Below are 56,815 nucleotides of genomic sequence, written 5' to 3' on the forward strand. Positions count from 1 at the left end.
GTAACCGCTCCATTGTTACCACGGTGATTTGGCCTTGATGCGGTCGACCAGTTCAGCGTCATCGACGAAGTCTTCAAGGAACTCATGCCAGGTTTCGGTGGTTATACGGGCGTCGCCGATCATGTCCTTCAGCTCCGCGATGCCGTCGTCGGTCAGTGCGGTCACGGTTTCGTCAGCGCCGGCATATACACTGACGATGTTGCCATAGGTGAGGTTGTCGTCGTTGGAGATGATCGCTTCGAGAAGCTCGACGTCCTCGCCCAGCATTTTGGCGACATAGTCGATGGTGCAGACATGGGTCACCGCAGCCATCAGGCCGCCTTTGAGTGTGCAGCTGTCAGCGGCACCCAATTCCACGGCAGCAACTCATCCAGCCGGTTGACCTTATGATCGTGGATGCGGTCGAGAATGTCGGCAAGATAGGCCTGCGGGTCAAGACCGTTGAGCTTGGCCGTTTCGATGACCGTCATGGCGCGCGCGAGGGTTTCCGCGCCGGTGTAGGCTCCTGCAAATAGCCAATTCTTCCTTCCTATGCCAATCGGGCGCAGGGCGCGCTCGGCTGGATTGTTGTCGATGGCCACACGACCGTCCGTCAGGAAGAGACTGAATGCGTCTTCTCGACTGAGGCCATAGCGGAACGCCTTGGCCAGATCGCTCTTGCCTGGAATACGCAGGAGCTGCTGTTCGGACCAGGCAAAGAAGCTCACGACCTTTGGCTGGCTCAACCTTTGACGCGCGGCATGGCGGACGTCAGCGGGCTGGCCGTTGATGTCGCGCTCGATGTCGTAGAGTTTGCCGATCCGGTCGAGCGCCTCGCGGGCGATCTCGGACTTGGTTGAGGTCCAAAAATCATGGAAGTCACGCCGCAGATGCGCCCAACAAGCCGCCTCGCGCAACCGCGGCACGCCACCCGGTTCAGGCGCGTAAAGCTTGGCATAACCTTTGTAGCCGTCAGCCTGAAGGATGCCGTGCGCGTCAGCCAGATGGCTGAGAACGTGCTCCTCTTTCCAGTCTGGCGCAAACCGATAGACAGCGCCGGGTGGTGCGCCCCCCGCCCAAGGACGTTGGTCGCGCACATAGGCCCAGATCCGGCCTTGTTTGACCCCTTTGCCAAGCCCCTTGTCGCGCCTTGACCGGTCCAGCACACGGATTGGGGTATCGTCCGCATGGAGCAAATCGCTGCCCATGATGTCCGCCTCAATCCTCTCGATCAGCGGCGATAGAGTTTTCATCGCACGGCCGCACCAGCCCACAAGTGTGCTTTCGGGAATGTCTGCCCCCATGCGTTCAAATATCTCGTGCTGGCGATAGAGGGGAAGGTGATCGTCGAACTTTGAGACCAAAACATGCGCCAACAAGTTCGGGCCCGCCATGCTGCCCGGGATCGGACGGCTTGGCGCGGGCTCTTGCACCATCTTTTCGCAACGACGGCAGGACTTCTTGATCCGGGCGATCTGCACAACCTTCATCTGCGCGGCGATCATGTCGAGAAGTTCGCTGACATCCTCACCCACGACACGTAAATCGCCACCACAGTCAGGACAGCAGGTGCCGGGATCAAGCTCATGGCGCTCGCGCAGGGTCGCATCAGACACACGCGGTCGGCGGCGCAAGGCGGGCGCAGAGGACTCATCACTGGCCGGTTCGTCCTGCCCTTCATCGATGGGCGCATCATCGTCTTCAGCCACGGCAACCAGCAAGTCTTCGAGCGCCAGTTCCAGTTGCTCGATCTCGCGTTCAATCTTTTCCGAGGATTTGCCAAAAGCCAGTTTCTGCAACTTGGCGATCCGCAAGCGAAGTGCCTGAACCAGTTGATCGTGGACGCGCAAGGTCGCTGTGATCTTGGCGTTCTCTGCCTGCAATTCCGCGATCATCGCCTTCAAAGCAGCGGGATCATCGGGGAGGTTTACAGCAGGTTTCGACATGCGCTTGATTACCAAAAAGTAAGTCGAAGCACCATATAAATAACGCATATACAGACCAAATTCACCCGACGCGCACAGGCGGAGCTCCCCAATCAGGACGCCGCCAGTCAATGCCCTCCCAGAGCATCGCGAGCTGCGCCGAGGTCAGGCGGGCGGAGCCATTCTTGGCGCTCGGCCAAGGAAAACGTCCGCGCTCAAGCACTTTATAATAAAGACAAAACCCCTGCCCATCCCAATACAGCAGCTTGATCCGATCACCACGCCGCCCCCGGAACGCAAACACCGCGCCACTGGTCGGTTTTTGGCGCAACACATCCTGAGTAAGTGCCGCCAACCCAGCGATCCCTTTGCGCATATCCGTAACCCCACAAGCCAGATACACACGCCCACCGGTGCCAGGACCGATCATGCGATTTCAACCGCCCGGATCAGCCCAGTCAGCGCGACCGGGTCGATTGCGCTGTCAAAATGCAGACAGCGACCACCCCGCAAACGCACTTCAACTGCGGTCGGTTTGGACGGTTCGACGACTGTGGGCTGCGCGACCAGTGCTGCATCTGCGACGGGAACGTCCAACGGATAAAAGAGAGCCCCTGCATCAGGCGACCAAAGACCTTTCTTCTTCAGGTCGTGCCGCCATGCGTAAATCTGTTGTCGCCTGATCTCATGGCGCTGCGCCACCTGGGTCACGCTCGCTCCACCGACACCAACCGACATGACAATCTCGAGCTTTTCGTCGTCATGCCAGAAGCGCCGCCGCTCCACTCCAAGAATTTCGCCACGCATCGCAGACCCCGCATAAGAGACGTCGCTAGAGACGTCATTAAACACGTGTCTTAGATCAAAAACCAATCTTCAGGCAGGCGGTGCCAATGGAGCGGTTACACAGATGCCGATCTTGCGCCCGTTTGAATGGACCCGGAACAGCCCGAAATCGAGCACAAAGAGGCGCACAGGGCGGCCTTTCAGCAGGCCGCCCTGTGCGATGGGTTCAACAGTTCCGATTTCCGCCATGGTCGTCAGGCCACCCGGTTGGCTGAGGCCGCCAGCAAGTGGCGCGTATAGTCGTGACTGGAGCGGTCGTTGCGCATGTCGTCGATGCTGAGGATCTCGACGATCTCGCCGTTTTGCATCACCGCGGCCCTGTCACACATATGAGCCACCACCGCCAGATCATGAGAGACCATGATGTAGGTCAGGTTATGTTCTTTGCGCAAGTCACTCAGAAGGTTCAGGATTTCAGCCTGAACCGACACATCCAGCGCCGAGGTCGGCTCGTCCAGAAGCAGGATCTCCGGCTCTGGCGCCAGGGCGCGTGCAATCGCCACACGTTGGCGCTGACCACCGGACAGCTGGTGCGGATAGCGAAAGCGGAAGGCCGGGCCAAGACCCACATCCCGTAGCAATTGATCCACCCGGTCGTCGATATCCGTGAACCCGTGCAGGTGCAGTGTTTCCGACAGAACCTGATCCACCGATTGGCGCGGATGCAAAGAGGCATAGGGGTCCTGAAACACCATCTGCACGGTCCGATAGAAGGTCCGGTCGCGTTTACGTCCCAGGTCCTGCCCGGCGACATGCATATGTCCTTCCCACTGCGGAGCAAGACCGGTCAGCGCCTTCAGGATGGTCGATTTGCCCGACCCGCTTTCGCCGACAAGACCGAAACTGGCGCCCTTTTCAACGGTGAAACTGGCGGATTTGACCGCCTGAAACAGGTCGTGGTGATCGCCGAAATAGACGCTCAGGTCCTCAACTTTCAGCGCAATGTCTTTGGATGCGACGCTCATGTGCGGGCCTCCACGCTGGGGGCATCGCGCCAAGCGGGATCCCGTTGCAGCACATCCAGCCGCGCGCGCGGTGCATCGAACCGGGGCAGGGAGCCGAGCAGACCCCGGGTATAGGGGTGCTGCGCCTCGTGCAGCTTGTCAGCTTCGCAGACCTCGACAATGCGCCCGGCATACATGATTAGCACCCGGTCGCAGAATTGCGACACAAGGTTCAGATCGTGGCTGATGAAGATCAACCCCATGCCGCGGTCCTTCACCAGCTTGTCCATGATCGACAGGACCTGCCCCTGAACCGAGACGTCGAGCGCGGAGGTCGGTTCATCCGCGATCAGGATTTCGGGGTTCGGGATCAGCATCATGGCGATCATGATGCGCTGCCCCATGCCGCCGGACATCTCGTGCGGGTAGGCTTTCATCACCCGTTCGGGATCGCGGATCGACACCGCCTCGAGCATCTCGATGGCCTTCGCGCGCGCCTCGCTGCGCGAGGATTTCGCGTGCAGACGGTGGGCTTCGATGATCTGATCGCCAATGGTCATGACCGGGTTCAGCGAGAACTTGGGGTCCTGCATCACCATCGAGATTTTTTGCCCGCGCACTGCGCGCATCTTGCTTTCGCTCAGATCCATAAGATTCTGACCATGAAGGGAAATATGGTCAGCCTCGATTACCCCAGGCGGGCGGATCAGGCGCAGGATGGCGCGGCCGGTCATGGACTTTCCCGAGCCGCTTTCGCCAACGATGCCAAGCCGTTCCTTGCCCAGCGAGAAGGAGATGCCGCGCACAGCTTCGACCACGCCGTTGCGGGTGGGGAATTTCACCCAGAGGTTCTTTACGTCCAGAAGCGTGCTCATGAGGCGCTGTCCTTTGGGTCGAGTACATCGCGCAGGCCATCACCCAGAAGGTTGAAGGCAAGCGAGACGGTGAAAATGGCAAGGCCTGGCATGGTGGCAACCCACCAGTGATCCAGAATGAACCGTCGCCCTTCGGAGATCATCGCGCCCCATTCCGGGCTGGGCGGCTGCGCGCCAAGGCCGAGAAAGCCAAGGCCGGCAGCGGCCAGGATGATCCCGGCCATATCCAGTGTCACCCGCACGATCAGCGAAGAAATACACAGCGGCCAGATGTGTTTGATGATGATCCGCAAGGGGCCTGCGCCTTGCAGACGAATGGCGCTGATATAATCCGAGGAGCGGATCGTCAGAGTCTCGGCGCGCGCCATGCGCGCATAGGGCGGCCAGGCCGTGAGGCTGATGGCGAGCACGGCGTTTTCGATGCCCGCACCCAGCGCAGCGACAAAGGCCAGCGCCAGAACCAGACGGGGAAAGGCGAGGAAGATATCGGTGATCCGCATCAGGATCACATCGACCCAGCCCCCGGCATAGCCCGACACGGTGCCCACCAGAAGCCCGGCGATGGGCGCGATCAGCGCCACCAGCGCAACGATATAAAGGGTGATCCGGGCGCCCCAGATCAACCGGCTGAGGATATCGCGGCCAAGGGAATCCGTCCCCAGAAGGTGCCCCTCGCTGCCCAGCGGTTGCAGGCGGTTGCCAAGATCCTGAACGAAAGGATCATGCGGGGCGATGAGCGGCGCAAAGATCGCCAGCGCGATCAGGGCTACGATAATGGCAAGGCCCGCCATGGCCATATGGTTGGATTTCAGCGTCAGCCAGCCTTTGTATACGGCTGCCCAGCGGGCCTGCCGACGCGAGGTTGGCGTATCTGACAGAAGCCAGTCGCGCAGCGTTCCGGTTTGACTGCTCATTTGGACCTCGGATCAAAGACTTTGTAGAGAAGGTCGGAAAACACGTTCAGGCAGATGAACACGAGGCCCACCACGACGGTTCCGCCCAGAACGGCGTTCATATCCGCAGACAGCAGCGCGGTGGTGATATAGCTGCCGATCCCCGGCCAGGAGAAGATGATCTCGGTCAGCACCGACCCTTCAAGAAGGTTGGCATAGCTCAGCGCGATCACCGTGATCAGTTGCACCCGGATGTTGCGGAAGGCGTGGTGCCAAACCACGGCCCATTCGCTCATGCCTTTGACGCGGGCGGTGGTGACATATTCGGCCGATAGCTGCTCCAGCATGAAGGAGCGCGTCATGCGGCTGATATAGGCAAGGCTGTAATATCCCAGGATCGAGGCAGGCAGAACGATATGGGAAAAGGCATCCCAGAAGGCACCCCAGTCACCGGCGAGGATGGAATCCAAGAGGATCATGCCAGTGACGACGGGGATCATGTCCTCGTAGAAGATGCCCTGACGCCCGGGTCCACCGACCCAGCCCAGAATGCCGTAGAACAGCAACAGGCCCATCAGGCCCAGCCAGAAGATCGGCATCGAATAGCCCACAAGCGCCACGACGCGGGCGATCTGGTCGATCCAGCTGCCGCGTTTCACCGCGGCCACGACGCCCAGCGGCACGCCCAGAAGGCAGCCAAAGAGAATGCCGATTGTGGCGAGTTCAAAGGTCGCCGGAAAGACGCGGACGATATCATCGGCAACGGGCCGTGCGGTCAGCAGCGATGTCCCGAAGTCGCCGCGCAGCACATCGGAGACATAGTAGAAAAACTGTACGATCAGGGGCTTATCCAGCCCAAGTTCAACAAAGACGGCATCGTATTGCGCCTCGGTGGCGCGTTCGCCGACCACCGCCAGAACCGGATCGATGGGCATCACGCGACCAATCACAAAGGTCACGAACAACAGCCCGAGCATGGTGATGGAAATGGACAGAAGGGTGACCAGCACGCCTCGCAGCCATGCCGGAAGAGGCAGCCGTGGCTGCCTCTTCACATAGGTGTTCGACGTGGTCATTTACTTGGTCACGGACCAGTAGGAGACCGCGGTGATGGCGCCGCCAAGGCTGAGACCTTCGACGTTTTCGGCCACACCGGCTTGCTCCACCTTCTGGAACATCACCGCAAAGGGCGAGTTGTCGCGGAACTCGGCCTGGATCTCGTGATACATCTCGGCGCGTTTCTCGGTATCGCCTTCGACCACGGCGGCAGCCGTTTTCTCGGTCAGACCGGCGGTATCCCAGGCGTTACGCCAGGCCAGAAGACCGGTGGCGTTTGCCTCATCCGAATTGTCCGGGTTGTAGGCAAAGGTGCCTGCATTGGTATGGGGGTCAGGATAGTCCGGACCCCATGCGCCCAGATAGATGTCCAGCTCGCGCGCGCGGTATTTGCCCAGCACCTGCTTGCCGGTGCCGACTTCGAGGTTCAGCGTGATCCCGGCCTGCGCAAAGGTGTTCTGCAGCGACTGGCCGATTTCCAGACGTTCCTGCGCTTCGCGCACGCCCACGGTCAGCTCCATGCCATCAACGCCTGCCTCGGCCAGCAGTTCCTTGGCCTTGTCGAGATCCAGTGAGAAGGGGTTTTCGTTGACCGAGCCAAGATAGGTTTTCGGCAGGAAGTTCTGATGCACGACATAGGCGCCCTTCAGGAAGCTGCTTTCCATGCCTTTATAGTCGATCAGGTATTTCAGCGCCTGACGGACCTCGGGCTTGGACAGCTCGGGGTGCTTCTGGTTCATCGAGATATACATCAGACGGCCGCGCATCTCTTCGAGGATTTCAACACCATCAGCCGCGCGCACACCGTCCACATCCGACGGGTTCAGGTTGCGGGCCACGTCGATGTCACCGCGTTCCAGCATCAGGCGCTGGGTGGCGCTTTCCTGCACGTGGCGGACGATCACCCGCTTCATCGCCGGTTCACCGCCGTAAAAATCGGGGTTCGCGGTCAGGGTGACGCTTTCCTTCGGCTTCCAGCTGGTCAGGGTGTAGGGGCCGGAACCGGCAGAGTTGGTCGCCAGCCAGGTGTTGCCCATATCGCCGTCGACCTCGTTGGCCATGACGGTTTTCTCATCAACGATGGCACCGATGGTGGCGGTCAGACAGTTCAGCACAAAGGAGGTCGCGTAGCGCTTGTCAGTGGTGATGGAGACGGTGTTGCCGTCAACAACGATGGTTTCGTCGATATTCTCCGGGGTGAAACCGAACTGGGTGATGATGAAGGACGGGGTCTTGTCCAAGAGGACGACGCGCTTCAGCGAGAAAGCCACGTCTTCGGCGCGGACCGGGTTTCCGGACTGGAATTTCACACCTTCGCGCATGGTGAAGGTGATGGTGCGGCCATCCTCGGAAACGGTCCAGCTTTCGGCCAGATCGGGCTGATATCCTGCATCCAGATTCTCGGGGTCGAAGTTCACCAGCTTGCCATAGACATTGCGCAGGACATCAGAGCCCGCGAATTCAAAGCTTTGCGCCGGATCCAGCGTGGTGATGTCGTCGATCCGGTTGGCGATCACCAGCATATTGTCGGGTGTTGCTGCCATGGCGGGCAGGGTGGTCAGACCCAAAGCCAGGCCAAGCGCGGCCGTGCCCATCAGACGTGTCATAATTGTCATTTGTAAACTCCCTGTTTTTATTAGGTTTTTTGTTTTGCCTTGCGGCGGCCCAGTCAGGCGACGCTGGTGTGGCCCCAGGTCTTGTCGAGGACCCGCATCCAGTTGCCGTGACAGAGTTTCGTGATCAGCTCCGCATCATAGCCCCGCGCCTGCATGGCGCTACGCAGGTGCGGCAGACCGGCGATCGTGCTGATCTTGGCCGGAACAGTGGCGCCGTCAAAGTCAGACCCAAGTCCGACCCGATCTTCGCCCAGCTGTTCCATCAGATAGTCAAGTTGTTTGATCATCTGGTCAATAGGTGTGTTTTCATCCATCCGCCCGTCTTCGCGGAGGAAGGCCACGGCGAAATTGAGCCCCACGATACCATCGCTATCGCGGATCGCGTGCAGCTGCCGGTCGGTCAGGTTGCGGCTGTGCGGGCTGATGGCGTGGGCATTGGAATGGGTGGCGACCAGCGGAGCGTCGCTGTGTTTTGCGACGTCCCAGAACCCCGCCTCGTTCAGGTGAGAAAGATCAACAAGGACCCGCAAGTCATTGCATTTCTTGATCAAGCGGATTCCGTCTGCCGTCAGTCCCGGCCCGGTGTCCCCGGTTGACGGGTATCGGAACGGCACGCCGTGGCCAAAGATGGTTTCCCGGCTCCACACCGGCCCAAGCGAGCGCAGGCCAGCGGCATAAAGAACGTCCAGCATGTGGAAATCGGGGTCGATGGCCTCGGCGCCTTCCATATGCATCACGGCAGCCAGCTTGCCTTCTGCCATGGCAGCGCGGATCTCATCGGTGCTGCGGCAGATGGCCAGCGCGCCTTCCCGCTCAAGCTTGATCAGGATGGAGGCCTGCGACAGGGCAACCCGGCTGGCTGCGGGCCAATCGACCATTTCTGGCAGGGGCAGATCATAGGCGGGTTTGTCCATCTCGGTTTCATCCAGAGATGTGTTCTCGTTTGAAACATAAATGGCAAAGAAACCGCCGCCAAACCCGCCCGCGCGTGCCTTTTCCATATCAATCTGGTTTCCGCCGTTGCCCAGAAATCCATCGGGACCGGCGGAGACTGCGCCGCTATGAATGCGCAGCAGAAGATCGTTGTGGCCGTCAAAGATGAGGGGGGCAGTCATGAAGGGTCCTTCGGCTCAGAGAATATCGGTGAATATTGGATTCAATAACCGGCAGCCTTCCGTCACACGTCGCAAATGTCCAGAGGAAAAGCCGACCGCGAGGGCTTTGGGATCACCTCTCAGATATCTTTGAGGCCATAATCAGCAAAGGCCTCCATGACCTTGGCCATTTCATCGCCGTTCAAAATATGGGGCTGTCCAACCGACAGGCTGGTGACGTAGCCTTTGGCCAGTGTTTCCAGCTCCACCATGCGCCACAGCGCCCGGTTTAACGTGTCCGCGATGACAACCGCACCATGATTGGCCATTAGGCAGGCTGCCCGATTTTTTAGCGATTTCAGAACATTGTCTGACAGTTCTGCAGTGCCGAACAGGGCGTAGTCTGCCACCGGAACCGTATCGCCACCAAAGGCGCCGATCATGTAATGGCAGGCTGGGATCTCGGTCCGGTTCATCGCCAGCGCGGTGCAATTGACGGGATGCGCGTGCACGACCGCGTTGACGGCGGGCTTTTCACGCAGAATATCGCGGTGGAACCGCCATTCCGAGGAAGGCTTCATTTGTCCGGGCGCCGGGGCGCCGTCGTCCAGCGGCATGGCAACGATCATCTCCGGCGTCATTCGGGCGTAATCCACGCCCGAAGGGGTGATCAGCATCTGGTCCCCGACCCGCACCGAGATATTGCCCGAGGTGCCCTGATTGATCTGCTGGCGCTCCATCGACAGGCAGGCGTCGATGATGGCCTGCCGCAGCTCGGGCGTGTCGGCGTAGGGCGCCGCGCTCATGCCGGATCGCCAGAGGTTGCAAACTCCGGAAATAGCCCGGCAAGCCCCTCGGCGCTGGCATCGCAGACGCCGCGTTCGGTGATCAGCCCGGTGACCAGACGGCTGGGGGTCACGTCAAAGGCGGGGTTGCCGACGCCGCTGTCTTTCGGCGTGACCTCAACCGTACCGATCATACCATCCGGCAAGGCGCCCTGAACATGACTGACTTCGCGGCCTGCGCGTTCCTCGATCGGGATCTCGCGCACGCCATCGGAAACCGTCCAGTCGATGGTCGGCGAGGGCAGTGCGACGTAAAAGGGCACACCGTTGTCGCGGGCGGCCAGCGCCTTCAGATAGGTGCCGATCTTGTTGCAGACATCGCCGTTGCGGGTGGTTCGGTCAGTGCCGGTGATCACCATGTCCACCTGTCCGTGCTGCATCAGATGGCCGCCGGCATTGTCGGTGATATAGCTGTGGGAGATACCGTGGCTGCCGAGCTCCCATGCGGTCAGCGCACCCTGGTTGCGGGGCCGGGTTTCATCGACCCAGACATGGATATCCAGACCTGCATCATGGGCCTGATACATCGGGCTGGTGGCGGTGCCCCAATCCACGGTTGCGATCCACCCGGCATTGCAATGGGTCAGCAGACGGACAGGCTCGCCCGCCGGTTTCTTCGCGGCGATCTCTTTAATGATTTCAAGACCGTGCTGGCCGATCCTGCGGTTGATCTCGACATCCTCATCCGCAATGTCATGGGCCAGTTGCAGGGCCGCTGTGGCGCGATCTGTCTCTGCCATCGGACGCAGGGCTTTGCGGCAACGGTCCAGCGCCCAGCGCAGGTTGATGGCCGTCGGGCGTGTCGCGTTCAGCGCCTCCCAGGCTGCGTCCAGATTGGCATCCGAAGGGTCCAACCGTGCGGCCAGCGCCATGCCGTAGGCTGCGGTGGCGCCGATCAGAGGCGCGCCACGCACATGCATTCCGGTGATCGCCTCGCAGTACTCTGCCAGAGTCTCAAGCTGCTCGATCCGGAAATCATAGGGCAGCCAGCGCTGGTCGATGATCTGCAAAGCCTGTGCATTCTCTTCCCACCACAGGGACCGGTACGGGGTTCCGTTGACCTTCACGAGAGCCTCTTTCTGCCGGGACGGCTGGATTGGTGTGTTGGAACTTTTTTCGCGGAAAATACTGACCCTTGCAAGAGCGCGCCCATGGAGCCGCTCAATTGTGCCGGAAGTGGAAACCTGACGCAGGAAGAGGTCTTGCATTTCGGTGCGGCATTCTGCCACAGTTATGCGAATCCGGGTGGGTCTGGCTGAGAGCGGGGAAAATCCAACGCAGGGCGTCACATATGCGGGAAGATCGGTTTTTCAACCCTTTCGCCAAACGGCAGAGTTGACAGGCGCCGATGCGCGCCGGAAGCTGAGCTTTATCTATTGCATATGCAGACTTTAGCAAAAGAGTTGGGCGTTCCTGCCTGCTGAGCCAGACTGTTAAGTCTCCGGATTTTGATTGAGAGCTGACAGTCGCACAGAGGTGCAGAGTGTCACCAAGAATGAAAAAGGGAGTATAGAAACGATGAAACACGCAAAACTGTCCATCGGTGCGCTTGTGACCGCGGCCTTCATGGCTCCGGCAGCGCAGGCGCAGGAATTCATCACCATCGGCACCGGCGGTGTGACCGGCGTTTATTATCCGACGGGCGGCGCGATCTGCCGTCTGGTCAACAAGAACCGCAAGGAACACGGCTTCAAATGCGCCGTCGAATCCACCGGCGGTTCGGTCTACAACATCAACACCATCCGCGAAGGTGAGCTGCAGTTCGGCGTTGCCCAGTCCGACTGGCAGTACCATGCCTATAACGGCACCTCCAAATTCGAAGAGCAGGGCGCCTTTGAAGGTCTGCGCGCGGTGTTCTCGGTCCACCCGGAACCCTTTACCGTTGTGGCGCGTGCCGATGCAGGCATCACCAACTTTGACGATCTGAAAGGCAAGCGGGTCAACATCGGCAACCCGGGTTCCGGTCAGCGCGGCACCATGGAAGTTCTGATGGAAGCCAAGGGTTGGGGCATGGAAGATTTTGCTCTGGCGACCGAACTGAAGGCGGCCGAGCAATCCGCTGCCCTGTGCGACAACCAGATCGACGCGATGGTTTACACCGTGGGTCACCCCTCTGGCTCGATCCAGGAAGCCACCACCGCTTGTGACTCGGTTCTGGTCACCGTGGACGGTGAAGCCGTCGACAAACTGGTTGCCGACAACTCCTTCTATCGTACTGCGACGATCCCGGGCGGCATGTACCGTGGGTCTGACGAAGACACCAAGACATTCGGTGTGGGCGCGACCTTCGTGACCTCGACCGACGTGTCCGAAGACGCGGTCTATGCGGTTGTGAAATCGGTCTTTGAAAACTTCGACGCCTTCAAGAAACTGCACCCTGCTTTTGCCAACCTGAAGCCGGAAGAGATGATCAAGGACGGCCTGTCGGCGCCGCTGCATGATGGCGCTGCCAAATACTACAAGGAAATGGGCTGGATCGAGTAAGATCGGCCAATAACCAACAGGCGGGGCGCATTGGCGCCCCGCTTTGCGCCTGCCGGGCCTCTCATCGGTGATGGCGCCAATCACAATAGCCGGATCCCATATCAGGGCGTCCGCAGGGGAGATCATCCATGACATCCGATGCTCAAGGAAATCGACCGCTTAGCGAGGAAGAACTGCAGGAACTGGTCGCGTCCTCGGACGCCGGTGCGCGCAACCCCATTGGGGCTGTGGGCCTGTCTCTTGCACTTGTCGCCGTAAGCTGGTCGCTGTTTCAGGTCATTCTGGCCTCACCGCTTTCGAACTATCTGCTTCCGGGCGCCGTCAATAACAATTCACGGCTGATCCACCTGGCCTTCGCCCTGATGCTGGGGTTCATGGCTTATCCCGCCATGAGCCGGGAAAGCCGCAATCTGGTTGGCTTCTGGCTGGGACACCTGGGAACACTGCTGGGCATTGGTGCCTTTGGCGTGGCGGTGCTGTTGGCCATCGCGCCGGATATGTCGGTGTCGGTGGCGGTTGTCGTGTCGGCTCTGGTGGCGCTGGTGCTGGTGCTGCCGACCTATCTGAACGGATCGGGTATGGCGACGCGGCTGGAGAGCATGGCCAGCGCGCTTGGCATTTTCGCGGCGGTGGCACTACTGACCTATTGCGCGGTGGCGATCCTTGGGCAGTATCTTTTTGACGGTTGGAGCGGTTCTCTGGCGCTCTTTTCCATCGTGGTCGCGCTGATTGTAGCGGCCGTGATGGTTCTGGCCTACCTGCGGGAATGGGCCAATCCCGAGCCGGGTTTCGTGCCGGTGCAGGACTGGGTTCTTGCCGCTGCGGGCGTTTATGTGGCGGTCTATGGCTTCCTTAACTATCAAAAGATCGTCGACAGCGGCGGTCTGGCCGATGATGTCGACAAATTCTTTGCGCTGGCTGGGTTGATCATCCTGTTCGAAGCCGCGCGTCGCGCCCTGGGGCCCGCGATGGCAATCATTGCCACGATCTTCCTCGCCTATGTGTTCTTTGGCTCCTCTGACGTGGTGCCCGAAGTGATCCGCTGGAAAGGCGCCAGCCTGAAAAAGGCGATGAGCCATATGTGGATCACCTCCGAAGGTGTCTTTGGCATCGCCCTTGGCGTTTCCACCAAATTCGTCTTTCTCTTCGTGCTGTTCGGGGCGCTGCTGGATAAGGCGGGCGCCGGGAATTACTTTATCAAAATGGCCTTTGGCGCCCTTGGCCACCTGCGCGGTGGCCCGGCTAAGGCGGCTGTTGTCGGCTCAGCAGCGACAGGCCTGATCTCAGGCTCTTCCATCGCCAACGTTGTGACCACGGGCACCTTCACCATCCCCTTGATGAAAAGGGTGGGCTTTACCAATGAACAGGCCGGCTCGGTCGAGGTCGCCTCATCGGTCAACGGTCAGATCATGCCGCCGGTGATGGGGGCTGCGGCCTTCCTGATGGTTGAATACGTGGGGATTTCCTACGTCGAGGTCATCACCCATGCCTTCCTCCCGGCTGCAATTTCCTATGTCGCGCTGGTCTATATCGTGCATCTGGAGGCGGTGAAGCGGAACATGCCGACGCTGGGCAACCGGGTGGTCTCCATGGGCCGCACAATCGGAGGTATGGCGGCGTTTTTCGCGGGTTTCGCGGCGCTGTGTTACGGCGTGCAATATCCCGTCGGTTGGGTGATTTCGCTGATGCCCGAAGCCTCTGGCACAGTCTTGTCGCTGCTGGTGGTTGCGGCCTATGTGGCGTTGCTGAAGCTCGCTGCCGGGGTCGAGGATCTGGTGCCGGACGATCCCAATGCCGAGGATGTGGAGCTGCCGGATGTGGGCAAGATCTATAAGGCGGGGCTGCATTATCTGCTGCCGATCATCGTACTGGTCTATTTCCTGATGATCGAACAGAAATCGCCCGGCCTGTCGGCCTTCTGGGCGACGGCCCTGCTGTTTGTGATCCTGTTGACGCAGAAACCGCTCAAGGCCCTGTTCCGGGGACAGTCCAACCTTGCCTTCAACTTCATGGATGGGGTGAGCGATCTGTGGCACGGCATGATCGACGGTGCCCGCAATATGATTGGCATCGCCCTGGCAACCGCGACAGCGGGTGTGATCGTGGGCACCGTGACGCTGACGGGCGTGGGGCAGGTGATGTCCGAACTGGTGGAGTTCCTGTCTGGTGGAAACCTGATCCTGATGCTGATCATGGTCGGCCTTCTGTCGCTGGTTCTTGGCATGGGGCTGCCGACCACGGCGAACTATATCGTGGTTAGCTCGCTGATGGCCGGTGTCGTGGTAGAGCTTGGCGCGCAATCGGGGCTGATCGTGCCGCTGATCGCGGTGCATCTTTTCGTCTTCTACTTCGGTATTATGGCCGATGTGACACCGCCTGTGGGCCTTGCCAGCTTTGCTGCGGCGGCTGTCTCCGGCGGCGATGCGATCCGCACAGGTTTCGTTGCCTTCTTCTACTCTCTGCGCACCGTGGCGCTGCCCTTTGTGTTCATCTTCAATACCGATCTGCTGTTGATTGATGTGACATGGGCTCAAGGCATATTGGTGGCCATATCGGCGACCATCGCGATCTTGGTCTTTACCGCCGGGACGATGGGTTATTTCCTGACCCGCAGCCGCATCTACGAAAGCGTGCTTCTGGTTCTTGTGGCCTTTGCCCTGTTCCGTCCGGATTTCTTCATGAACCGGATCATGCCCCCCTTTGCCGAGGCGGCCCCGAGCGAACTGGTCGAGGTGCTCTCGGCTTCTGAAGCAGGGCAGGAATTGCGCCTGCGCATCGAAGGTCCCGATTTTGACACTGGCGGCGCGGCTTCCACAACGCTGGTGATCCCGTCGGATGGCTCCGGCGATGGTCTGGCCATGGCCGAGGCAATCGGTCTGGTGCTGTTGCCTGAAGACGGGCTGATGAAACTGGACGCGCCTGGTTTCGGTACCCCGGCAGAAGAGGTCCTTGGCAGCTTTGATTTCTATGGCGATGACCCGGTTCAGGTCACTGAGATCAAGGCGCCGCAGGATCAACTGCCCAAGGAGCTGATCTTTATCCCCGCATTGCTGTTGCTGGCCTTGGTGGCCATGATGCAGCGCGGTCGCGCCAGCAAGGAAGGAGTACCGGCATGAGCAAATCCGTTCTATGTGCGCTTGAACTGAGCGATGCGGCGCTGGACCGCAAGGTGCTGGAACAGGCGGCGCGGCTCGCTGCGCTGGATGATGCCCAGCTGGATGTGGTGAATGTCCTGCCGGATTTCGGCGAAAGCTGGGTCTCCGGCTTTTTCGAAGAGCATCACCACGATAAGGCGGTCAAGGACACTACTGCGCATCTGCGGGACCTCTGCGAAGAGGTTCTGGGCGCGGAGCGGAACGCCAAGGTGCGCCATGTGGTCGCCACCGGCACCGCCTATCAGGAAATCCTGCAAGTGGCGGCAAAGGCGGGAACCGATCTGATCGTGATCGGCGCGCATAAGCCCGACCTCAAGGATTACCTGCTTGGCCCCAACGCCGCGCGGGTAATCCGGCACAGCGACTGTTCGGTCTACGTGGTTCGGTAGATCTGCGGTCTAAAGCTGAGTACGACAGATCAGAGGCGCCTGCTTGTGGCGCCTCTTTTCACGCCTGACAGCTACTCACCAGGCTCATAACCGGTCATCTCCAGGTAGCCGCGACCGTTGTGGCTGCCGCTGACCCGCACAGGCCCCTCCCAATAGGGAAAGGCGGTGCCCATCCAGCTTTGCGGGTTCAACGCCTCCACGGTTGCTGACAGCTCCTGCTCTGGCAGCGAGATCTGCCAGCGTGTAGGAACCGAGCGGCCCGCGACGCTGCCATAATCCAGCGGCTGCGCCGAGAAGGCGCCATCGGGCAGGGCGCGGGGGCTGCCATCGGCAGCAATCCATGTGCCGGATGTGAAATCGCCGCCCGCGCCGCGCAGGACGAACCCCATCAGTTTTTCACCGCTGTCAAAGGACAGGGAGAACCAGTCCCAGCCGGTCTGATCCTCATCAAGCGGCTGACTGGACCATTCCCGGTCGAGCCAACCGTGGCCGGTGACGGCCACCGGGCCGGAGGGCAGGATCAACTGCCCCTCGATCCGGTAGCCGGGCTGCGAGTAGTAATGGCTCGCCTGTCCGCTGGCGGATTTGACCGAATATCCATCCGCGCCATGCAGCACGAGCGGCGTGTCGACCGAGAGCTGTAGATCATAGGAAAACTCCATTCCGCTGGCGCGGAGGCTCAACTGGTCGATGCCGACGCCGGTCCCTCGCATATGCCAATCGTCGATCCAGGCGTTGAACGGATCTGCAGTGACCCCGGCCTGTCCGATACCGCCGCGCGCCAGACGTTCGGCAAAGTAATGCTGCCGTTCGGTGGTGAGGCCAGCATGCCCCATCCAGATCTGCGGGCTGTCCCAGCCCGATCGCTCTCCGGGGGCCAGTGCAGAGCGGAACAGGGTCCACTGAATGCCGTAGTCTTGTCCGTCCGCACCTTGAAGATTAGCAGTCAAGTACCACCATTCAATGCGAAAATCGGGGTGAGGGCCGTGGTCGCGCGGAAAGCTGAGCGCGGTGCCCGGTTCGGGGATGGCGAATCCCTCTGCCTCGGTTCCAAGGCCCGCGAAACCCTGCGCCCGCAGCAACATGGGCGCAAGGGTCAGGCCGAGCGTCAGGAGAACGGCAGCAAGGATCGCCAGCAGTTTATCGTTCATTGGCAAAGACCTTCAACAGGTGGGATGGTGACAGGCGGCTCAGCTTGCGGGCGGGGATCAGGGCAGCCAGGGCGGCGGCCAGCAACGCCAGCAGGAACAGGCGCAGCCAGTCGAGTGGGAACAGATACATCGGCAATTCCCAGCCAAAGGCCGCGACATTGATCACATCCAGCAGCGCCCAGGCCAGCGTGAGCCCCAAGGGCAGCGCCAGACTGGCAGTCAGGCCCGCCAGCAGAAGGCTACGCAGGATGTCGATCCGGGCCAGCCGTGCGCGCGTCACCCCCATGGCCCAGACCGGTGCCAATTGGGGTAACCGCTGCCCCCAAAGGGTGAGAAGGCTGGTCAGCATGGCAAAACTGGCAACCCCCAGTGTCAGCAGATTGAGCGCCTCTGTGATGACGAAGGTCCGGTCAAAGATCGCCAGAGAGCGGGCCTTGATTGTATCCTGGTCTCTTATGTTTTCAGATTTGATATCAAACCTCTGCCTGACGGTATTGATGAAGTCCGCGCTGCGTTCCGCAGGAATGCGGATACCGAATTGCCTGTTCGGTATATCGGGCGCGCGGTGCAGCAGATCCGGCAGGGCGATGATGGCCTGACCGTTTGGATTGCCGTAATCGGAATAGATCCCGGCGATTGGCGCGCTCCAGTCCGGCGCAAGGGTAAGCGTGTCGCCGGGCGCATACTCGTGGCGCCGGGCAAGCTGTTCGTTGATCAGAATGCCCTGACCCTCGGTCACCTGATCCCAGACGCCGGGCTGCGCCCGCAGGATCGGCCAGTTGTCCCGGTAGGTTGGATCGTCGACAACGCCATAGATCCGCAGCGGTGCCTCTCGGTGCCGGATCTCGTGCCAGCGGATCGGCAGCAGGCGGACATTGGGTTGTGTTTCGGCCCATGCCGCAAAATCAGTGCCCTGCTGGTCGCTGTTCAGCGTGATATAGAACTCTGCCGCCAGCCGCTGATCCAGCCAGCCGGTAAAGGTAAGCCGAAAGCTGGAAGTCATTGTTCCAACGCCAATATTCGTCGCCAGCGCCAGCAGAAGCGCCATCAGCGCCAGCGACAGGCCGGGCAGTTGCGCACGGCTGTCGGCCCAGATCCATTCGGCGAGCGGACCCCGTGCACTGCGGGCCCCAAGGCGCAGCAGCAGCGACAGCGCCTGCGGCAGCAGCAGCGCCGCGCCCAGCATCAGCCCGCCCAGAAAGGCAAAGCCCGCCACCAGCCCGTCAAACATCCATAGCGTGACGCATCCCCCGGCGATCAGTATCACGCCAGCAAGAGCGGTCAGCCGGAAGGACCGGGCGGTCTGCTGTCCCCGGGCGGAGGTCGCCGGGGCCGCCAGAACCGGCATGGTCCAGAGGCTGAACAGCGCCCGCGCGCCTGCCAGTGCGGTCCCCGCGAGGGCCATGCTAAGGCCGGACAGAACCCATACCGGGCGCAGGGTCAGGCTGCCGTCGACCGAGGCACCGTATAGTCCGGACAGCGTCGCGCTGACATCTGGCAGCAGCGCCGCCGCAACGCCATAACCTATGATCAGGCCAAGGCCACCAGCGCCCAGTGCAATGAGCGCAAGTTCTGCCACCAGTAAACCAGCAAGGGTGCGCAGCGGCACCCCGAGGCTGCGCAGGGTGCGGAACAGACCGCGGCGATGCTCCAGCCCCAGCCCAATGCTGCCCTGCACGATGAACAGCCCGACGGCGAAAGACAACAGACCAAAGGCAGTGAGGTTGAGGTGAAAACTGTCTGTAAGCCGGGCCGTAGCTGAACCTGCCGTCTGTGCGCTGATCCGGGTGAGCGCCGGCGCCAGTTGTTCTAGCGGCGGCAGGTCACTGGATTGTTCTGGAAGGATCACCAGCCGATCTAGGGTATCCGCGCGCTGGAGAAGTCGGCTCGCCAAGCTGATACCGGCAATCGCCGTGCCTCGGGGCACCTCGGCGGACGCCACAATGCGCGGCGTACGCTCGACCGGTGGAAGAGACGCGGCGGTCTCCGGGTGCAGGAACAACTGGCCGGGGGGCAGCAGCGACAGTGAGATATCGGATGCCTCATCCTCTTCGCCTGTTTCTCCGGACAACAGTGCGACAGGCGGCGGGTTCAGGAGATCAATCCCCATAAGATCAATGGATTGCGTGCCCAGCTTGATGCGCCCCTCTAGAACCGGAGCCAGCCGCCAACCGGCGCGGCGTAGGGCCACATAGGTATTAAGCGGGATCACGCCATCACCGGCCACCAGCTGATCGGCCTGCGCTTGTCCCAGTTGGCTGGCGGCGCGGGCATAGCTGGCGCGGGCCTCGGCGTTGATGGCCTGCACCGCTGACCAGAGACCCGTGGAGAGCGCCAGCCCGGCGACGATGGCGAGCAACTGGAAGGGATGGCGCCGCCAATGGGACAGCAACGTCTGAAAGGCGGCAGTGATCATGCGATCTGGCCCTGTTTCAGGTGCAGCCGCCGGTCCAGCTGATTGGCGATACTGTCCGAATGGGTCACCAGAAACAGCGCCGCGCCGCTGTCGCGCAGCAGCTGTAGCATCAGGCCCATCACCGCCTCGCTCGCGGTTTCATCAAGGTTTCCGGTCGGCTCATCCGCCAGCAGCAGCGCCGGACGCAAGGCCATGGCGCGGCCGATGGCGACCCGTTGCTGTTGTCCGCCGGATAGCTGGTCAGGATAGCGGTCCAGTAAGTTCGATAGGCCCAGCCGGTCGATCAAGCGATCTTCCCAGGCGCGGTCCCGGCGGCGGCCCAGCCGTGCGTGCAGGCTGAGGTTGCTGCCAACGCTGAGGGATGGGATCAGGTTGAATTGCTGGAACACGATAGAGACCTGCCGCTGGCGCAGGGCGGCGCGCCCGGCCTCGTTCAGCCCGGACAGGGGCGCGCCCTCGATTGTGATCTCTCCGCTGTCGAAACTGTCCAGAGCCGCAGCCAGATGGAGCAAGGTGCTTTTCCCCGATCCGCTGTCCCCGGTCAGGGCCAGGCTGGATCCGGCCTCAAGCGTCAGCGAGACCCCCTGCAATACGGGCGTCATAGCTTGGCCTGAGGTATAACTCTTGCTCACGTCGGTAATCTTGAGAACCATAGTGGTTTGTCATCCTGTCGGCGCTGTGGCGTTGGTTGAGACTGGGAAACATTTAGGGGCGTTTTGCGTGCGGAACAGGGCGGCCCTGCTGGGATCGCGGCGTCAGTTCGTGACTTTGGAAACGGGGTCGGGCTCTCACAGCACCGGCGCCAGCAACCGGGCCACGGGGGCGAAAAGGCGGACGGACCAGTGCTGCGCCGCCAGTGGCCGATCCAAACTGCGCGCGCGGGTGAAATCATCCTCCAGCATTGCGGCGACAGATTCCGCCGCGCCAGTATCAAAGAACAGCGCCATGGTTTCGAAATTCAGTCGAAAAGAGCGATTGTCCATATTGGTGGTGCCGACGGCGGCGACGGTATCATCGACGACAAAGGTCTTTTGATGCATGAAGCCGCCGGAATACTGCAGCACCTGAACACCGACCTTTTGCAGGTCATCGAAATAGGCGAACGAGGCCAACCATGGCAGGTAGTGGTCGACAATTCCGGGCAACAGTATGCGCACATCCACGCCGCGCAGCGCTGCGTGTTTGAGGGCGGCCACCACATCAAGGTCGGGCACGAAATAGGGCGAAGCGATCCAGACCCGGCTGCGGGCGGCAGAGATGGCCGAAAAGAACATCATCGATCCGTTTTCGGTGGTATCGCCGGGCCCTGTCGGCACGATCAGGGCGGATCTGTTTTCCGGCGACGGCTCCGGCTCCCATGTGAGCAGGTCCAGGATCGGCTCATCCGTCAGCCAATGCCAGTCCTGCGCATAGGTCAGCTGCAGCTGTTGCACCACCGGGCCGGTCAGCTCCACATGGGTGTCGCGCCAGTCGCCAAACGCCTTGGTGTGGCTGATATATTCATCGCCGACGTTCAGCCCGCCGGTAAAGCCCACACGGCCATCAGCCACCACGGTTTTGCGGTGGTTGCGAAAGTTCAGCATGAAGCGGTGCTTGGGGCCCCTTTGGGTGCCGCGATCCACCAGATTGACGCCAGCCTGTTGCAGCTCGGCAAGATAGGAGGTGGGCAGGCCGTGGCTGCCGATCCGGTCGGCCATGAACCAGACAGCAACGCCGCGCTGTCTGGCGGCGATGATGTGCCTCTTTAGGCGGCGTCCCAGATCATCGTCGCGCACGATGTAGAACTGGATCAAGAGGTAGTCGCGCGCCTCATCTATGGCGCGGAACATACTGGCGAACCCGGCTTTTCCGTCAATCAGCAGGCGGAAGCCGTTGCCGGTACAGACCTGCAGGCCAGAGACCGCTTCGAAGGGCGCAGGGTCCACGGCCATCTTCGCAGGGCTATGTGCGCCCCGCACATCGGCCATTGGCTGCATGTCCTGCACGGCGCGATGGGCGTCCTGGCGGGCGGCGCGGTAGCGTTCGAACCGGTGATGGCCAAAGATCATATAGGCGGGCAGGGCGATCAGGGGCGAGGCCAGCAGGAACACGACCCAGCCGATGGCGCCCTGTGGCGTGCGGGCGGTGCGGGCAGCGTTCAGCGCGCCCAGAACCGCTAGCCCCCACATCAGGAGGACGCCACCCGTGCTGATCGCGACCCAGAACGTCACCTAGCCTGTCCCATTATTCGGTTCCTTTCCAATGGAGTATGGCCGGGGCCTGCGCTGATTGCCAGTGGGCAGTCGCGGGGCGAGGACCGCAGGTTCTTGGGTGACCGGGAGGCCACAGGTCACACCAGAGGTGAAAACCAATCGTGTCAGGCTGGCGATTCTGCCGAGGCTGTGGAACGGTTTGCAGCATGAACCTGTTTGCTGTCCTTTCCCCTTGGCTGCGCGCGTTGGCCCGCGCTGCCGCCGCATTCAACCGCAAGAACGGATGGGTGATGAGCAGTCATATCGCCATGTCGATGATGCTGGCGCTGTTCCCCTTTGTCCTGTTCACCGTCGCCCTTTCGGGGGCCGCCGCGAGCCTTTTGTCACAGGATGTCGCGATAGAGGATCTGGTGGACCTCGTCTTTGGCGGCTGGCCCGAGGAGGTTTCGAAGCCGATCCTGAACGAACTCTTCGCGGTTTTGGAGACCTCCAGCACGCAACTGGCGACGCTGGGCGGGGTTCTCGCGCTTTACTTTGCCTCCAACGGCGTCAATGCGGTGCGGGTGGCCATGGTCAATGCCTATGGCGACAACGATCCCCGGCCTTTCTGGAAGGCGCGTCTGATCTGCGCCGGGCTGGTGGTGCTGGGCGGCGCGGGCATCCTTGTGGCGGCACTCTTCGAGGTCGTTTTGCCGCTTTATGTCCGCTATATCGCCGATCTGCTGCCCTATCAGCTGGTCGGGCCGGGATGGGAGCAGGGATTCAGTGGCGTGTTGTTGTTTCTGTTGCCGCTGGTCGCGGTGCTGCTGTGCCATATTTTGCTGCCCGGGCAGCGGCACCGGGTATCGCAGATCCTGCCGGGGGCGGTGCTGACGGTGGTGCTGTGGTGGGCCGCGGGGATTGGTTTTGCGATCTATGTCGGATCGTTCGCGCAGTACTCGGCCACCTATGCGGGGCTAGCGGGAGCCATGGCGGCGATGATCTTTCTTTATGTGAATGCCGCGATCCTGATTTTTGGCGCCGAGTTCAACGGTGCGTTGATGCGGCTGGACCAGCCCGGCGCCGAGGCAGCAGAGGCGTCTGGGGACAGCTACGTCGAATAGTATGCACCAGCGGTTCTTGGAAAATTCGGAGGCGGAAGCCTTATTGTTTCCGGTTTTGCAACAAAAAGGCAGGTTTGCCACAATTTGGCCATCGGCTGGGCGAAATACGCGGGTAGGCAAGATTCAGCCGACGCAAGAATAGGGACCGCCGCGATGCTGAAACGCCTTCAAGATCTGTTCAAGAGCCCGATGCCCGACATGGCTCCGACGCCGCGTGCCCAGATGATTTTCCGGCAGTGCGAAGACGAAGGCCCAGATGCGCGTTTGCTACGCGAGCTGGCCACCCTGTCCCTGCAGACAACGCAGCAGCCGTTGCATTAAAAAGCGGCCTGATCGGCCCGCCGGGGCGCTTAACCCCGGAAGCCGGTGGCGATGACGAACTTTTCGGAACTGTCCGACCGCGATGCGGGTGGTTTCACATTGGCAACCTTGGTGAACTTCTGTTTCAAAAGTTTCTGCAGGTCGCCCTCGGCACCGCCGGCCAGAACCTTGGCCACGAAGGTGCCGCCCTGTTCCAGCACATCAAACGAGAAATAGGCAGCTGCCTCGCAAAGGGCCATGATCTTCAGGTGGTCGGTCTGCTTGTGGCCGGAACTGGCAGCGGCCATATCCGACATCACCACATCGGCCATGCCACCCAGCCATTCCTTGACCTGATCGTCGGCGCCCTCATCCATGAAATCCAGTTGGTGGAATTCGGCTCCGGCCAGCGGTTCGACCTCCTGCAGGTCGACGCCGATTATGCGGCCAATGGATTTGCCCTGCTTTTCGCCCAGCGCATTGATGCGCTTGACCGCGACCTGCGCCCAGCCCCCCGGCGCGCAGCCAAGGTCAACCACCCGGGCCCCCGGCACCAGGAAGCGGAACTTGTCGTCCAGCTCCATGATCTTGTAGGCGGCCCGGCCGCGATAGCCTTCGGCCTGGGCGCGGCGCACATAGGGGTCGTTCAGTTGACGCTGCAACCAGCGGGTCGAAGACAGCTTGCGCCCGCGAGCGGTCTTTACCTTGACCTTGAGGTCACGCTGGCCGCGGCCGGAAGTGTTCTTGCCGGTCGGGCTCTTGCCGGAAGGGGTCTTTGCCATCTCTTTGTACCATCTTTGCCGATGTCGGTCTTTGCCAGTATAGGCTCGCTTTCCGCGGTCCATGACAGATCGGACGCGAAAATTCAAATGCCGAGGGTTCGGTCTGCGTTATTAAAAGGGTCCGTCTTCCAGAACGCCGTCCGCGCTCATCTGTGCATATAGCAACCCTTCGCGCAGGCCCCGGTCCGCGACCGACAACCGGTCGGTGGGCCAGCAGCGCAGGAGAGCCTGCAGGATAGCGGCGCCAGACATGATCAGCGCCTGACGGTCCTCGCCGATACGTGGGTCACTGCGGCGTCCCTGCGGGCCGAGATCCAGATAACCGCGGATCACCTTGTCGATCTGATCACTGGTCATGCGCAGCCCGTCGACCTTGGTGCGGTCATAGCGTTTCAGCCCCAAATGGGAGGCGGCGACGGTGGTCACGGTGCCCGAGGTGCCGACGATCTGGAAACCTTCGCGGGCCTGCTCATCCTTATAGGGGGCAAAATCAGCGAGGTGTTCTTCGAAGAACCAGCTCATCAAGGCAAAACGGGCGGCATCGTCGTCGACGTCGTTGAACTGATCGCGCAGTGTTGCCACCCCAAGGGGGACGGAAATCCAATCCACCACCTTGGCGGCGGGGAAGGGGCTTTCTGGCGGATGAAACCCGGCATGCAGGCGCATGATGGCCGAAGGCCGGTCGCGGCGCGGGACCGAGGAAATGTCGATCCAGACCAGTTCGGTCGAGCCGCCGCCAATATCCACCACCAAGAGCTGTTCCGTCTTGGTCGAAACCAGCGGCGCGCAGGAGATGACCGCCAGACGCGCTTCTTCCTCGGGCTGGATGATTTCAAGCGTCAGACCGGTTTCCCGTTTGACCTGCCGGATGAAATCGCGCGCGTTCTTGGCGCGGCGGCAGGCCTCGGTGGTGACGAGCCGCATCCGACGCACTTTGTTCCGTTTGAGCTTTTGCTGACAGATCCGCAGCGCCTGAATGGTGCGCGACATCGACGAACGGGACAGGCGCCCAGTTCGTTCAAGGCCGGTCCCCAGCTGGACCGACTTGGAAAAGCTGTCCACCACGTGAAAGCCACTGCCATTGGGCTGGGCGATCAGCATGCGACAACTGTTTGTGCCAAGATCCAATGCCGCATAAAGCGCATCCGGATCCGGACGGGCTGGTACAGGGGTTTCAACCGCCTTGGGAAACGCGCCCGCACCTTTGGAACGCCTGGGCGCCATGATTCACGCCCTCCGATTATCGTGTTGGTTTTAGGATATGTTCACAAAGACGTATGTGCAAGGGCGGCGGCGCCCGGATCGACGCTTTCCTTGTACCGGTTAACGGCGCTGCTCCGGCCCTTGTTTCGGCGTTCAGCCTGTGTTGCCAGGGGCTTGTGCAGGGTCTTGGCGACAACCTCATAAGCTTGATGAGAATTATGAGGATGCCCCTCTGTGGCCATGCGGGCCCGGAGAATGTATTCAGAGCCAGAGCAAAAGGTCGCTCAAACCCCAAGTGTTGTCGAAAACCGGCACCCGCGTTTCAGGATCGCATTCTAGAAACGCAGCAGAACAGACGCAAAGCAAAGGACCCGACATGCCTGACGTCACCATCGTATACTGGCGCGATATCCCGGCTCAGGTCATCGTGGGCAAGGGCCGCCGCGGCGCCAAACGCCAGCTCGAAGAACGGTTCGAGCAGGCCATTGACCGCGCAGCGATGAAGGTGAACGCCAAGGATGCGGACGCCTATCTTGCGGAATGGCGCAAGGCGGCTCCCTTTGCGGCGGAGGGCGATCCGGCAGAGATCGCCGAAGCCGAAGCGGTACGTCTGGAAGGAGAGTTCGATCAGGAGCGTCTGAAAGCCCTGATCGCGAATGACGGATGGGCGTGAGCCTGACACCACTATGGGAGGCCGTGATGGCTTTGTTGAACTTCAAGAAACGCGAGGCCACCAGCCCGCAGCCCGTCAACCCGCAGGTCGAAGCCTTCCTTGACGGATATTCGATCGAGGTGATGCCGCGCACCGCGACCAAGGTCGAGGATTTCCGCGATCTGCTGCCCGCAGGCACCCGCGTCTATATCGCCCATATCGAGGGCACGCCCATCGAAGACATGGTCGAGACCGCCAAGCGTCTGAATGCCGAGGGCTTTCCCGTCATGCCGCACTTCCCGGCGCGGATCATCAAGGACGAGGCGACCCTGGCGGACTGGATCGCGCGCTATCAGGGCGAGGCTGACGTCAAACAGGCGCTGCTTCTGGCAGGTGGTGTGGCGCAGCCGCACGGTGCCTTCGACAGCTCGATGCAGCTCCTGGAAACCGGACTGTTCGACAAGGCGGGTTTCTCCAACCTGCACGTCGCTGGCCACCCCGAAGGCAACAAGGACATCGATCCGGACGGTTCCTCGAAGAACGTGATGGAAGCGGTTCTGTGGAAACAGAAATTCTCGGAACGCACCGATGCCAAGATGGCGCTGGCCACCCAGTTCGCCTTTGAGGCAAAGCCGATCATCGAATGGGCTGACGGTCTGAAAGAGGCCGGTGTCGACCTGCCGATCCACATCGGTATCGCCGGTCCGGCCAAGCTGCAGACGCTGATCAAATTCGCCATCGCTTGCGGTGTGGGGCCGTCGCTGAAGGTGCTGCAGAAACGCGCAATGGACGTGTCCAAGTTGCTGCTGCCCTATGAGCCGACCGATGTCGTTGCCGAGCTTGCAGCCCACAAGGCCGCGAACCCGGACTTCAACATTACCAACGTACACTTCTTCCCGCTGGGCGGCATCAAGACCAACGCCACCTGGGCCATCAACAACGGCGGCGCCTCGGCGCAGCCGGTCAACCCCCAAGGATAAGACATGACCCGTACTGTCGTAGAATCAAAAACAAAAACCGCTGTCCTGGGCTTTGATGAGCCGTTCTGCGTGATCGGCGAACGGATCAACCCGACAGGCCGTAAAAAACTGGCAGCAGAGCTGGAAGCGGGCGATTTCTCCACCGTCGAGAAAGACGCACTGGCACAGGTGGCAGCCGGGGCCAATATCCTCGATATCAACGCGGGCGTAGTCTATAATTCTAACCCCAACCCGAACGAGACCGAGCCGCCGCTGATGACCAAGATCATTGAGCTGGTGCAGGGTCTGGTCGATGTGCCGCTGTGCATCGACAGCTCGGTCCCCGAGGCGCTTGAGGCCGGTCTGGCCGCCGCGCAGGGTCGCCCGCTGCTGAACTCGGTCACCGGTGAGGAAGAGCGCCTGGAGTTGGTTCTGCCGCTGGTCAAGAAATACAACGTGCCGGTGGTTGCGATCTCCAACGACGACACCGGGATCTCGGAAGATCCCGACGTGCGTTTCGCCGTGGCCAAGAAGATCGTCGAACGCGCTGCCGATTTCGGTATCCCCGCGCATGACATCGTGGTCGACCCGCTGGTAATGCCGATCGGCGCCATGGCGACCGCCGGGCATCAGGTCTTTACCCTGGTGCGTCGCCTGCGCGAAGAACTGGGTGTGAACACCACCTGCGGTGCGTCGAACATCTCCTTTGGTCTGCCGAACCGTCACGGCATCAACAACGCCTTCCTGCCGATGGCAATGGGCGCGGGCATGACCTCTGCGATCATGAACCCGGTGGCGCTGCCGGTGACGCAAAAGGCGATTGCCGAGAAGAAGGAACAGGTAACCGCCGCTGGTATCATCCTGCCCGAAGGCATGGACGATGAGACCTTCGTCACCTTGTTCGGTCTCGGCTCGACCAAGCCGCGCGCGGGCAAGGAGATGGAAGCGATCCGCGCTGCCAACCTCTTGACCAACAATGATCCGCACGGCGGTGCCTGGATTGCCGCCAACAAGGCGCCCGCAAAGGCTGGCGAAGAAGGCCGTGGCCGCGGTGGCCGCACCGGTGGCCGTCGCCGCCGCGCCTGAACCTGATAACAATATAGTGAGGGGAGGCCGGGATTTGTCCCGGCCTTTTCTTGTGTGCGGTCTGGGGGGGCACCGTATTTCGACAAACGGAGCAGGGGCGACAGTGTCCTGTGCGTGTGCTTCCTGAGCCAAACGTTGCGGGTGCGGTCGGATTGCGCACAAACCTTTGGCAAAAGGTTATCTTCAGACTTCGTTAGCGGTGATCCATTTACAGATTACAACAGAGGAATGGTTGCCCATGGTCATTTGGGTGACGTGTCCGAGCTGCAAGGGAAGCAACGGGTGAAACGACTTCAGGTGACCGATTTCTATTCCATGCTGGATGCGATTGGCATGGCGGTGATCGTTTTGGAGGTCGGCGACGATGGGATCCCCCGATATGCCGCGATGAATTCGCGCGCCCGGGCTATTTCGAAACTTCCGGCAGAGGGTTGGTTTGGCAAGACTGCGATGGAAGTATTTGGCGGTTCCACCGGCGAGCGGGCTCTTGCCAAGCATATCGAAGTGGCGCGCGCCGCCGAAGAGGTAACCTATGAGATCAATCTCCCTGCGGTCCACAAGGAACGATACATCCGCACGACTATGAGCCCGGTCTTCGACGAGACAGGCAAGCTGACGCACCTTGTCGGCTCGTCAGCAGATGTCACGTCGGAACGTGAACGTGACGCGGCTTTGGAGCTGGCCAAGATCGCAAAGCAGGAGGCGGAGGCGGCCAGCCAGGCCAAGGAACGGTTCTTGGCTGAGATGAGCCATGAGATCCGGACGCCGATGAATGGCATCCTTGGGATCTGCGAGTTGCTGCAAGACACCAGTCTGGACGAAGAGCAGTCCCTGCTTGCCAATACGATACTGAGTTCTACCAATGCATTGCTGAAGATCGTCAACGAAGTTCTGGATTTCTCGCAGATCATCGCGGACAAGATTTCACTGCACTATGAGCCCTTTTCATTGCGCGATCTTGTTGATGAAATCGTCACGCTTTTCTCGGCCAAGACCTCGTTCAAGGGGCTTGAGTTTCGCTTGGATTACCCTGATGCCGTGCCATCCGTTTTCGTGGGGGATGCCAGCAAGACCCGTCAGATCCTTTTGAACGTGATCGGAAATGCGATCAAATTCACCGACGAAGGCTATGTCTCGCTGGCGGTTTCCTATGATCCGGCTTCCGCAAGGGGGCCATTGCAATTCGTGGTTTCGGATACCGGCTGCGGGATCGAGGAAAGTAAGCTGCGTTCGATCTTTTCGGCCTACGAGCAAGCCGCCAGCTCGCCGCAGGCGCAGGCAGAGGGCACGGGGCTGGGCCTTGCAATCTCGCGGGCGCTGATCGAACGGATGGGGGGCGACATCACCGTCGACTCGGCGCCAGGACAGGGCGCGCGTTTCTCTCTTTGGTTGAACCTTGCGCCAGATGCTGCTGATCCGCGGGGGGCAGAGACTGCGGGGAAGGCAGTCCTCAATCAGATCAACGGTGATCTGGAACGGGATGCTGGGATCGACACCGGTATCGCATCGGACCGGCTGCATGGGATGAAGATCCTTGTAGCCGAGGACAACAAGACCAACCAGATGGTCGTGGACAAGATGCTCCAGAAACTGGGGGCGCAGGTCCGTCTTGCGGAAAACGGTGCTGCCGCCGTCGAAAACTATCTGGGCGCGGACTACGACCTGATCCTCATGGATCTTTCCATGCCGGTCATGGGCGGGCTGGAGGCGGCGCGCAGGATCAGACAGCACGAGACAGAAACCGGCCGCGCCGAATGCCGGATCGTTGCGCTGACGGCGAATGCCCAGAAAAGCGACACAAGGGCCTGTTTCGAGGTTGGCATGAATGGATTCCTGACCAAGCCGTTTCGCAGGGCCGAACTTCTGGCCTGTCTTGCTTCACTCGACTGAGGTCTGGTCGGGGCCTGTGGTGTCGGGGGGGGTACGTGATTGACGGCAGTCAAAGCGATCGCGTGTTTGGGGCGGCTGCAACCTGGCTACATGATGTGATTCAATCCGATCCTCACGTGGGCCTTGGCCAGCAATCTTGGGGTAAGGGGGCGCGACATGAAAAAACGTCCCGGTAACCACTACCGGGACGCCTGGCGTCAAGCCCCAGTGGGGCACAGTCTTGGCTGAGCGACTTAGCCGCGCCGTCGCCTGCGTCTGCGCCCGCCGTCTGCCGCGCCATCGCCGCCGCCGGTGTTGAAGTTGACCTCTGGCAGGGTGACCACCGTTTCCAGGATCGGGAAGGGCTCGACCGAGTTCGGAATGGCCGAGGCATTGACGAAATGCTCCTGGAACCGGGGTTCGACTGCGGTTTCCACCTTTTCGATCTGGCGCACGGTTTCCTCGATTTCACGGCGGGCCTCGGTGTTCAGAAGCGCAATCCGCGCCCCTGTGCCTGCGGCATTGCCGGCGCTGGTGACCTTTTTCAGCGGGCAATCGGGGATCATGCCCAGAACCATCGCGTGTTTGGCCGAGATATGGGCGCCAAAGGCGCCGGCCAGCACCACGCGGTCCACGGTGTCGACGCCGAATTTGTCCATCAGCAACCGCGCGCCAGAGTAGAGCGCCGCCTTGGCCATCTGGATCGCCCGGATGTCAGGGTTGGTGACGGTAATCGTCGGACCGTTATCGGAAGATCCATCCCAGAGCACATAGGCGTTGGTGCGCCCGTCCTGAATACAGCGGCTGGAGCCGGTCTGTTCTGCCGACCCGATGAGGCCCGAGGCATCGAGAACGCCAGCAAGGCGCATTTCGGCAATCGCTTCGATAATGCCTGAACCGCAGATGCCGGTGATGCCGGTGGTGGCAATCGCCTTGGCAAAGCCGTCCTCATCCGACCAGAGCTCCGATCCGATGACGCGGAACCGGGGTTCCTTGGTTTCAGGATTGATCTCGACCCGCTCGATGGCGCCGGGGGCGGCGCGCTGACCGCTGGAGATCTGCGCGCCCTCGAAGGCTGGACCTGTGGGGGACGAGCAGGCGAGGACCTTTTCCGTGTTGCCCAGCAGGATCTCCGCATTGGTGCCCACATCAACCACCAGCACCAGATCCTTGGATTTATCCGGTGCTTCGGACAGGGCCACGGCGGCAGCATCGGCGCCCACGTGGCCGGCGATGCAGGGCAGCAGGTAGACACGCGCTGCGGGGTGGATGTTGAGATCCAGCTCGCTGGCCCGCAGGGACAAGGCGTTCGAGGTCGCCAGGGCAAAGGGCGCCTGACCCAGTTCGAAGGGATCAATGCCAAGGAACAGGTGGTGCATCACCGGGTTGCAGACAAAGACCGCATCGACGATCAGCGTCTGATCAATCTCGGCCTCTGCCGAAATCTGGGTGAACAGCTGCGCCATTCCTTCGCGGACCGCGCGGGTCATCTCCTGATCGCCGCCCTTGTTCATCATTGCATAGCTGACCCGGCTCATCAGATCCTCACCAAAGCGGATCTGCGGGTTCATGATGCCGGAGGAGGCGACGACCTCGCCAGTTTTCAGATCGCACAGGTGGGCCGCGATGGTGGTGGAGCCAAGGTCAACCGCCAGCCCATAAAGCGAGCCTTCGTAGAGGCCAGGCCAGATATGCATGATGCGCGGCGGCGTGTTGCTGTCGCCCAGATGCACCGCGACGGTGACCTTCCAGCCGCCCTTGCGCAGGACGGGCTGCATGGTTTGCAGGATTTGCAGATCGCACTGGACGTTCTCGATCTCCCACTGAACCCGCAGGGCCTCGGCCAGCCGCTCCAGATCGCCCGAGGGCTTGTGCATGTCGGGCTCTTCGACCTCGACGTAGAACAGGCGGGTCGACGGGTTCATCACGATGTCGCGCGCCTCGGCCCGTTTGCGGACCACCTGCCGGTGGACCTGGCTTTCGGGCGGCACGTCAATCACCACGTCGCCTTCGATCAGGGCCTGACAGCCAAGACGGCGACCGTCGATCAGGCCACGCTTGTCCTTGTAGCGCTGTTCGACCTTGTTCCAGGGGCTCAGCGCGTCGTCCTGTACGGAGACGCCGAGTTTCGAGAATTCGCCATAAGACGGGGTGATCTGACATTTCGAACAGATACCCCGGCCGCCGCAGACGGAATCCAGATCGACGCCAAGCTGCCGCGCAGCGGTCAGAACCGGGGTTCCGGCGGGGAACCGGCCGCGTTTGCCAGAGGGGGTAAACACAACGAGGGGATCGTCAGCCATGCCTGTGCCTTTTCACTAGAATTCTGCTGCCGAGCATAAGTTCTTTTTGCCCAAGGGAAAGGCGGCCCGCGTCATTTTTGGGCCTGGTTCCGGCATTTTTCGAAAATGAGCACCGGAGATGCGTCATGAGCCTGTCGGAGGTCGCGTTTGCCTGCCCGGAAGGCCGTTGAAACAGGATTTGATCTATTTCTTGTCGCGGCCTCTTTTCCCTTCCTGGCTTCTGTGCCATAGGGTCACCGCCAAACGGGGTTTTGCATGGGGATGACAAATGCAGATTCGTGAGGCTCTCACATTCGATGACGTTCTTCTGGTTCCGGGGGCCTCCGAAGTGCTGCCCAGCACGGCGGATACGCGCACTCGCGTGACACGCTCGATTTCGCTCAATATTCCGCTGCTCAGCTCGGCCATGGACACGGTGACCGAGGCCCGCATGGCGATTGCCATGGCGCAGGCCGGCGGCATGGGCGTCATTCACAAGAACCTCGATGCCGAAGAACAGGCCCGGCAGGTTCGCCGGGTCAAGCGCTTCGAAAGCGGTATTGTCTACAACCCGATCACCCTGACGGCGGATCAGACCCTGGCCGATGCCAAGGCGCTGCAGGAACGCTATCGCGTCACCGGTTTCCCTGTGGTGGACAGCGATGGCCGCGTCGTTGGCATCGTAACCAACCGCGACATGCGCTTTGCCAGCGATGACAACACGCCGGTCTCGGTGATGATGACCTCGGACAATTTGGCGATCCTGCAGGAGCCGGCAGACCGGGAAGAGGCGAAATCGCTAATGAAAGCGCGCCGGATCGAAAAGCTGCTGATCACTGATAAGGCGGGAAAGCTGACCGGCCTTCTGACCCTGAAAGACACCGAACAGGCGGTTCTGAACCCCACCGCCTGCAAGGACGATCTGGGCCGTCTGCGGGTGGCTGCGGCTAGCTCGGTCGGCGATTCCGGTTTTGAACGCTCCGAGGCGCTGATCGATGCCGGCGTCGACATTGTTGTGGTCGATACCGCCCACGGCCATTCGGCAGGCGTGATCGAAGCCGTCAAACGGATCAAGGCGCTTTCGAACCAGGTGCAGGTGATTGCTGGTAACGTTGCCACAGCCGAGGCAACCCGTGCTCTGATCGATGCGGGCGCGGACGCGATCAAGGTCGGGATTGGCCCGGGCTCGATTTGCACCACTCGCATGGTGGCGGGCGTGGGTGTACCGCAGCTGACCGCTGTGATGGATTGTGCCAGCGCGGCAGGCGACACCCCGGTGATCGCTGACGGCGGCATCAAGTTCTCCGGCGATTTTGCCAAAGCGATTGCCGCCGGCGCCTCCTGCGCCATGGTCGGCTCGATGATCGCCGGCACCGATGAAAGCCCGGGCGAGGTGATCCTGTATCAGGGCCGCTCGTTCAAGAGCTATCGCGGCATGGGTAGCCTTGGCGCCATGGCGCGCGGCTCGGCCGACCGGTATTTCCAGAAGGACGCGGCCAGCGACAAGCTGGTGCCCGAAGGGATCGAAGGTCAGGTGCCCTACAAAGGTTCCGCAGGCGCGGTCATTCACCAGTTGGTCGGCGGTCTTCGCGCGGCCATGGGCTATACCGGCTGTGCGACCGTCGAAGAGATGCGCCGCAACTGCAATTTCGTGAAGATCACCGGTGCTGGCCTCAAGGAAAGCCACGTGCACGACGTGCAGATCACACGCGAAAGCCCGAACTACCGGATCGGATGATCTTGATGCGCAGTACTGTGACAGCGGCAGCGAAGATCGGGGCCGGGGCGTGACCCCGGCGGCCCGCCTGCAGGCGGCGATTGAGGTCCTGGATCATGTGATCGCAGGCGAGGCGGCGGAGAAGGCTTTGACCGGCTGGGCACGCCGCAGTCGCTTTGCAGGCTCCAAGGATCGCGCGGCAGTGCGCGATCACGTCTTCACGGCGCTGCGCTGCTTTCGCTCCCATGCGGTTCTGGGTGGCAGCCTGACGGGCCGGGGCCTGATCCTTGGCGGTCTGCGGGAGGCGGGCGTCGATCCCTCCGATATGTTCACAGGTGAAGGTTACGCCCCTGCGCCGCTCAGCGGCGAAGAACAGGCCGAGCCTGTCGGTTTTTCCAGTCCGGCCGAGGAATTCGATATTCCGGACTGGCTCTGGTCCTCCTTTTCAAACAGCCTTGGGGACAAGGCCGAGGCCGCAGCGCAGGCGCTCCGCCAGCGCGCGCCGGTGCATCTCAGGGTGAACCTGCGGAAGGGCAGCGTCGCGGCGGCCCGCTCAGCGCTGGAGGAGGAGGGGATCTCAACCGAGCCCCATGCTGCTTCACCCACCGCGCTGGAGGTCACCGAAGGTGCTCGCAAACTGCGTAACGGGGCGGCCTATAACAATGGTTTGGTTGAGCTGCAGGATGCCGCGAGCCAAGGGGTGGTGGATATGCTGCCGCTGCGTGATGGCCTATCCGTGCTGGACTACTGCGCCGGGGGCGGTGGCAAGAGCCTCGCCATGGCGGCGCGGGCCCAAATCCGCCTGACAGCCCATGACATCGATCCCCGCCGGATGAAGGATCTGCCGGAGAGGGCATCGCGCGCTGGGGTTCAGATCCGTTGCCAGCCCACTGAGGCGGTTCGCTCTGCGGCGCCCTTTGATCTGGTGCTTTGCGATGCGCCCTGTTCCGGCTCCGGCTCTTGGCGGCGCGCACCCGAAGGCAAATGGCGCCTGACGCCGGAGCGGCTGGACGAGATCCGGGCCATTCAGGCCGAAATTCTGGATGAGGCGGCCGAACTTACAGCGCCAGACGGTGTTCTGGCGTATGCCACCTGCTCCATGCTGGAGGCGGAAAACGGCGATCAGATCCGTGCCTTCCTGTCCCGCAGCCCGGAATGGCAACTGATCGGCGAAAAAGCCTGGGGGGTGCAGGATGGCACCGATGGCTTCTTCGCAGCGATGTTGACGCGGTCGAAGGCTGATTGATAAGTATCTGTCAACAAAAGCCGCTGCACCATTAACGTGGCCTTAACCTTGATGGCGGCGTATTGGCGGCATCTTGTCTTTTTTCGGAGCCGTAATGACAGGTCGCCCCACTTCCTCCGTTCCTTCATTGCGGGTGAATACCCCAGAGAATAAACGCCTTTTGATCGTTCTGCTGCTGGCAGGCGCAATGCTGGTGGCGCCTTGGGCGCTTGATTGGCCTGACCGGGTCGCGCGCGGAATGCTCGCCGTTTCGCTGACTCTGGTGGCGGTGGCGCTTCTGATGGTGCTGCAATCCAGGGTGCGACTGAATGCCCGAGCGATGGCGACGGATCTTCTGACCGGTTTCATCGAAAAGGACGCAACGCCCACCTTTGTCACGGATGAGGACGGCAGCATTCACGCCTGCAACGATGCGGCGCTGAAACGGTTCTCCGAAGGCAAACAGGAAACGCTCGCGGGGACGCTTCGTTCGGTTCTGGCCAATCCGACGGCAGTACTGTTCCGGTTGCAAAGCCAGGCGGCAAAAACCGGCGCTGCGCGGGAAGATATCGTGACCCGGCGGGGGCATGTCCGTCTCGCGGTGCACCAGATGCAGGGCGGCAGCTTTCTGTGGCGGGTTGAGGATATTGCCGAACGCAGAGGCGGCAGCGGGCGCGGTGCCGAGGCGGTGCCAATCCCGATGATCACCGTGGGCCGGTCCGGCGCGGTTTTGTTCATGAACGAGGCCGCCCGCAAACTGATCGGCGAACGGGTCAAATCCACCGAGCGCCTGTTTACGGCATTGCCGGTCAATCCCGGCCAGCTCAATACCATCATGACCCAATCCGGGCCGGTGGACGTTTTGGTGACCGAGCTGAGCCGCACCCAGGGCCGCAGCGAGCTTTACCTGATGGAGGTGGACACCTCCGGGCTCAGCGCTTCCAGCTCCGGGTTCGAAAGCCTGCCCGTGCCCTTCCTGAAAGTGGCGCCCAGCGGCGATATCCTGTCTCTCAACAAGATGGCCCAGCGTCTGCTGGCGGTGGAGCCGCGCGACGATCTGAAACTCGGTCAGCTGATGGAGGGACTGGGGCGCCCGATGTCCGATTGGCTGCGCGATACGGCCGCAGGGCTGGCCTCTAACAAGTCCGAATTCCTGCGCCTATCGCGCCGTGACCGCGAGGTTTTCGTACAGGTGACTCTGACGCGCACCTTCGAAGAGGGCGCGCCGGTGTTGATCGCGGTGCTGAACGACGCGACCGAGCTGAAGACGCTTGAGGCGCAATTCGTGCAAAGCCAGAAAATGCAGGCCATCGGCCAGCTTGCCGGCGGCGTTGCGCATGACTTCAATAACCTGCTGACCGCCATTTCTGGCCATTGTGACCTGCTGTTGCTGCGCCACGATCAGGGCGAGCAGGACTATGGTGATCTGATCCAGATTCATGAAAACGCCAACCGGGCGGCCTCCCTTGTCAGTCAGCTTCTGGCGTTTTCGCGCAAGCAGACCCTGCAGCCCGAAATCCTTGACGTGCGCGACACGCTGTCGGACCTGACGCATCTGCTGAATCGTCTGGTCGGGGAGAAGGTGACTCTGACGCTCAGCCATGACCCGGTGATGCGCTCGATCCGGGCGGACAAACGCCAGCTGGAGCAGGTGCTGATGAACCTTGTGGTGAACGCCCGCGATGCGATGCCCAATGGCGGTGAAATCCGCGTCGAGACCGAAGCGGTTACGCTGACGGCACCGCTGGAACGCGACCGGGCCAAGGTGCCTGCGGGCGATTGGGTCACCATTCGGGTGTCAGACGAAGGTGTCGGGATCGATCCGGACAAGATGCAGAAGGTGTTCGAACCCTTCTACACCACCAAACGCACGGGCGAGGGCACCGGTCTGGGCCTGTCGACCGCCTATGGCATCATCAAACAGACCGGTGGCTATATCTTCATCGACTCGGTCAAGGATCATGGCACCCGCTTCACCCTGTTCTTCCCGGTGCACAAGCAAGACGCCGTGGAGCATGCCCCAGTCGAGGCACCTGTCGAGGAAACCGCCGCGCCGCAGCATGGCGAGGGTGTGGTATTGCTGGTCGAGGATGAGGCGCCGGTGCGCGCCTTTGCATCGCGCGCGCTGCGGATGCGCGGCTATACGGTGCTGGAGGCAGAATCCGCCGAAGACGCGCTGCGCACGCTGGAGGATCCGGGACTGAGCGTCGATGTTTTTGTCACGGACGTTGTGATGCCGGGCATGGATGGCCCCAGCTGGGTACGCGAGGCACTGAAAGAACGCCCCGATACCCGTGTTGTCTTCGTTTCCGGCTATGCAGAAGGCGCCTTTGGCGAAACGGACCCGGATGTGCCGAACTCGGTGTTCCTGCCCAAACCCTTCTCGCTGAGCCAGCTGACCGAAACGGTACACGCCCAACTTCACTGACGCTGCGCAGGCGCTGCCTGCTTTCGGCGGTCAGTATTTTTCTGACGAAAGGCGTCGGCGTTAGTCGCCGATGCTTTTGTATAGTTCGAAATCCGCCGCACGCTTACGCCGCAGGATGGCTTCGACCTTGGGATCCAGTGTCAGCTCCATGGCGGGGCTGACGTTCTGGCGGTCGGTTGCGATCTTCATACCAAGCCGTTCCTCCAGAAAGGCTGTGAGCGCGGGCTGGTCTTCATATCGGAACAGATGCGTCACTGCGCAGCCATTACGCTGTGTCTCCAGGAACTTAGCCTGACTTCCCACATCGGCAAATTTCGGCACATCGCCTTTGCAATAGGCTCGGACGAAATCGTCGAAACTGATCCCTTTGGTCGAATTCGGGGACCCATCCAGAAACGGCCGTTGACGAAACCGGTACCAGCTGCCCAGCCAGCTGATCGGCTCACGCATCACGGCGGCCAGCTCCAGCTCAACACCGCAGACCCGTTCGAACATCGGCCGGAACCAGCGGTTATAGCGGAACACAGGGGCATGTTTCAGCTGCGGCGGATCGGAGACCACGAAATCAGCACGATCCCGCAGCGCAGCCTGATAGGCCGTGGTGCCGGTTTTCGGAACCGAAAGAAGAACCAGCCGTTCGTCATAAAATACAAGCATCGCCACGGGGCTCCGAAAGGAAATCAGTGAGAGTTTTATCACCGTTTTCCTGTTTAACAGCTACGTCCAGAAGTGAATACCGGAAGTTTTACTTGCAATGTTCCTGTTTTGATCTCATAAGGAACAAGAGGCGAACAAAGCAAGTGATTGCCGCAACCCCACGGGTATGACACATAGAAGGGGATTAGGGATTATGGCGGATCTGTTGACCATGAAAAACAAAGAAAGCGGTGACAAGCAAAAGGCGCTGGACAGCGCGCTTGCCCAGATTGAGCGGCAGTTCGGCAAGGGCTCGATCATGAAGCTGGGCGACGGCAAGGCGATCCAGGAGATCGAAGCCAGTTCGACCGGGTCTCTGGGGCTGGATATCGCGCTGGGGATCGGCGGCCTGCCGATGGGCCGGATTGTTGAGATTTATGGCCCTGAAAGCTCCGGTAAAACGACACTGACGCTGCATTGCGTGGCCGAACAGCAGAAAAAGGGCGGCGTATGCGCCTTTGTCGATGCGGAACACGCGCTGGATCCGCAATACGCGGCCAAGCTGGGCGTCGATTTGGACGAGCTGCTGATTTCGCAGCCTGACACCGGCGAACAGGCGCTGGAGATCACTGATACGCTGGTGCGGTCTGGTGCGGTCAACATGGTGATCGTGGATTCGGTGGCGGCACTGACACCCAAATCCGAACTTGAAGGCGACATGGGTGATTCCAGTGTTGGCGTGCAGGCCCGTCTGATGAGCCAGGCCATGCGCAAGCTGACCGGGTCCATCAGCCGCTCCAAATGCATGGTGATCTTCATCAACCAGATCCGCATGAAGATTGGCGTGATGTTCGGCTCGCCCGAAACGACAACTGGCGGTAACGCGCTGAAATTCTACTCTTCGGTCCGCCTTGATATCCGCCGCATCGGCTCGATCAAGGATCGGGATGAGGTTGTCGGCAACGCAACCCGCGTCAAGGTCGTCAAGAACAAGGTGGCGCCGCCCTTCAAACAGGTGGAATTCGACATCATGTATGGCGAAGGCATCTCCAAGATGGGTGAATTGCTCGATCTCGGTGTGGCCGCTGGTGTGGTCAACAAATCCGGCGCATGGTTCTCTTACGGAGATGAGCGGATCGGGCAGGGCCGTGAAAACGCGAAACAGTTCCTGCGGGAACATGCGGAAATCGCCTATGATATCGAAGACAAGATCCGCGCGGCACATGGGCTCGACTTTGACCGCCCCGACGGCGGCGGTGACGATGACATTCTGGAGGCCTGAGGGCGCCCGGATGTGATCCGATCCAATATGAAATGGGGCGCAACGCAGGTTGCGCCCTTTTTCGTTTCGGCGGGCAGTGGACAGGGCTGCGCTCTGGGGCTAAACCTGCCTGAAACCCTGACAAAGCCCGAAAAGGGATCCCGCATATGGCGACGCTGAACGACATCCGCTCCACCTTCCTGAACTACTTTGCCAAGCAAGGCCACGAAATCGTGGAATCCGGTCCGCTTGTGCCCCGCAACGATCCCACCCTGATGTTCACCAACTCGGGCATGGTCCAGTTCAAGAACCTTTTTACCGGGGGCGAGCATCGTGATTACAAACGTGCCACCACCGCGCAGAAATGTGTGCGTGCGGGCGGCAAGCACAACGACCTCGACAACGTTGGCTATACCGCGCGCCACCACACGTTCTTTGAAATGCTGGGCAACTTCTCCTTTGGGGACTACTTCAAGAAAGAGGCGATCCCCTTTGCCTGGGAGCTGATCACCAAGGAATTCGGCATCGACAAGAGCCGTCTGCTGACCACCGTCTATCATACAGACGACGAAGCCTTTGAAATCTGGAAAAAGGTCGGCGTGCCCGAGGACCGGATCATCCGCATCGATACGTCGGACAACTTCTGGCAAATGGGGCCGACCGGGCCCTGCGGTCCGTGTACCGAGATCTTCTACGATCACGGTGATCACATCTGGGGCGGCCCTCCGGGCAGCGCTGATGAAGATGGCGACCGTTTCATCGAGATCTGGAACGTCGTTTTCATGCAGAACGAACGGTTCGAAGACGGCTCGATGAAGGCGCTGGACATGCAGTCCATCGACACCGGCATGGGGCTTGAGCGTATCGGTGCGCTGCTGCAGGGCAGTCACGACAATTATGACACCGACCTGTTCAAGGCGCTGATCGAAGCCTCGGCCGATGTTACCAACGTTGATCCTTATGGCGATCAGAACGTGCACCACCGGGTGATCGCGGACCACCTGCGCTCTACCTCTTTCCTGATTGCTGATGGCGTGATGCCTTCCAACGATGGGCGCGGTTATGTGCTGCGCCGCATCATGCGCCGTGCCATGCGCCACGCGCACCTGCTGGGCGCCAAGGATCCGGTGATGCACCAACTGGTTCCGGCCCTAGTGCAGCAGATGGGCGCCGCCTATCCTGAACTGGGCCGCGCGCAGGCACTGATCCAGGAAACGCTGCACCTGGAGGAAAACCGTTTCAAACAGACGCTGGACCGCGGTCTGAAGCTGCTGGACGACGAACTGTCCGGACTGGACGAGGGCGCACCCCTGCAGGGTGAGGCTGCGTTCAAGCTTTATGATACCTACGGCTTCCCGCTGGACCTGACGCAGGACGCCCTGCGCGAAAAGGGGCGTGAAGTCGACACCGACGGCTTCGATACTGCCATGGCGGCGCAAAAGGCCAAGGCGCGTGCCGCATGGTCAGGCTCGGGCGAAAGTGCCGACAGCACCCTATGGTTCGATATTGCCGATGAACATGGCGCCACCGATTTCCTCGGCTATGAAACCGAAAGCGCCGAAGGCCAGATCCAGGCCATCGTCAAGGATGGCGAGATAGTGCGTGAGGCGGGTAAGGGCGATAGCGTTCAGCTTGTCCTGAACCAGACGCCGTTCTATGCCGAATCCGGTGGGCAGGTCGGAGACAGCGGTGAAATCCGTCTCGAAGGTGGCGCCCTGCGCGTCACGGACACCAAGAAAGCTGCCGATGTCTTTATCCACTTCTGCGAAGTGACCGATGGGATCGTGACGGTCAATGCACCCGCGCAGCTGGTGGTGGATCACACCCGCCGCAGCGCCATTCGTGCCAATCACTCCGCCACGCACCTGCTGCACGAGGCCCTGCGGGAGGCGCTTGGCGATCACGTGGCACAGCGCGGCTCGCTCAACGCTGAGGATCGTCTGCGCTTTGACTTCAGCCACGGAAAGGCGCTGAGCGCCGAGGAGCTGACCCAGGTTTCAAAAGACGTGAACACCTATATTCGCCAGAACACCCCGGTGGAGACCCGGATCATGACGCCGGATGATGCCCGTGCCCTGGGCGCGCAGGCGCTGTTTGGTGAGAAATACGGCGACGAGGTTCGTGTCGTCTCCATGGGGCGCGCAGCAACCGGCAAGGGTCACGACAAACAGACCTATTCCATCGAACTCTGCGGCGGGACACATGTGAAGCAGACCGGTGATATCGGTTCCTTCGTCATCCTTGGCGACAGCGCATCCTCGGCTGGCGTGCGGCGCATCGAGGCGCTGACCGGCGCTGCAGCCTCTGAATATCTGGAGGCCGAGGCGGGCCGGATGGCGGATGTGGCAGCGATGCTCAAGGCACAGCCTTCCGATGTCATCGACCGCATCAAGGCGCTGATGGACGAGCGCAAGGCGCTGCAGAACGAGGTATCGCAGCTGAAACAGCAAGTCGCTATGGGTGGCGGTGCGTCCGGTGGTGTCGAGACCAAAGAGATCGGCGGCAAGACCTTCCTCGGTCAGGCGCTGGAAGGCGTATCGGGCAAGGATCTGCGCGGGCTGATTGATGCGCACAAGCAGAAACTCGGATCCGGTGTGATCCTGCTGATCGCCAATGACGATGGCAAGGTCGCGGTTGCGGCCGGGGTCACCGATGATCTGACCGGAGAGATTTCCGCGGTGGATGTGCTCAAGGCCGCTGTACCTGCCGTTGGCGGCAAGGGCGGCGGTGGCCGCCCCGACATGGCGCAGGGCGGCGGCAAGGATTTCGCCGGGGCCGAAGCGGCCATCGCGGCGGCAGAAAAACTTTTGGAGGAATAATCATGGGCGCACTCTGGATTGCTCACGTCACGGTCACCGATGCGGAGGCCTATGGCAAATATGCCGAGCTGGCGGGTCCGGCGATTGCCAAACACGGGGGCAGCTTCATCGCCCGCGGCGGCAAGTTCGTACAGCTGGAAGGCAAGGAACGCCCACGTAACGTGGTGGCGAAATTCCCCAGCGTCGAGGCCGCCGTCGAATGCTACAACAGCCCGGAATACCAGGAGGCGCTAAGCCACGCGCGCGACGCCTCTGAGCGTGAGCTTATGGTAGTGGAAACCTCTGAATAATTGCGGTTTTCCGCGACCTGCCCAAAAAGGGCAGGGTGATACAAAAAGGAGCGCAGGTCATCCTGCGCTCCTTTTCTTTTGCCGGGATGCCACCAGCAATCAATAGGGATCGCGGGGGCGTCTATCGTCCGTCAGGCTCGAGGTGTGGCAGGTCACCAAAAGCTCGATCGCATCGGCCAGGTGCTCTTCCTGAATGTTGTAATCTCCGCGGGCGACGCGGATCTTGTGGGCTTCGATCATTACATCCGCATGGGTGCAGCCGGTGGGCGGTTCAAACCTGTAGCAAGCCAGCTCGATCATCAGCCCCAGCGGATCCTTGAAGTAGATCGAATCCATGAAGCCGCGGTCTTTGGCGCCGGAATGGCCGATGCCGCGGTCCTTCAGCCGCTTTTCAACTTGCGAGAACATGGCCCTGCTGACGTTGAAGGCGATGTGATGCACGCAGCCGGGTTCCGTCGGGGTGCGGCGGCGGTCGGGGGTGCGGGTTTCATTGGTGAAGACGGTGATCAGGCGCCCGTCACCGGGATCGAAATACAGGTGGCCTTCATCCGGGTTGTCCAGATTGGGCTGATCAAAGACGAAGGGCATGCCGAGGAGCCCCTCCCAGAAATCGATCGAAGTCTGCCTGTCGGCGCCGGTCAGCGTGATGTGATGGACGCCCTGTACCTGAATTTTCTGCATTCGGGTCCTCCTGTAATTTTGGCGGACCCTATCATGGATGCAGGATAGAGTAAGGCCGCCCCGGGGGGCGGCCTCGTAAATGTGATCAGCCGTTGGTCTTGGCCATTCGCTTGCGTTCATGCGGATCAAGGTACCGCTTGCGCAGGCGCACGTTGTTGGGCGTGACCTCGACCAGCTCGTCGTCGTTGATATAGGCAATCGCCTCTTCCAGCGACAGCGTCATCGGGGTGGTGAGGCGGACCGCCTCATCCGTGCCGGAGGCGCGCACGTTGGTCAGTTTTTTGCCTTTCAGCGGGTTCACTTCCAGGTCGTTGTCGCGGGAGTGTTCGCCGATGATCATGCCGGTATAGACGTCGGCCTGTGCGCCGATCATCATCTTGCCGCGCTCTTCGAGGTTCCACAGGGCGTAGGCAACCGACTGGCCGTTCTCCATCGAGATCAGAACACCAGCGCGACGGCCCGGGATCGGGCCCTTGTGCGGGGTCCAGCCGTGGAACACGCGGTTCAGAACACCGGTGCCGCGGGTGTCGGTCAGGAATTCGCCGTGATAGCCGATCAGACCGCGCGAAGGCACATGAGCGATGATCCGGGTCTTGCCGGCGCCTGCGGGCTTCATCTCGACGAGCTCACCCTTGCGGGCGCCGGTCAGTTTCTCGATCACTGCGCCGGAGTATTCGTCATCAACGTCGATGGTAGCCTCTTCGACGGGCTCCATCTTGACGCCGTTCTCTTCGCGCATGATCACCTGCGGGCGGGAGATCGACAGTTCGAACCCTTCACGGCGCATGTTTTCGATCAGAACGCCCATCTGCAATTCGCCGCGGCCCGAGACTTCGAAAGCTTCGCCGCCGGGCGTGTCGGCGATCTTGATGGCGACGTTGGATTCGGCCTCTTTCATCAGGCGATCGCGGATAACGCGCGATTGCACCTTCTTGCCATCGCGACCCGCCAGCGGGCTGTCATTGATGCCAAAGGTCACGGTGATGGTGGGCGGATCGATCGGCTGTGCGTCGAGCGGTTCATCCACGGCCAGGGCGCAGATGGTATCGGCCACGGTGGCCTTGGCCATGCCCGCGATGGAAACGATATCACCGGCCTGGGCTTCTTCGATGTCCTGTTCAGAAAGGCCGCGGAACGCCTGAATACGGGTCACGCGGAACTGTTCGATCTTCTGGCCCATGCGGGTCAGCGCCTGAACCGTAGCACCCACTTTCAGAGTGCCGGATTCGACGCGGCCGGTCAGCAGGCGGCCCACGAAGGGATCAGAGCCGAGCGTCGTGGCCAGCATGCGGAAATCTTCATTCTGATGCTTGATCTGCTTGGGCTCGGGCACGTGGTTGACGATCAGGTTGAACAGCGCGTGCAGATCCTTGCGGGGGCCGTCCAGCTCTGCATCGGCCCAGCCATTGCGGCCCGAAGCATACATATGCGGGAAGTCGAGCTGATCCTCGGTGGCATCCAGCGATGCGAACAGGTCAAAACATTCGTCCAGTGCACGGTCCGGCTCGGCGTCGGGCTTATCGACTTTGTTCAGTACGACGATGGGGCGCAGGCCCAGGGCCAGCGCCTTGGAGGTCACGAATTTGGTCTGCGGCATCGGGCCTTCGGCGGCATCGACCAGCAGCACAACACCATCGACCATGGACAGGATCCGCTCAACCTCGCCACCGAAGTCGGCGTGGCCGGGGGTGTCAACGATATTGATGCGGGTGCCATTCCACTCGACCGAGGTCGGTTTTGCAAAAATGGTGATGCCCCGCTCGCGCTCCAGGTCGTTGCTGTCCATGGCGCGTTCCGCCACAGCCTGGTTTTCGCGGAAGGCGCCGGATTGTTTCAGCAACTCGTCGACGAGGGTGGTTTTCCCGTGGTCCACGTGTGCAATGATCGCAATGTTGCGCAGGTCCATGACGTCAGCCTTTGTAAGGAAGTTGCGCCGCGCATAGCCCGATACCGGCCCGAAGGCCAGAGAAAATACGAAAATACGGCGCAATGGTCGCTGCAGTGCAGCGGTTTGGACGCCCCGATAGCGCTGTCAGTGGCCAGAAGACCCTGAAAACAGATGAATGACAAGGATCCCGGCCAAGATCATCGCCATGCCAAGCACGGCGGGAAGGTCCAGTTTCTGCCCGAAGACGACCAATCCGATCACTGCAATCATCACGATGCCGAGGCCAGACCAGATTGCATAGACGATCCCGACGGGCATCACCCGCAGCGTCAGACCCAGCATGTAGAAGGAAAACCCGTAGGCCACCAGAACGATCAGGGAAGGCAGCAGACGGCTGAATTGCTGGCTGGCCTGCAGGGCGGTGGTGCCGATGGTTTCGGCGGCCACGGCAATGATCAGATAGGCGTAATGAACCGGCATCAGGGCCTCCGGAGTTCAAAAGGAAAATGCTCCTTTTCCGCGTAGCGCAAGCGGCGGTTCCGGAACAGCCCCGAAAATCCCAAGTGTAGTTTTTTGTTTGTTTGGCAGAGCCTTTGGGGATGCAGGGGCAGTGAAGACACTCTGCAGGGCAGCAGGCGCTGGCACTGTCGTGGACCGGTGTATCCGTAAAATGGAGTTCAATTTTCTAACCGAACAGAAACGGTTTTTGGATACAAAGCAGGTTGGAAGGAAATCTGATGAAGCATTTTCTGGCCGGCTTGGCGGCTTGTATCGTCGTTGCATTGTCGCCGTTGCTGGTTCTGGCTTCGAACAACGACCTGCGTCCGGGTGATCCGATCCTGGTCGTTTCCGCCCCCTGGGGGCCGGGCGCGCCGGATGTGATCGCCGGTTCAGGTTTGCAGGAGATTTCCCCCGAACGCGCGCCATTTGGTGCGCTGACAGTTATCGAGGATCTGGCGGACGCCAGACGGTTAAAAGAAAACGGTGCCTGGTTTGTGGTTGATGGAACGGTGATCGCCCAGATCTGTGCGGAGTGAGTAAAGGGGTTGCTCGGGTATGGGCAAGAATACACAGGACGGTGGGCTGGGTTTGTCAGCCGCCGCGAATACTTCTGACAAAAAGTTTCAGCGTTTGGCCACTCTGGCCCTGCTGCCTGCGCCGGCCCTGGTGGCCTATTTCGTTGATGGCGCAGTGTCGTGGTGGCTGATGGCCAGCTTGAGCGCCGCCCTAGGCCTATTGACGTGGCTGTCAAAAGGGTTCTCCGACAGCTTTCGCGATTATGTCATCACCTTCTGCTATATCGGGCACAGCATTCTGTTCACGACCTCCTTTGCCGGTCACGCCTGGCAGATCGACAGTCATATGCTGTTCTTTGCCTCGCTCGCCGTGGTGTCGACCCTCTACAGTCCCGGCGCGGTAATCTTTGCCACCGTGCTTGTGGCGGTTCATCACCTTGCCTTCAGCCTGATGCTGCCCTCCTTGGTGTTCCCGGGCGGCTCGGTCCTTGCCAGCATCGAACGCACGGTGATGCACGCCGTGATCCTGCTGCTGGAGGCCGGTATTCTGCTGATGAGCATCTTTCAGCGTCAGGCGGCCCGTAGGGCGCTCGAAGAGCAGCAACAGGCGCTGCAGGAAGAGGCAGCCAAGGCTGAGGAGGCAGAAGAGGAAGCCCTGCGCAGCAAGCGGGATTCAGAAAACGTTGTGATGATTTTCGACGAGAGCCTGAAAACTATGGCGGCAGGAAACCTCAGCGGTCGTATCACCGGTGATTTCCCGCATGAGTACGAATCCATGCGCGACGCCTTCAATGAACTGGCGGAAAGCCTGAACTCGGGCATTGGCACCGCAATGACGATCTCCGGCGATTTCCGCAACGATGCGCATTCCGTTTCTGAGGCGGTGCAAAGCCTGTCGGCCCGGACGGAATCGCAGGCGGCAACCCTGACCGAAACCACGGCGGCCCTTCAGGAGTTGAGCGAGTCAGTGAAGAAAAGCGCGGCTGATTCCGGCAAGGCCGCCGAGAATGCACGCACGGCCTATCGCGGTGCGGTGGAAAACGGCGATCTGATGTCGGCAGCCGTGGATGCCATGGGAAACATCGAACAGTCCTCCAACGAGATTTCGACGATCATCAACGTGATCGAGGATATTTCCTTCCAGACCAACCTTTTGGCGTTGAATGCGGGCGTCGAGGCCGCCCGCGCCGGAGAAAGTGGCCGAGGCTTCGCTGTTGTGGCGGCCGAAGTCCGGGCACTGGCGCAGCGCACCGCCGACGCTGCAAACGAGGTGAAGTCGCTGATTGGAACCAGCGCCAAGCAGGTCAAGGAAGGTTCGGAACTGGTCAACAAGGCTGGCGACGCCCTTCAGGATATCGTCGCGCGGGTTTCCGAAACCAATAAGCTGATTGAGGCAATCTCCGGCACATCAACCGATCAGGCTTCTGCCCTGTCCGAAATGGCTTCGGCGCTTAGCACGCTGGACGGGGCGACCCAAACCAATGCCGCCATGGTTGAAGAGATGACCGCCATGAGCATGAGCATGGACAGCAAGGCGCGTGAGCTGGCCGGAACGCTGTCGCGTTTTGAGCTTGATGATCAGCAGTCAGGTATGGGTGGAGCAGGGGGGCTGCGTCTGGTGAGCTGACGCAACCCTGCCCAGCAATCTGGGTGTTCCGTCCATCGCATTGGCCGGGCCGAATTAAGTAAATGAACGGAAACGGGGGCGGTGGTGATCACTGCCCTGGTTTCCGTTTGGTCTGATTATGTCTGTGGGGCCCGTCCGGAGGGGAGGTGTTTAGACCCGGCCGGCGGCTTCAAACCAGGGCAATAACTGAGCGCGCACATGGGTCCAGACCTCTGGCGCCCCCCTGGCCACTTTTACCCCGACGCGCTCTTCCAGTTGGATGAGGCTGACATCGTATTCCACCCAGCTGCCGCCACCGCTCAATAGGTTCAGAAAGATCGGCTGAACCCGGTCGATGGATTTGGCGTAGATAGCATCCGGACTCTCAGCGGCTTCAAACTCGGTCCAGAGCCCGTGAAAGGCGCTGCCTTGCGGATGCGGCAGAAGGTGGAACAGGCGCTCTGCGGCGGCGGCTTCCTTGGCCTCAAGCGCGGCCAGCGCCGCAGGGTCCTGGGTGCCGTGTATTGGAGTGTCCCCGGCGTCGATTTCCACAAGATCATGTAGCAACAGCATCTGCACGATGCGGCCCACATCCACGTCGTGGGCGCTGTGCTCGGCCAGGATCCAGCCATAGAGCATGATGTGCCAGCTGTGTTCGGCAGAGTTTTCCCGGCGCGATCCATCTCCGAGTTTGGAGGCGCGCAGAACCAGTTTCAGCGCGTCGGCCTGGTTGAGGAATTCCAGCCTCTGGGTCAGTGTCGCGCAACTCGCTACGCTGCCCTGACCCAAAAGGTTCATCGCGTGATGGTAGGCCTTGGGGAATTGCGTTTCCAGCGCTGCGGCGCGTCCAGTGGACAGGTTTTCCCGCACCACATCAAAATGGAACTCCGGCGCATCCGCGCAGTACAGGGTCTGAAAGATCGGCTGACAATGGTCCAGATGCTTGGCGAACCGTGCATCAAGACTTTCGCCCGCCTCGAATTCGCGCCAAAGGTCGAACAGCTCTGCGCCCTGATCCTCTGGGAGCAAGCCAAACAGTCGCTGGGCCGCTGCCAGTTCAGAAACCGCCACGGCCTCCCAGTCGACGTCATCGGTGATCGGATGATCGCCCGCGTCGATTTCCACCAGATCATGCAGCAACAGCATCCGGATGACCCGGTCGATGTTCACATCCGGGTCTGCCAACGGGGCGAGCGCCAGCGCATAAAGCGCCAGGTGCCAGCTGTGTTCGGCGGAGTTTTCCGCGCGCGACCCGTCCAGAATTAGGTTTTGCCGTTCGATCCGGCGTAGTTTCTCTGCTTCGAGGAGAAAGTCGAACTGTCGTTGGAGGCGCATCGTCACGACGCGCCGTCCGTCTTGTTCAGCTGCGCTTCAGCTTCGGCCTGCAGGGCTGCGATTTTCTGGTTCAGGAAATCGCGGGCTTTGCGCTCGGCAAGGCGCACGCGGATCTCGGTCAGAAAGGCCTCTTCCAGAGATTGGGACGCCGCGCCCAGAACCTGTCCGACTTCGACATAAAGCCGGTCCTGGCCGATGGCGTCCTGTATCTTCAGCGTATCGATGGCCAGCTTTTGGGCCAGCGTCTCGATCGTGCTCATCAGCGCGTGTTCTCTGTCAGGCGGCGTTTGACGTAGTCGTTCACGTTGGTCATCAACGTGTCCATGTGCTGATCTTGGAAGAAGTGATCCGCGCCTTCGACCTCGGTATGGGTAATGGTGATACCTTTCTGCTCGTGCAGCTTGTTCACCAGGTTCACCGTGTCTGCGGGCGGCGCCACGCGGTCGGCGGTGCCGTTGATGATCAGACCCGAGGACGGGCAGGGCGCCAGGAAGGAGAAGTCATACATATTGGCAGGCGGAGCTACCGAGATGAAGCCAGTGATCTCCGGGCGGCGCATCAGCAGCTGCATGCCGATCCAAGCCCCGAAGGAGAAGCCGGCAACCCAGCAATGCTTGGAGTTGTTGTTCATCGACTGCAGGTAATCCAGCGCCGATGCCGCATCGGACAACTCACCGACGCCTTGGTCGTATTCACCCTGCGACCGGCCAACGCCCCGGAAATTGAAGCGCAGCACGGTGAAGCCCATGTTGTAGAAGGCATAGTGCAGGTTATAGACAACCTTGTTGTTCATCGTGCCGCCAAACTGAGGGTGCGGATGCAGGATGATCGCGATCGGTGCGTCTTTTTCTTTTTGGGGGTGATAGCGGCCTTCCAGGCGGCCTTCGGGTCCGGGGAAAATGACCTCAGGCATGGGCAGTACGTTCCTACTCTTGGTATTTCCTTGAATGCCGGACCGGGAAACTTGACGAATTCGGTAAGGCACCTTAGAACTGTTCTAATTGTTGCGGGGGTCTTGGACCTGCGCTGTCAAGATCAGATATGCGTTGATGCGGTTAAGGTCAATGTTTTCGGCATTTACGCGGCTGTTTGGAGTGTCTGGACGATGAAACTATCCACCAAGGGGCGCTATGCCATGGTTGCCCTTGCTGATATTGCCCTGCAACCGGAAGGCACCCTTGTCGTGCTTGGCGATATCTCCAAACGTCAGGATATTTCGCTGCCCTATCTGGAGCAGCTGTTTGTGAAACTGCGCCGTGCCGATCTGGTGGCTTCGGTACGTGGGCCGGGCGGCGGCTATCGTCTGGCGAAACCTGCGTCGGAAATCCGGGTGGTGGATGTGCTGTCGGCCGTCGATGAAACCGTTGATGCGATGCACAAGGGGGCAGGTGCCTCCGGCGCGGCCTCCGGATCGCGGGCGCAGTCGCTGACCAACCGTCTGTGGCAAAGTCTTAGCGCGCAGGTCTATGTGTTCCTGCACCAGACGCGCCTGTCGGATGTGATCGAAAACGAGCTGGCGCCGTGCCCGGCGGTTCCGAACCTTTTTGCGGTGGTCGACGCCGAGGCCGATTGACCCCGGTTCCCGCTAGAGGCAGGGACGGTGCAAGTGCCCTCAGATTGGAAAACATGAGTCTATGAAACGCGTTTATCTGGATCACAATGCCACCACGCCCGTGCGGGCAGAGGCGCGCGATGCGATGATTGCGGCGATGGACCTGTGCGGCAACCCGTCGTCAGTGCATGCCGAAGGGCGCGCGGCGAAATCTCTGATCGAACGCAGCCGCGCGCAGATCGCGGAGGCCTTTGGCGCAGACGGGGCCGATATTGTCTTTACCTCCAGCGCCACCGAGAGCGCAGCGCTGGCTTTGTCTGGGCGGGGTCTGCACGGCGCCCCGGTTGAACACGATGCTGTAAGGGCCTGGACTAACGAGGATCTTTCCGTGTCCCAGCAGGGTATCGTCGAGGTGCCCGACCCGGCTGGCTCGACGTTGCAGTTGGCCAATTCGGAAACCGGCGTGGTGCAGAACCTGCCGCAGGGTCTGGCGGTGACGGATGCGACCCAGGCCTTTGGCAAGCTGCCGGTGGCCTTTAACTGGCTCGGCGCCCAGATGGCGCTGATTTCGGCGCATAAACTGGGCGGCCCCAAGGGCTGCGGTGCGCTGGTGCTGAAGCGCGGCACCGATCTGGCGTCGCAGATCAAGGGCGGCGGGCAGGAAATGGGCCGTCGCTCGGGCACCGAGAACGTGATCGGCATCGCCGGTTTTGCGGCTGCTGCCACGGCGGCGGCCCGGGATCTGGCCGATGGGCGCTGGGATCGCGTCGCCGAACTTAGAAATATTCTAGAAAATGCCCTTGCGGTCGACGCCCCGGAAACTATTTTTGTCGGGAAAGAGTCGCCCCGCCTGCCCAACACCACTTGTTTCGCCACCCCGGGCTGGAAAGGCGAAACGCAGGTCATGCAAATGGACCTTGCCGGTTTCGCCATTAGCGCGGGCAGTGCCTGCTCCAGCGGCAAGGTCCGGGCAAGCGCGGTTCTGACTGCGATGGGATACGATGAGATAACCGCCCAGGGCGCCGTTCGGGTTTCGCTCGGGCTGGAGACAACAGAAGAAGATGTGCTGCGCTTTGCCGAAGCGTGGCTGAAGAAACAAAAGAAACATCGCGCCCGCGCGGCGTGAGTGCAGGAGATGATCATGGCCGCTTTGGACCAAACGCAAGTCAAGGAAGGTGTAGACCAGGAAACCGTGGATGCGGTGGCCGAGGTCAGCACGTATAAATACGGCTGGGAGACCGATATCGAGATGGAATACGCCCCCAAGGGCGTGAACCCCGATATCGTGCGCCTGATCTCTGAAAAGAACGAAGAACCGGAATGGATGACCGAATGGCGTCTGTCCGCCTTTGAACGCTGGAAGCAGATGGATGAACCGGACTGGGCGATGGTCAGCTACCCGGAAATCGATTTCCAGGATCAGTATTACTACGCCCGTCCGAAATCGATGGAAGTGAAGCCGAAGTCACTGGATGAGGTCGACCCCAAGCTGCTCGCCACTTACGAAAAGCTTGGTATCCCCCTGAAAGAACAGATGATTCTGGCAGGCGTCGAAGGCGCTGAGGATACCCCTGCCGAAGGCCGCAAGGTCGCTGTGGACGCGGTGTTCGACTCCGTGTCGGTCGGCACCACCTTCCAGAAGGAGCTTGAAGAGGCAGGTGTCATCTTCTGCTCGATCTCCGAAGCGATCAAGAACCACCCCGAGTTGGTGAAGAAATACCTCGGCTCGGTCGTGCCGGTGTCCGACAACTTCTACGCCACGCTGAACTCGGCCGTGTTCTCGGATGGCTCCTTTGTTTACGTGCCGCCGGGTGTGCGCTGCCCGATGGAACTCTCCACCTATTTCCGCATCAACGCGGAAAACACCGGCCAGTTCGAGCGGACTCTGATCATCGCGGACAAGGGCTCTTACGTCTCTTACCTCGAAGGCTGCACCGCGCCGCAGCGTGACGTGGCCCAGCTGCACGCAGCCGTGGTCGAGATCATCATCGAAGAAGACGCCGAGGTGAAATACTCCACCGTTCAGAACTGGTATCCCGGTGACGAAAACGGCAAAGGCGGCATCTACAACTTTGTCACCAAACGCGCCGATTGCCGCGGTGACCGAGCCAAGGTGATGTGGACCCAGGTGGAAACTGGCTCTGCCGTGACCTGGAAATACCCGTCCTGCATCCTGCGCGGCGACGACAGCCAAGGTGAGTTCTACTCGATCGCCATCGCCAACAACATGCAGCAGGCCGACACCGGCACCAAGATGGTGCACCTGGGTAAGCGCACAAAATCGCGCATCGTGTCCAAGGGGATTTCGGCCGGCAAGGCGCAGAACACCTATCGTGGTCTGGTCTCTATGCACCCTAAAGCCAAGGAAAGCCGCAACTACACCCAGTGTGACAGCTTGTTGATCGGCGACAAATGCGGCGCCCACACGGTTCCCTACATCGAAGTAAAGAACAACTCCTCGCGGGTGGAGCATGAGGCGACCACATCCAAAGTGGACGATGAACAACTGTTCTACTGCCGTCAGCGTGGCATGGACGAAGAAGAAGCGGTCGCTCTGGTGGTGAATGGCTTCTGCAAGGACGTACTGCAGGCCCTGCCGATGGAATTCGCCATGGAAGCACAGCAGCTGGTTGCGATCAGCCTTGAAGGTTCGGTGGGCTGATACTGATGCGGCGGACGCCTGATCAAAACCTTTCCAGACCGGCTCGGGGCGCGTGGGATCACCACCGCCTCCATCGGCAGGGAACCGGCAGCGCGGCAGTGCTGCTGGCCGGGTTTTGCACGGGCGCCGTTGTGGGCGGCTGGATCACTGATGGGCTTGGCGTTTATGCCGTGGGTGCGGTTGGAGCTCTGGCGTTTTGGTGCGTCGGCTTCTGGATCTCTCGCCGCCGTCAACGCGGCAGGGATGGTCTGAAATGACTGCTGTTCCTTTGCATAACGGGCCTTTGCGGCTGTTCTGGTGGAAAGGTACGCCGAACTTCGGTGATGCCCTGTCGCGCATCGTGACGGCGCATGTCTCAGGGCGTGCGGTGCAGCACAGCCGCCCGGCGCAGGCGGATCTGTTTGCGGTGGGGTCGATCCTGCAGATCGTGCGCCGGAATTTTTCGGATAAATCCACACCGAAAAACAACGCACCGTGGATCTGGGGGAGCGGTGTTTTGCACCATATTCCCAATGGGTTCCTTGAAAATGTTCAGGTGGCCCTGCTGCGCGGTCCGGTAACTGCGGCCTTGCTGGGATTGCAGGCAAACCGGTTCGGGGATCCGGGGTTTCTGATCGCGGATGCGCTTGGCGACAAGCCGACGCGGGGCGACCGTATCGGATTGGTACCGCATCACAGCCAGATCGACGATCCGATGGTCCGGGCCGTTGCGGCCTCCGATCCTGCCTTCGATCTGATCGATCCCCGCAGGGAGCCCGAGGTGGTGTGCCAACAGATCGGCGCCTGCCGCCATGTGTTTGCGTCGTCGCTGCATGGGCTGATTACCGCGGATTCTTACGGCGTGCCCTCTACCTGGGTTTGGCCCGGCGATCAGGGCTATCTGAAATACCACGACTACGCTGCCTCGATCGGGCGTGCGATGATCGCGCCGACGGCATGGGAGGATATTCCCGGCCTTGCGCGCGGCCTGCACCACGACGACGGGCCGCTGCCCCACGCCGATGGGATCGCTGCGGCTCAGGCCGCGCTTTATGACACATTTCCCGCCGCGTTGCGGAGCCACCAGGCTCTGGCGGTGGATCCGACAAAGAAAACGAATACAGGCGCGGCCACGGCCGTGCACTCAGGATAAGAAACGAGGAAATCATGCTGGAAATCAAAAACCTGCAAGTCAAACTTGAAGAAGAGGAGAAGCAGATCCTCAAAGGTGTGGACCTGACGGTCGAGGCTGGCAAGGTACACGCGATCATGGGACCGAACGGGTCGGGTAAATCGACCCTGTCTTATGTTCTGTCCGGTAAGGACGGCTATGAGGTAACGGGCGGCACGGCGACGCTGGAGGGTGAAGATCTGCTGGATCTGGAGCCGGAAGAGCGCGCGGCAGCTGGCCTGTTCCTGGCGTTCCAGTATCCGGTCGAAATCCCCGGCGTCGGCAACATGACCTTCCTGCGCACCGCCGTGAACGCGCAGCGCAAGGCGCGCGGCGAGGAAGAACTCTCCGCTGCTGATTTCCTGAAAGAAGTCCGCGCCAAGGCTAAGGATCTGAAGATCGACGCCGACATGCTGAAACGTCCGGTCAACGTCGGTTTCTCCGGCGGTGAGAAGAAGCGTAACGAGATCCTGCAGATGGCGATGCTGGGCCCCAAGATGTGCATTCTCGATGAAACCGACTCCGGTCTCGATGTCGATGCGATGAAGCTGGTGGCTGATGGCGTCAACGCGCTGCGTGACGAAGGCCGTGGCTTCCTGGTGATCACCCACTACCAGCGCCTGCTGGATCACATCAAACCGGATGTGGTGCACATCATGGCCAATGGCCGCATCATCAAAACCGGCGGCCCCGAGCTGGCGCTCGAGGTGGAAAACAACGGTTATGCCGACATCCTGGCAGAGGTGGCGTAAATGGCGCTTCCCGAGGTAAAACAAACAGCTACGGATGCGCGGCTCGCCGCGCTGACGCTGCCCGAGGGTGGCTGCCTGGAACCGGCACGCCGCGCTGCGCTGTCCCGCGTGCAAACGCTTGGTCTGCCCGGTCGCCGCGATGAGTACTGGAAATACACCCGGCCCGAGACACTGACCTCGGCCGAGGTCACGCCTGCCGCTGTCTTTGACGCGGGCGAGCCGCCGATGTTCGATGAATTCGACAGCCTGAAGGTCGTCTTTGTCGATGGTGTCTTTGATGCCGACGCTTCGGACGATCTGGCGCTCGAAGGTGTTCAGATCGACCGGATTGCTGATATCTGCGGCAAAGATATCCATTGGGCCAAAGACTTGTACGGTGTTCTTGAGGCACGCGGCCAATCCCCGGTTGCCCGTCCGCTTGCGGCGCTGAATACGGCCTTTGCCCAGGATGGTCTGGCGATCCACGTGACCGGCACCCCTTCCAAGCCGATCAACATGGTCTATCGCCACACCGAGACCGGTTCGGATGCAATCCTGCACCACGTCATTCTTGTGGACGCGGGCGCCGAAGCCACGATCCTGGAAAACGGTCCGGCGGCGGCGCGGTTCAACAAATGCATGGAGATTGACATTGCCGACACCGGCAAGCTGCATCTGGTGCGTTCGCAGGGCCGTGATCACGAACGCCGCGCGGCCACGCATCTGTTTGCGCGGCTCGGCACGGAATCGCAGCTCAAGGCCTTTACCCTCACCGTTAACGGCGTGCTGACCCGTAACGAGGCGGTGATCGAGCTGACCGGCGACGATGCCATTGCGCATATTGCGGGCGCCTGCGCCGGTGATGGCGACTTCCATCACGATGACACCGTGTTCATCACCCATGACGCGGTGAATTGCGAAAGCCGTCAGGTCTTCAAGAAGGTTCTGCGCAACGGGGCAACCGGTGTGTTCCAGGGCAAGATCCTGGTCAAGGAAGGTGCGCAGAAAACCGATGGCTACCAGATCAGCCAATCGCTGCTGCTGGATGACGACAGCCAGTTCCTCGCCAAGCCCGAGCTGGAGATCTACGCCGATGACGTGGCCTGCTCGCACGGTTCCACGTCTGGCGCGATTGACGAGGATGCGCTGTTCTATCTGCGTTCGCGTGGGGTGCCGGAAGGTGATGCGACCGACCTGTTGACGCTTGCATTCCTGGCCGAGGCCGTCGACGAAATCGAGGACGACACGATCGCCGAGGCAATCGTCGCGCGTCTCGAAGGCTGGTTGTCGCGGCGCCGCTGATGGCTGTGACAACTGACATTGTCGCTACATACCGGGGGCCGCGCCGTGTAATTGCGCGGCTCCTGTCAATGGGGCACCGCGAAGACCGGTTGCTGGCCTTCGTGATGTTCGGCTGCGCCATGGCATTCGTGGCGCAGATGCCACGCCTTGCGCGTGAGGCGCATCTGACGGGGCAAGAGCTGAACATGCTGCTTGGCGGCGCGCTTCTTGGGCTGGTCTTCATGGCGCCACTGGCGCTTTATGCGCTATCTCTCGTGCTGCATCTCCTTGCGCGTATTCTGGGTGGACAGGGTGAGGCTTATCGTTCTCGTCTGGTTCTGTTCTGGACGCTGCTGGCCTCCAGCCCGCTCTTGCTGCTGAACGGATTGGTTGCCGGGTTCATCGGCCCGGGTCCTGCGCTCAACAGCGTTGGCATTTTGT

Annotated in this window: 51 protein-coding genes (1 of these 51 cut by a window edge); 24 read left to right on the forward strand and 27 right to left on the reverse strand. The window is 60.9% G+C overall.

The genetic code is table 11. The features are described 5' to 3' along the window. Positions 1-15 precede the first annotated feature (15 nt). From AAFO90_RS10790 to mtnA, 13 genes are all read right to left on the reverse strand, one after another. Positions 16-312, reverse strand: coding sequence for a hypothetical protein (locus AAFO90_RS10790; RefSeq protein WP_347509417.1), 297 nt, complete (start codon positions 310-312; stop codon positions 16-18). Further along, on the reverse strand, positions 312-1,925 hold the full coding sequence (locus tag AAFO90_RS10795) for an IS66 family transposase (RefSeq protein ID WP_347509457.1): 1,614 nt from the start codon (positions 1,923-1,925) through the stop codon (positions 312-314). The genes AAFO90_RS10790 and AAFO90_RS10795 overlap by 1 nt, the downstream gene beginning before the upstream one ends. Positions 1,926-1,986: 61 nt before the next feature. Continuing rightward, positions 1,987-2,334, reverse strand: coding sequence for an IS66 family insertion sequence element accessory protein TnpB (gene tnpB / locus AAFO90_RS10800; protein ID WP_347509418.1), 348 nt, complete (start codon positions 2,332-2,334; stop codon positions 1,987-1,989). Continuing rightward, positions 2,331-2,711 carry a transposase gene (locus AAFO90_RS10805; protein WP_347509419.1) on the reverse strand — a complete coding sequence of 127 codons (381 nt, stop codon included), beginning with the start codon at positions 2,709-2,711 and terminating at the stop codon, positions 2,331-2,333. Before AAFO90_RS10805 ends, tnpB begins: the two co-directional genes overlap by 4 nt. Positions 2,712-2,780: 69 nt before the next feature. After that, complete coding sequence (locus AAFO90_RS10810) at positions 2,781-2,939, reverse strand: hypothetical protein (RefSeq protein ID WP_347509420.1); 159 nt, start codon at positions 2,937-2,939, stop codon at positions 2,781-2,783. A gap of 5 nt (positions 2,940-2,944) precedes the next feature. After that, on the reverse strand, positions 2,945-3,715 hold the full coding sequence (locus AAFO90_RS10815) for an ABC transporter ATP-binding protein (protein ID WP_347509421.1): 771 nt from the start codon (positions 3,713-3,715) through the stop codon (positions 2,945-2,947). Continuing rightward, the gene (locus AAFO90_RS10820) at positions 3,712-4,569 is read right to left on the reverse strand and encodes an ABC transporter ATP-binding protein (RefSeq protein WP_274837118.1); all 858 of its coding nucleotides are present in this window, start codon (positions 4,567-4,569) and stop codon (positions 3,712-3,714) included. Before AAFO90_RS10820 ends, AAFO90_RS10815 begins: the two co-directional genes overlap by 4 nt. Beyond that, the gene (locus tag AAFO90_RS10825; RefSeq protein WP_065270361.1) at positions 4,566-5,483 is read right to left on the reverse strand and encodes an ABC transporter permease; all 918 of its coding nucleotides are present in this window, start codon (positions 5,481-5,483) and stop codon (positions 4,566-4,568) included. The genes AAFO90_RS10820 and AAFO90_RS10825 overlap by 4 nt, the downstream gene beginning before the upstream one ends. Next, positions 5,480-6,538, reverse strand: a complete 1,059-nt coding sequence (locus AAFO90_RS10830; protein ID WP_274837117.1) for an ABC transporter permease — start codon at positions 6,536-6,538, stop codon at positions 5,480-5,482. The genes AAFO90_RS10825 and AAFO90_RS10830 overlap by 4 nt, the downstream gene beginning before the upstream one ends. After that, positions 6,539-8,134, reverse strand: coding sequence for an ABC transporter substrate-binding protein (locus AAFO90_RS10835; RefSeq protein WP_347509422.1), 1,596 nt, complete (start codon positions 8,132-8,134; stop codon positions 6,539-6,541). Between the two features lie 53 nt (positions 8,135-8,187). After that, entirely contained in the window at positions 8,188-9,249 is a 1,062-nt protein-coding gene (locus AAFO90_RS10840; protein ID WP_347509423.1) for a dipeptidase, read from the reverse strand. A gap of 119 nt (positions 9,250-9,368) precedes the next feature. Continuing rightward, positions 9,369-10,034, reverse strand: a complete 666-nt coding sequence (locus AAFO90_RS10845; protein ID WP_347509424.1) for a class II aldolase/adducin family protein — start codon at positions 10,032-10,034, stop codon at positions 9,369-9,371. After that, the gene (gene mtnA / locus AAFO90_RS10850; protein WP_347509425.1) at positions 10,031-11,140 is read right to left on the reverse strand and encodes an S-methyl-5-thioribose-1-phosphate isomerase; all 1,110 of its coding nucleotides are present in this window, start codon (positions 11,138-11,140) and stop codon (positions 10,031-10,033) included. The genes AAFO90_RS10845 and mtnA overlap by 4 nt, the downstream gene beginning before the upstream one ends. A gap of 451 nt (positions 11,141-11,591) precedes the next feature. Here mtnA and AAFO90_RS10855 point away from each other — a divergent pair, with 451 nt between their 5' ends. The 3 genes from AAFO90_RS10855 (at position 11,592) to AAFO90_RS10865 (ending at position 16,101) form a co-directional block, all read left to right on the forward strand. Continuing rightward, entirely contained in the window at positions 11,592-12,557 is a 966-nt protein-coding gene (locus AAFO90_RS10855; protein ID WP_065270355.1) for a TAXI family TRAP transporter solute-binding subunit, read from the forward strand. Positions 12,558-12,685: 128 nt separating this feature from the next. Further along, on the forward strand, positions 12,686-15,673 hold the full coding sequence (locus tag AAFO90_RS10860) for a TRAP transporter permease (protein ID WP_347509426.1): 2,988 nt from the start codon (positions 12,686-12,688) through the stop codon (positions 15,671-15,673). Beyond that, complete coding sequence (locus AAFO90_RS10865) at positions 15,670-16,101, forward strand: universal stress protein (RefSeq protein ID WP_274829272.1); 432 nt, start codon at positions 15,670-15,672, stop codon at positions 16,099-16,101. The genes AAFO90_RS10860 and AAFO90_RS10865 overlap by 4 nt, the downstream gene beginning before the upstream one ends. A 71-nt stretch (positions 16,102-16,172) precedes the next feature. Here AAFO90_RS10865 and AAFO90_RS10870 read toward each other — a convergent pair whose 3' ends face one another. From AAFO90_RS10870 to cls, 4 genes are all read right to left on the reverse strand, one after another. After that, positions 16,173-17,252, reverse strand: a complete 1,080-nt coding sequence (locus AAFO90_RS10870) for a lipocalin-like domain-containing protein (RefSeq protein WP_347509427.1) — start codon at positions 17,250-17,252, stop codon at positions 16,173-16,175. Then, a complete protein-coding gene (locus AAFO90_RS10875) occupies positions 17,242-19,668 on the reverse strand; it encodes an ABC transporter permease (protein ID WP_347509428.1) in 2,427 nt (808 codons plus the stop codon). The genes AAFO90_RS10870 and AAFO90_RS10875 overlap by 11 nt, the downstream gene beginning before the upstream one ends. After that, positions 19,665-20,321, reverse strand: a complete 657-nt coding sequence (locus AAFO90_RS10880; RefSeq protein WP_347509429.1) for an ABC transporter ATP-binding protein — start codon at positions 20,319-20,321, stop codon at positions 19,665-19,667. The genes AAFO90_RS10875 and AAFO90_RS10880 overlap by 4 nt, the downstream gene beginning before the upstream one ends. Positions 20,322-20,456: 135 nt before the next feature. Then, positions 20,457-21,878: a cardiolipin synthase gene (cls, locus tag AAFO90_RS10885; RefSeq protein WP_347509430.1), complete on the reverse strand. Its 1,422-nt coding sequence runs from the start codon at positions 21,876-21,878 to the stop codon at positions 20,457-20,459. Positions 21,879-22,066: 188 nt separating this feature from the next. On the opposite strand from cls, the gene AAFO90_RS10890 reads away from it, so the two are divergent. Both AAFO90_RS10890 and AAFO90_RS10895 read left to right on the forward strand, forming a co-directional pair. Continuing rightward, positions 22,067-22,963 (forward strand): YihY/virulence factor BrkB family protein, encoded by an 897-nt coding sequence (locus AAFO90_RS10890; RefSeq protein WP_065270349.1) that lies wholly within the window; start codon positions 22,067-22,069, stop codon positions 22,961-22,963. A gap of 153 nt (positions 22,964-23,116) precedes the next feature. After that, complete coding sequence (locus AAFO90_RS10895; RefSeq protein ID WP_274839152.1) at positions 23,117-23,284, forward strand: hypothetical protein; 168 nt, start codon at positions 23,117-23,119, stop codon at positions 23,282-23,284. 29 nt (positions 23,285-23,313) lie between these two features. Here the strand turns inward: AAFO90_RS10895 and AAFO90_RS10900 are convergent, their stop codons facing one another. Further along, the gene (locus AAFO90_RS10900) at positions 23,314-24,045 is read right to left on the reverse strand and encodes an RlmE family RNA methyltransferase (RefSeq protein ID WP_274829278.1); all 732 of its coding nucleotides are present in this window, start codon (positions 24,043-24,045) and stop codon (positions 23,314-23,316) included. A gap of 111 nt (positions 24,046-24,156) precedes the next feature. Then, positions 24,157-25,269: a Ppx/GppA phosphatase family protein gene (locus tag AAFO90_RS10905; protein WP_065270347.1), complete on the reverse strand. Its 1,113-nt coding sequence runs from the start codon at positions 25,267-25,269 to the stop codon at positions 24,157-24,159. Between the two features lie 355 nt (positions 25,270-25,624). On the opposite strand from AAFO90_RS10905, the gene AAFO90_RS10910 reads away from it, so the two are divergent. The 4 genes from AAFO90_RS10910 to AAFO90_RS10925 all read left to right on the forward strand — a co-directional run bounded on the left by AAFO90_RS10910 (position 25,625) and on the right by AAFO90_RS10925 (position 29,835). Beyond that, the gene (locus tag AAFO90_RS10910) at positions 25,625-25,921 is read left to right on the forward strand and encodes a virulence factor (protein WP_274829279.1); all 297 of its coding nucleotides are present in this window, start codon (positions 25,625-25,627) and stop codon (positions 25,919-25,921) included. Between the two features lie 26 nt (positions 25,922-25,947). Next, positions 25,948-26,880: a methylenetetrahydrofolate reductase gene (locus AAFO90_RS10915; RefSeq protein WP_347509432.1), complete on the forward strand. Its 933-nt coding sequence runs from the start codon at positions 25,948-25,950 to the stop codon at positions 26,878-26,880. A 3-nt stretch (positions 26,881-26,883) separates the two neighbouring features. Further along, positions 26,884-27,945, forward strand: a complete 1,062-nt coding sequence (locus tag AAFO90_RS10920; protein WP_065270345.1) for a methyltetrahydrofolate cobalamin methyltransferase — start codon at positions 26,884-26,886, stop codon at positions 27,943-27,945. 282 nt (positions 27,946-28,227) lie between these two features. After that, the gene (locus AAFO90_RS10925; RefSeq protein ID WP_347509434.1) at positions 28,228-29,835 is read left to right on the forward strand and encodes a response regulator; all 1,608 of its coding nucleotides are present in this window, start codon (positions 28,228-28,230) and stop codon (positions 29,833-29,835) included. Between the two features lie 233 nt (positions 29,836-30,068). On the opposite strand, the gene AAFO90_RS10930 is transcribed toward AAFO90_RS10925, so the two are convergent. Then, positions 30,069-32,117, reverse strand: coding sequence for an ASKHA domain-containing protein (locus AAFO90_RS10930; protein ID WP_347509435.1), 2,049 nt, complete (start codon positions 32,115-32,117; stop codon positions 30,069-30,071). 268 nt (positions 32,118-32,385) lie between these two features. Between AAFO90_RS10930 and guaB the strand changes: the two genes are divergently transcribed. From guaB to AAFO90_RS10945, 3 genes are all read left to right on the forward strand, one after another. Beyond that, the gene (gene guaB, locus AAFO90_RS10935; RefSeq protein WP_347509436.1) at positions 32,386-33,834 is read left to right on the forward strand and encodes an IMP dehydrogenase; all 1,449 of its coding nucleotides are present in this window, start codon (positions 32,386-32,388) and stop codon (positions 33,832-33,834) included. A 49-nt stretch (positions 33,835-33,883) separates the two neighbouring features. Then, a complete protein-coding gene (locus tag AAFO90_RS10940; protein WP_347509437.1) occupies positions 33,884-35,059 on the forward strand; it encodes an RsmB/NOP family class I SAM-dependent RNA methyltransferase in 1,176 nt (391 codons plus the stop codon). A gap of 94 nt (positions 35,060-35,153) precedes the next feature. Beyond that, the gene (locus AAFO90_RS10945) at positions 35,154-37,466 is read left to right on the forward strand and encodes an ATP-binding protein (protein ID WP_347509438.1); all 2,313 of its coding nucleotides are present in this window, start codon (positions 35,154-35,156) and stop codon (positions 37,464-37,466) included. A 60-nt stretch (positions 37,467-37,526) separates the two neighbouring features. Here the strand turns inward: AAFO90_RS10945 and AAFO90_RS10950 are convergent, their stop codons facing one another. Then, positions 37,527-38,123, reverse strand: a complete 597-nt coding sequence (locus AAFO90_RS10950) for a gamma-glutamyl kinase (protein ID WP_347509439.1) — start codon at positions 38,121-38,123, stop codon at positions 37,527-37,529. Positions 38,124-38,316: 193 nt separating this feature from the next. Between AAFO90_RS10950 and recA the strand changes: the two genes are divergently transcribed. The 3 genes from recA (at position 38,317) to AAFO90_RS10965 (ending at position 42,472) form a co-directional block, all read left to right on the forward strand. After that, entirely contained in the window at positions 38,317-39,384 is a 1,068-nt protein-coding gene (recA, locus tag AAFO90_RS10955) for a recombinase RecA (RefSeq protein WP_065270335.1), read from the forward strand. Between the two features lie 146 nt (positions 39,385-39,530). After that, on the forward strand, positions 39,531-42,182 hold the full coding sequence (gene alaS, locus AAFO90_RS10960) for an alanine--tRNA ligase (RefSeq protein WP_347509440.1): 2,652 nt from the start codon (positions 39,531-39,533) through the stop codon (positions 42,180-42,182). Between the two features lie 2 nt (positions 42,183-42,184). Further along, positions 42,185-42,472, forward strand: a complete 288-nt coding sequence (locus AAFO90_RS10965) for a DUF1330 domain-containing protein (RefSeq protein ID WP_274834188.1) — start codon at positions 42,185-42,187, stop codon at positions 42,470-42,472. Positions 42,473-42,571: 99 nt separating this feature from the next. On the opposite strand, the gene AAFO90_RS10970 is transcribed toward AAFO90_RS10965, so the two are convergent. The 3 genes from AAFO90_RS10970 to AAFO90_RS10980 form a co-directional block, all read right to left on the reverse strand. After that, a complete protein-coding gene (locus tag AAFO90_RS10970; protein ID WP_065270332.1) occupies positions 42,572-43,153 on the reverse strand; it encodes a VOC family protein in 582 nt (193 codons plus the stop codon). Positions 43,154-43,238: 85 nt separating this feature from the next. Beyond that, positions 43,239-45,059 carry a translational GTPase TypA gene (gene typA, locus AAFO90_RS10975; protein WP_347509442.1) on the reverse strand — a complete coding sequence of 607 codons (1,821 nt, stop codon included), beginning with the start codon at positions 45,057-45,059 and terminating at the stop codon, positions 43,239-43,241. Between the two features lie 126 nt (positions 45,060-45,185). Continuing rightward, positions 45,186-45,521 (reverse strand): SMR family transporter, encoded by a 336-nt coding sequence (locus AAFO90_RS10980; RefSeq protein ID WP_347509443.1) that lies wholly within the window; start codon positions 45,519-45,521, stop codon positions 45,186-45,188. Between the two features lie 257 nt (positions 45,522-45,778). Here AAFO90_RS10980 and AAFO90_RS10985 point away from each other — a divergent pair, with 257 nt between their 5' ends. Together AAFO90_RS10985 and AAFO90_RS10990 are read left to right on the forward strand one after the other, a co-directional pair. Next, a complete protein-coding gene (locus AAFO90_RS10985; protein ID WP_347509444.1) occupies positions 45,779-46,078 on the forward strand; it encodes a hypothetical protein in 300 nt (99 codons plus the stop codon). A 19-nt stretch (positions 46,079-46,097) separates the two neighbouring features. Next, positions 46,098-47,684, forward strand: coding sequence for a methyl-accepting chemotaxis protein (locus AAFO90_RS10990; RefSeq protein WP_347509445.1), 1,587 nt, complete (start codon positions 46,098-46,100; stop codon positions 47,682-47,684). Positions 47,685-47,834: 150 nt separating this feature from the next. Here the strand turns inward: AAFO90_RS10990 and AAFO90_RS10995 are convergent, their stop codons facing one another. The 3 genes from AAFO90_RS10995 to AAFO90_RS11005 are packed head-to-tail and all read right to left on the reverse strand — an operon-like array spanning position 47,835 to position 49,911. Next, positions 47,835-49,004 (reverse strand): HD domain-containing protein, encoded by a 1,170-nt coding sequence (locus AAFO90_RS10995; protein WP_347509446.1) that lies wholly within the window; start codon positions 49,002-49,004, stop codon positions 47,835-47,837. After that, positions 49,001-49,258: a hypothetical protein gene (locus AAFO90_RS11000; protein WP_274829296.1), complete on the reverse strand. Its 258-nt coding sequence runs from the start codon at positions 49,256-49,258 to the stop codon at positions 49,001-49,003. The genes AAFO90_RS10995 and AAFO90_RS11000 overlap by 4 nt, the downstream gene beginning before the upstream one ends. After that, the gene (locus AAFO90_RS11005) at positions 49,258-49,911 is read right to left on the reverse strand and encodes an alpha/beta hydrolase (protein ID WP_065270326.1); all 654 of its coding nucleotides are present in this window, start codon (positions 49,909-49,911) and stop codon (positions 49,258-49,260) included. Before AAFO90_RS11005 ends, AAFO90_RS11000 begins: the two co-directional genes overlap by 1 nt. Positions 49,912-50,103: 192 nt before the next feature. Here AAFO90_RS11005 and AAFO90_RS11010 point away from each other — a divergent pair, with 192 nt between their 5' ends. The 7 genes from AAFO90_RS11010 to AAFO90_RS11040 all read left to right on the forward strand — a co-directional run. Next, positions 50,104-50,571, forward strand: a complete 468-nt coding sequence (locus AAFO90_RS11010) for an Rrf2 family transcriptional regulator (protein WP_065270325.1) — start codon at positions 50,104-50,106, stop codon at positions 50,569-50,571. Between the two features lie 61 nt (positions 50,572-50,632). Next, positions 50,633-51,676 carry a cysteine desulfurase family protein gene (locus tag AAFO90_RS11015; protein WP_347509447.1) on the forward strand — a complete coding sequence of 348 codons (1,044 nt, stop codon included), beginning with the start codon at positions 50,633-50,635 and terminating at the stop codon, positions 51,674-51,676. A gap of 15 nt (positions 51,677-51,691) precedes the next feature. After that, positions 51,692-53,212: a Fe-S cluster assembly protein SufB gene (gene sufB, locus AAFO90_RS11020; RefSeq protein WP_274829298.1), complete on the forward strand. Its 1,521-nt coding sequence runs from the start codon at positions 51,692-51,694 to the stop codon at positions 53,210-53,212. A gap of 253 nt (positions 53,213-53,465) precedes the next feature. After that, positions 53,466-54,344, forward strand: a complete 879-nt coding sequence (locus AAFO90_RS11025; protein ID WP_347509448.1) for a polysaccharide pyruvyl transferase family protein — start codon at positions 53,466-53,468, stop codon at positions 54,342-54,344. A 14-nt stretch (positions 54,345-54,358) separates the two neighbouring features. Continuing rightward, a complete protein-coding gene (sufC, locus tag AAFO90_RS11030) occupies positions 54,359-55,114 on the forward strand; it encodes a Fe-S cluster assembly ATPase SufC (RefSeq protein ID WP_347509449.1) in 756 nt (251 codons plus the stop codon). Beyond that, the gene (locus AAFO90_RS11035; protein ID WP_274866523.1) at positions 55,115-56,395 is read left to right on the forward strand and encodes a SufD family Fe-S cluster assembly protein; all 1,281 of its coding nucleotides are present in this window, start codon (positions 55,115-55,117) and stop codon (positions 56,393-56,395) included. It abuts the gene before it with no gap. Beyond that, positions 56,395-56,815: the 5' portion of a YIP1 family protein gene (locus AAFO90_RS11040; protein WP_347509450.1), read on the forward strand. 65 nt of this gene lie beyond the right edge of the window; the window shows 421 of its 486 coding nt (coding positions 1-421); it begins with the start codon at positions 56,395-56,397; its stop codon lies beyond the right edge, outside the window. The genes AAFO90_RS11035 and AAFO90_RS11040 overlap by 1 nt, the downstream gene beginning before the upstream one ends.

This window comes from Phaeobacter sp. CAU 1743, from assembly GCF_039839315.1.
In the GTDB taxonomy this organism is placed as follows: domain Bacteria; phylum Pseudomonadota; class Alphaproteobacteria; order Rhodobacterales; family Rhodobacteraceae; genus Phycobacter; species Phycobacter gallaeciensis_A.

Coding starts and splice junctions, on each gene's coding strand:
- AAFO90_RS10855 (WP_065270355.1), top strand. CDS start 11,592: ATGAAACACGCAAAACTGTCCATCGGTGCGCTTGTGACCGCGGCCTTC.
- AAFO90_RS10970 (WP_065270332.1), bottom strand. CDS start 43,153: ATGCAGAAAATTCAGGTACAGGGCGTCCATCACATCACGCTGACCGGC.
- AAFO90_RS10840 (WP_347509423.1), bottom strand. CDS start 9,249: ATGACTGCCCCCCTCATCTTTGACGGCCACAACGATCTTCTGCTGCGC.
- AAFO90_RS10900 (WP_274829278.1), bottom strand. CDS start 24,045: ATGGCAAAGACCCCTTCCGGCAAGAGCCCGACCGGCAAGAACACTTCC.
- AAFO90_RS10825 (WP_065270361.1), bottom strand. CDS start 5,483: ATGAGCAGTCAAACCGGAACGCTGCGCGACTGGCTTCTGTCAGATACG.
- AAFO90_RS10835 (WP_347509422.1), bottom strand. CDS start 8,134: ATGACAATTATGACACGTCTGATGGGCACGGCCGCGCTTGGCCTGGCT.
- AAFO90_RS10985 (WP_347509444.1), top strand. CDS start 45,779: ATGAAGCATTTTCTGGCCGGCTTGGCGGCTTGTATCGTCGTTGCATTG.
- AAFO90_RS10820 (WP_274837118.1), bottom strand. CDS start 4,569: ATGAGCACGCTTCTGGACGTAAAGAACCTCTGGGTGAAATTCCCCACC.
- typA (WP_347509442.1), bottom strand. CDS start 45,059: ATGGACCTGCGCAACATTGCGATCATTGCACACGTGGACCACGGGAAA.
- AAFO90_RS10880 (WP_347509429.1), bottom strand. CDS start 20,321: ATGGTTCTCAAGATTACCGACGTGAGCAAGAGTTATACCTCAGGCCAA.
- AAFO90_RS10790 (WP_347509417.1), bottom strand. CDS start 312: ATGGCTGCGGTGACCCATGTCTGCACCATCGACTATGTCGCCAAAATG.
- AAFO90_RS11005 (WP_065270326.1), bottom strand. CDS start 49,911: ATGCCTGAGGTCATTTTCCCCGGACCCGAAGGCCGCCTGGAAGGCCGC.
- alaS (WP_347509440.1), top strand. CDS start 39,531: ATGGCGACGCTGAACGACATCCGCTCCACCTTCCTGAACTACTTTGCC.
- recA (WP_065270335.1), top strand. CDS start 38,317: ATGGCGGATCTGTTGACCATGAAAAACAAAGAAAGCGGTGACAAGCAA.
- AAFO90_RS10905 (WP_065270347.1), bottom strand. CDS start 25,269: ATGGCGCCCAGGCGTTCCAAAGGTGCGGGCGCGTTTCCCAAGGCGGTT.
- AAFO90_RS10810 (WP_347509420.1), bottom strand. CDS start 2,939: ATGGCGGAAATCGGAACTGTTGAACCCATCGCACAGGGCGGCCTGCTG.
- AAFO90_RS10805 (WP_347509419.1), bottom strand. CDS start 2,711: ATGCGTGGCGAAATTCTTGGAGTGGAGCGGCGGCGCTTCTGGCATGAC.
- AAFO90_RS10965 (WP_274834188.1), top strand. CDS start 42,185: ATGGGCGCACTCTGGATTGCTCACGTCACGGTCACCGATGCGGAGGCC.
- AAFO90_RS10815 (WP_347509421.1), bottom strand. CDS start 3,715: ATGAGCGTCGCATCCAAAGACATTGCGCTGAAAGTTGAGGACCTGAGC.
- AAFO90_RS10870 (WP_347509427.1), bottom strand. CDS start 17,252: ATGAACGATAAACTGCTGGCGATCCTTGCTGCCGTTCTCCTGACGCTC.
- AAFO90_RS10920 (WP_065270345.1), top strand. CDS start 26,884: ATGACCCGTACTGTCGTAGAATCAAAAACAAAAACCGCTGTCCTGGGC.
- AAFO90_RS11035 (WP_274866523.1), top strand. CDS start 55,115: ATGGCGCTTCCCGAGGTAAAACAAACAGCTACGGATGCGCGGCTCGCC.
- AAFO90_RS10830 (WP_274837117.1), bottom strand. CDS start 6,538: ATGACCACGTCGAACACCTATGTGAAGAGGCAGCCACGGCTGCCTCTT.
- AAFO90_RS10795 (WP_347509457.1), bottom strand. CDS start 1,925: ATGTCGAAACCTGCTGTAAACCTCCCCGATGATCCCGCTGCTTTGAAG.
- tnpB (WP_347509418.1), bottom strand. CDS start 2,334: ATGATCGGTCCTGGCACCGGTGGGCGTGTGTATCTGGCTTGTGGGGTT.
- AAFO90_RS10915 (WP_347509432.1), top strand. CDS start 25,948: ATGGCTTTGTTGAACTTCAAGAAACGCGAGGCCACCAGCCCGCAGCCC.
- AAFO90_RS10945 (WP_347509438.1), top strand. CDS start 35,154: ATGACAGGTCGCCCCACTTCCTCCGTTCCTTCATTGCGGGTGAATACC.
- AAFO90_RS10950 (WP_347509439.1), bottom strand. CDS start 38,123: ATGCTTGTATTTTATGACGAACGGCTGGTTCTTCTTTCGGTTCCGAAA.
- AAFO90_RS11025 (WP_347509448.1), top strand. CDS start 53,466: ATGACTGCTGTTCCTTTGCATAACGGGCCTTTGCGGCTGTTCTGGTGG.
- AAFO90_RS10930 (WP_347509435.1), bottom strand. CDS start 32,117: ATGGCTGACGATCCCCTCGTTGTGTTTACCCCCTCTGGCAAACGCGGC.
- AAFO90_RS11010 (WP_065270325.1), top strand. CDS start 50,104: ATGAAACTATCCACCAAGGGGCGCTATGCCATGGTTGCCCTTGCTGAT.
- AAFO90_RS11015 (WP_347509447.1), top strand. CDS start 50,633: ATGAAACGCGTTTATCTGGATCACAATGCCACCACGCCCGTGCGGGCA.
- sufC (WP_347509449.1), top strand. CDS start 54,359: ATGCTGGAAATCAAAAACCTGCAAGTCAAACTTGAAGAAGAGGAGAAG.
- AAFO90_RS11000 (WP_274829296.1), bottom strand. CDS start 49,258: ATGAGCACGATCGAGACGCTGGCCCAAAAGCTGGCCATCGATACGCTG.
- AAFO90_RS10890 (WP_065270349.1), top strand. CDS start 22,067: ATGAACCTGTTTGCTGTCCTTTCCCCTTGGCTGCGCGCGTTGGCCCGC.
- AAFO90_RS10865 (WP_274829272.1), top strand. CDS start 15,670: ATGAGCAAATCCGTTCTATGTGCGCTTGAACTGAGCGATGCGGCGCTG.
- AAFO90_RS10910 (WP_274829279.1), top strand. CDS start 25,625: ATGCCTGACGTCACCATCGTATACTGGCGCGATATCCCGGCTCAGGTC.
- AAFO90_RS10980 (WP_347509443.1), bottom strand. CDS start 45,521: ATGCCGGTTCATTACGCCTATCTGATCATTGCCGTGGCCGCCGAAACC.
- AAFO90_RS10990 (WP_347509445.1), top strand. CDS start 46,098: ATGGGCAAGAATACACAGGACGGTGGGCTGGGTTTGTCAGCCGCCGCG.
- AAFO90_RS10895 (WP_274839152.1), top strand. CDS start 23,117: ATGCTGAAACGCCTTCAAGATCTGTTCAAGAGCCCGATGCCCGACATG.
- AAFO90_RS10845 (WP_347509424.1), bottom strand. CDS start 10,034: ATGAGCGCGGCGCCCTACGCCGACACGCCCGAGCTGCGGCAGGCCATC.
- AAFO90_RS10860 (WP_347509426.1), top strand. CDS start 12,686: ATGACATCCGATGCTCAAGGAAATCGACCGCTTAGCGAGGAAGAACTG.
- guaB (WP_347509436.1), top strand. CDS start 32,386: ATGCAGATTCGTGAGGCTCTCACATTCGATGACGTTCTTCTGGTTCCG.
- sufB (WP_274829298.1), top strand. CDS start 51,692: ATGGCCGCTTTGGACCAAACGCAAGTCAAGGAAGGTGTAGACCAGGAA.
- AAFO90_RS10875 (WP_347509428.1), bottom strand. CDS start 19,668: ATGATCACTGCCGCCTTTCAGACGTTGCTGTCCCATTGGCGGCGCCAT.